Annotated in this window: 55 protein-coding genes and 1 pseudogene (2 of these 56 running past the window's edge); 35 read left to right on the top strand and 21 right to left on the bottom strand. The window is 36.8% G+C overall.

Going from position 1 to position 57,671, the window contains the following annotated elements:
- From BM084_RS03085 to bshA, 5 genes are all read left to right on the top strand, one after another.
- Positions 1-936, top strand: partial view of a 4Fe-4S dicluster domain-containing protein gene (locus BM084_RS03085; RefSeq protein ID WP_075326878.1) — the 3' portion only. Its footprint begins 405 nt before the window's first position; only the last 936 of its 1,341 coding nucleotides appear in the window; its start codon lies off the left edge, out of view; it ends in the stop codon at positions 934-936.
- A 77-nt stretch (positions 937-1,013) separates the two neighbouring features.
- Positions 1,014-1,805: a (Fe-S)-binding protein gene (locus BM084_RS03080; protein WP_075326877.1), complete on the top strand. Its 792-nt coding sequence runs from the start codon at positions 1,014-1,016 to the stop codon at positions 1,803-1,805.
- A gap of 174 nt (positions 1,806-1,979) precedes the next feature.
- Positions 1,980-2,465: an ABC transporter ATPase gene (locus BM084_RS03075; protein ID WP_075326876.1), complete on the top strand. Its 486-nt coding sequence runs from the start codon at positions 1,980-1,982 to the stop codon at positions 2,463-2,465.
- A complete protein-coding gene (locus BM084_RS03070; protein WP_093302706.1) occupies positions 2,465-5,392 on the top strand; it encodes a serine hydrolase domain-containing protein in 2,928 nt (975 codons plus the stop codon). The genes BM084_RS03075 and BM084_RS03070 overlap by 1 nt, the downstream gene beginning before the upstream one ends.
- Positions 5,393-5,488: 96 nt before the next feature.
- Positions 5,489-6,607 carry an N-acetyl-alpha-D-glucosaminyl L-malate synthase BshA gene (bshA, locus tag BM084_RS03065; protein ID WP_093302703.1) on the top strand — a complete coding sequence of 373 codons (1,119 nt, stop codon included), beginning with the start codon at positions 5,489-5,491 and terminating at the stop codon, positions 6,605-6,607.
- A 70-nt stretch (positions 6,608-6,677) separates the two neighbouring features.
- Here bshA and BM084_RS03060 read toward each other — a convergent pair whose 3' ends face one another.
- Positions 6,678-7,178, bottom strand: coding sequence for a hypothetical protein (locus tag BM084_RS03060; protein WP_075326873.1), 501 nt, complete (start codon positions 7,176-7,178; stop codon positions 6,678-6,680).
- A gap of 139 nt (positions 7,179-7,317) precedes the next feature.
- Between BM084_RS03060 and BM084_RS03055 the strand changes: the two genes are divergently transcribed.
- Positions 7,318-10,236: an FAD-binding and (Fe-S)-binding domain-containing protein gene (locus BM084_RS03055; RefSeq protein WP_075326872.1), complete on the top strand. Its 2,919-nt coding sequence runs from the start codon at positions 7,318-7,320 to the stop codon at positions 10,234-10,236.
- On the opposite strand, the gene BM084_RS03050 is transcribed toward BM084_RS03055, so the two are convergent.
- Positions 10,237-11,223, bottom strand: coding sequence for a GlxA family transcriptional regulator (locus BM084_RS03050; RefSeq protein WP_075326871.1), 987 nt, complete (start codon positions 11,221-11,223; stop codon positions 10,237-10,239).
- A 177-nt stretch (positions 11,224-11,400) separates the two neighbouring features.
- On the opposite strand from BM084_RS03050, the gene BM084_RS03045 reads away from it, so the two are divergent.
- The 8 genes from BM084_RS03045 to BM084_RS03005 all read left to right on the top strand — a co-directional run bounded on the left by BM084_RS03045 (position 11,401) and on the right by BM084_RS03005 (position 16,078).
- Positions 11,401-11,781, top strand: a complete 381-nt coding sequence (locus BM084_RS03045) for a VOC family protein (RefSeq protein WP_075326870.1) — start codon at positions 11,401-11,403, stop codon at positions 11,779-11,781.
- A 40-nt stretch (positions 11,782-11,821) separates the two neighbouring features.
- On the top strand, positions 11,822-12,184 hold the full coding sequence (locus BM084_RS03040; protein WP_075326869.1) for a nuclear transport factor 2 family protein: 363 nt from the start codon (positions 11,822-11,824) through the stop codon (positions 12,182-12,184).
- 61 nt (positions 12,185-12,245) lie between these two features.
- Entirely contained in the window at positions 12,246-13,169 is a 924-nt protein-coding gene (locus BM084_RS03035; RefSeq protein WP_093302757.1) for a VOC family protein, read from the top strand.
- 59 nt (positions 13,170-13,228) lie between these two features.
- Positions 13,229-13,615 (top strand): VOC family protein, encoded by a 387-nt coding sequence (locus BM084_RS03030; protein ID WP_093302701.1) that lies wholly within the window; start codon positions 13,229-13,231, stop codon positions 13,613-13,615.
- 86 nt (positions 13,616-13,701) lie between these two features.
- The gene (locus BM084_RS19585) at positions 13,702-14,565 is read left to right on the top strand and encodes an SRPBCC domain-containing protein (protein WP_083634177.1); all 864 of its coding nucleotides are present in this window, start codon (positions 13,702-13,704) and stop codon (positions 14,563-14,565) included.
- Between the two features lie 98 nt (positions 14,566-14,663).
- Entirely contained in the window at positions 14,664-15,098 is a 435-nt protein-coding gene (locus BM084_RS03015; RefSeq protein WP_075326867.1) for a VOC family protein, read from the top strand.
- Positions 15,099-15,137: 39 nt separating this feature from the next.
- Complete coding sequence (locus BM084_RS03010; RefSeq protein WP_075326866.1) at positions 15,138-15,737, top strand: DinB family protein; 600 nt, start codon at positions 15,138-15,140, stop codon at positions 15,735-15,737.
- Positions 15,738-15,859: 122 nt separating this feature from the next.
- On the top strand, positions 15,860-16,078 hold the full coding sequence (locus BM084_RS03005; RefSeq protein WP_075326865.1) for a hypothetical protein: 219 nt from the start codon (positions 15,860-15,862) through the stop codon (positions 16,076-16,078).
- A 3-nt stretch (positions 16,079-16,081) separates the two neighbouring features.
- On the opposite strand, the gene BM084_RS03000 is transcribed toward BM084_RS03005, so the two are convergent.
- Positions 16,082-16,876 carry a UDP-2,3-diacylglucosamine diphosphatase gene (locus BM084_RS03000; RefSeq protein WP_075327965.1) on the bottom strand — a complete coding sequence of 265 codons (795 nt, stop codon included), beginning with the start codon at positions 16,874-16,876 and terminating at the stop codon, positions 16,082-16,084.
- A gap of 177 nt (positions 16,877-17,053) precedes the next feature.
- On the opposite strand from BM084_RS03000, the gene aroC reads away from it, so the two are divergent.
- Both aroC and BM084_RS02990 read left to right on the top strand, forming a co-directional pair.
- Positions 17,054-18,118 (top strand): chorismate synthase, encoded by a 1,065-nt coding sequence (aroC, locus tag BM084_RS02995; protein ID WP_075326864.1) that lies wholly within the window; start codon positions 17,054-17,056, stop codon positions 18,116-18,118.
- Positions 18,119-18,146: 28 nt separating this feature from the next.
- On the top strand, positions 18,147-19,493 hold the full coding sequence (locus BM084_RS02990; protein ID WP_093302698.1) for a dicarboxylate/amino acid:cation symporter: 1,347 nt from the start codon (positions 18,147-18,149) through the stop codon (positions 19,491-19,493).
- Here the strand turns inward: BM084_RS02990 and BM084_RS02985 are convergent.
- Positions 19,490-19,903 carry a thiol-disulfide oxidoreductase DCC family protein gene (locus tag BM084_RS02985; RefSeq protein WP_075326862.1) on the bottom strand — a complete coding sequence of 138 codons (414 nt, stop codon included), beginning with the start codon at positions 19,901-19,903 and terminating at the stop codon, positions 19,490-19,492. The genes BM084_RS02990 and BM084_RS02985 overlap by 4 nt on opposite strands.
- Position 19,904: 1 nt before the next feature.
- A complete protein-coding gene (locus BM084_RS02980; protein ID WP_093302696.1) occupies positions 19,905-22,091 on the bottom strand; it encodes an endonuclease MutS2 in 2,187 nt (728 codons plus the stop codon).
- A 47-nt stretch (positions 22,092-22,138) separates the two neighbouring features.
- On the opposite strand from BM084_RS02980, the gene BM084_RS02975 reads away from it, so the two are divergent.
- Positions 22,139-22,804: a uracil-DNA glycosylase gene (locus BM084_RS02975; protein ID WP_075326860.1), complete on the top strand. Its 666-nt coding sequence runs from the start codon at positions 22,139-22,141 to the stop codon at positions 22,802-22,804.
- Between the two features lie 2 nt (positions 22,805-22,806).
- Here the strand turns inward: BM084_RS02975 and BM084_RS02970 are convergent, their stop codons facing one another.
- The 7 genes from BM084_RS02970 to BM084_RS02940 all read right to left on the bottom strand — a co-directional run bounded on the left by BM084_RS02970 (position 22,807) and on the right by BM084_RS02940 (position 29,572).
- On the bottom strand, positions 22,807-23,382 hold the full coding sequence (locus tag BM084_RS02970) for a hypothetical protein (RefSeq protein WP_075326859.1): 576 nt from the start codon (positions 23,380-23,382) through the stop codon (positions 22,807-22,809).
- 40 nt (positions 23,383-23,422) lie between these two features.
- Complete coding sequence (locus tag BM084_RS02965) at positions 23,423-24,274, bottom strand: substrate-binding domain-containing protein (RefSeq protein ID WP_093302693.1); 852 nt, start codon at positions 24,272-24,274, stop codon at positions 23,423-23,425.
- Positions 24,271-26,325 carry a polyphosphate kinase 1 gene (gene ppk1, locus BM084_RS02960; RefSeq protein WP_093302690.1) on the bottom strand — a complete coding sequence of 685 codons (2,055 nt, stop codon included), beginning with the start codon at positions 26,323-26,325 and terminating at the stop codon, positions 24,271-24,273. Before ppk1 ends, BM084_RS02965 begins: the two co-directional genes overlap by 4 nt.
- A 112-nt stretch (positions 26,326-26,437) precedes the next feature.
- A complete protein-coding gene (locus BM084_RS02955) occupies positions 26,438-27,307 on the bottom strand; it encodes a nucleoside phosphorylase (protein ID WP_075326856.1) in 870 nt (289 codons plus the stop codon).
- Between the two features lies 1 nt (position 27,308).
- Positions 27,309-28,241 carry a DUF1835 domain-containing protein gene (locus BM084_RS02950; protein ID WP_093302687.1) on the bottom strand — a complete coding sequence of 311 codons (933 nt, stop codon included), beginning with the start codon at positions 28,239-28,241 and terminating at the stop codon, positions 27,309-27,311.
- Between the two features lie 26 nt (positions 28,242-28,267).
- Positions 28,268-28,618 (bottom strand): translation initiation factor, encoded by a 351-nt coding sequence (locus BM084_RS02945; RefSeq protein WP_075326854.1) that lies wholly within the window; start codon positions 28,616-28,618, stop codon positions 28,268-28,270.
- 3 nt (positions 28,619-28,621) lie between these two features.
- Complete coding sequence (locus BM084_RS02940) at positions 28,622-29,572, bottom strand: isopenicillin N synthase family dioxygenase (RefSeq protein ID WP_075327964.1); 951 nt, start codon at positions 29,570-29,572, stop codon at positions 28,622-28,624.
- Positions 29,573-29,700: 128 nt separating this feature from the next.
- Between BM084_RS02940 and BM084_RS02935 the strand changes: the two genes are divergently transcribed.
- The 14 genes from BM084_RS02935 to BM084_RS02870 all read left to right on the top strand — a co-directional run bounded on the left by BM084_RS02935 (position 29,701) and on the right by BM084_RS02870 (position 42,678).
- The gene (locus tag BM084_RS02935) at positions 29,701-31,707 is read left to right on the top strand and encodes an alpha-ketoacid dehydrogenase subunit alpha/beta (protein WP_075326853.1); all 2,007 of its coding nucleotides are present in this window, start codon (positions 29,701-29,703) and stop codon (positions 31,705-31,707) included.
- A gap of 129 nt (positions 31,708-31,836) precedes the next feature.
- Entirely contained in the window at positions 31,837-31,998 is a 162-nt protein-coding gene (locus BM084_RS02930) for a DUF1328 domain-containing protein (protein ID WP_070055250.1), read from the top strand.
- A 92-nt stretch (positions 31,999-32,090) separates the two neighbouring features.
- Positions 32,091-32,570 carry a lipocalin family protein gene (locus BM084_RS02925; protein ID WP_075326852.1) on the top strand — a complete coding sequence of 160 codons (480 nt, stop codon included), beginning with the start codon at positions 32,091-32,093 and terminating at the stop codon, positions 32,568-32,570.
- Positions 32,571-32,585: 15 nt separating this feature from the next.
- A complete protein-coding gene (locus BM084_RS02920; protein WP_075326851.1) occupies positions 32,586-33,284 on the top strand; it encodes a YiaD family glycine zipper/OmpA-like lipoprotein in 699 nt (232 codons plus the stop codon).
- Positions 33,285-33,359: 75 nt separating this feature from the next.
- Entirely contained in the window at positions 33,360-34,487 is a 1,128-nt protein-coding gene (locus tag BM084_RS02915; RefSeq protein ID WP_075326850.1) for an NAD(P)/FAD-dependent oxidoreductase, read from the top strand.
- A complete protein-coding gene (locus BM084_RS02910; protein ID WP_093302685.1) occupies positions 34,484-35,200 on the top strand; it encodes a methyltransferase domain-containing protein in 717 nt (238 codons plus the stop codon). The genes BM084_RS02915 and BM084_RS02910 overlap by 4 nt, the downstream gene beginning before the upstream one ends.
- A complete protein-coding gene (locus tag BM084_RS02905) occupies positions 35,197-36,249 on the top strand; it encodes a type III polyketide synthase (RefSeq protein ID WP_075326848.1) in 1,053 nt (350 codons plus the stop codon). Before BM084_RS02910 ends, BM084_RS02905 begins: the two co-directional genes overlap by 4 nt.
- The gene (locus BM084_RS02900) at positions 36,243-37,037 is read left to right on the top strand and encodes an enoyl-ACP reductase FabI (RefSeq protein WP_093302682.1); all 795 of its coding nucleotides are present in this window, start codon (positions 36,243-36,245) and stop codon (positions 37,035-37,037) included. Before BM084_RS02905 ends, BM084_RS02900 begins: the two co-directional genes overlap by 7 nt.
- Before the next feature lie 7 nt (positions 37,038-37,044).
- Positions 37,045-37,491, top strand: coding sequence for a 3-hydroxyacyl-ACP dehydratase FabZ family protein (locus BM084_RS02895; RefSeq protein WP_075326846.1), 447 nt, complete (start codon positions 37,045-37,047; stop codon positions 37,489-37,491).
- A gap of 12 nt (positions 37,492-37,503) precedes the next feature.
- A complete protein-coding gene (locus BM084_RS02890) occupies positions 37,504-38,766 on the top strand; it encodes a beta-ketoacyl-[acyl-carrier-protein] synthase family protein (protein ID WP_075326845.1) in 1,263 nt (420 codons plus the stop codon).
- 18 nt (positions 38,767-38,784) lie between these two features.
- Positions 38,785-39,039: an acyl carrier protein gene (locus tag BM084_RS02885; RefSeq protein ID WP_075326844.1), complete on the top strand. Its 255-nt coding sequence runs from the start codon at positions 38,785-38,787 to the stop codon at positions 39,037-39,039.
- Positions 39,036-39,599 (top strand): 4'-phosphopantetheinyl transferase family protein, encoded by a 564-nt coding sequence (locus tag BM084_RS02880; RefSeq protein WP_075326843.1) that lies wholly within the window; start codon positions 39,036-39,038, stop codon positions 39,597-39,599. The genes BM084_RS02885 and BM084_RS02880 overlap by 4 nt, the downstream gene beginning before the upstream one ends.
- 73 nt (positions 39,600-39,672) lie before the next feature.
- A complete protein-coding gene (locus BM084_RS02875) occupies positions 39,673-40,389 on the top strand; it encodes a hypothetical protein (protein WP_075326842.1) in 717 nt (238 codons plus the stop codon).
- Between the two features lie 267 nt (positions 40,390-40,656).
- Complete coding sequence (locus BM084_RS02870) at positions 40,657-42,678, top strand: aconitate hydratase (RefSeq protein ID WP_075326841.1); 2,022 nt, start codon at positions 40,657-40,659, stop codon at positions 42,676-42,678.
- Positions 42,679-42,810: 132 nt separating this feature from the next.
- Here the strand turns inward: BM084_RS02870 and hpf are convergent, their stop codons facing one another.
- Positions 42,811-43,116 (bottom strand): ribosome hibernation-promoting factor, HPF/YfiA family, encoded by a 306-nt coding sequence (gene hpf, locus BM084_RS02865; RefSeq protein ID WP_075326840.1) that lies wholly within the window; start codon positions 43,114-43,116, stop codon positions 42,811-42,813.
- A 251-nt stretch (positions 43,117-43,367) separates the two neighbouring features.
- Here hpf and BM084_RS02860 point away from each other — a divergent pair, with 251 nt between their 5' ends.
- A complete protein-coding gene (locus BM084_RS02860; RefSeq protein WP_075326839.1) occupies positions 43,368-43,859 on the top strand; it encodes a DUF4251 domain-containing protein in 492 nt (163 codons plus the stop codon).
- 82 nt (positions 43,860-43,941) lie between these two features.
- Here BM084_RS02860 and BM084_RS02850 read toward each other — a convergent pair.
- Positions 43,942-46,076, bottom strand: a pseudogene (locus tag BM084_RS02850) (LytS/YhcK type 5TM receptor domain-containing protein).
- A 413-nt stretch (positions 46,077-46,489) separates the two neighbouring features.
- Between BM084_RS02850 and BM084_RS02845 the strand changes: the two are divergent.
- Positions 46,490-47,002, top strand: coding sequence for a hypothetical protein (locus BM084_RS02845; RefSeq protein ID WP_075326837.1), 513 nt, complete (start codon positions 46,490-46,492; stop codon positions 47,000-47,002).
- A 184-nt stretch (positions 47,003-47,186) separates the two neighbouring features.
- On the opposite strand, the gene BM084_RS02840 is transcribed toward BM084_RS02845, so the two are convergent.
- The 6 genes from BM084_RS02840 to BM084_RS02815 form a co-directional block, all read right to left on the bottom strand.
- A complete protein-coding gene (locus BM084_RS02840; protein WP_075326836.1) occupies positions 47,187-47,642 on the bottom strand; it encodes a KTSC domain-containing protein in 456 nt (151 codons plus the stop codon).
- Positions 47,643-47,961: 319 nt separating this feature from the next.
- The gene (locus BM084_RS02835; protein WP_075326835.1) at positions 47,962-48,177 is read right to left on the bottom strand and encodes a VF530 family protein; all 216 of its coding nucleotides are present in this window, start codon (positions 48,175-48,177) and stop codon (positions 47,962-47,964) included.
- Between the two features lie 2 nt (positions 48,178-48,179).
- Positions 48,180-49,481 (bottom strand): DEAD/DEAH box helicase, encoded by a 1,302-nt coding sequence (locus BM084_RS02830; RefSeq protein WP_075326834.1) that lies wholly within the window; start codon positions 49,479-49,481, stop codon positions 48,180-48,182.
- 213 nt (positions 49,482-49,694) lie between these two features.
- Entirely contained in the window at positions 49,695-50,147 is a 453-nt protein-coding gene (locus BM084_RS02825; RefSeq protein ID WP_037321592.1) for a cold-shock protein, read from the bottom strand.
- 220 nt (positions 50,148-50,367) lie between these two features.
- The gene (locus BM084_RS02820) at positions 50,368-51,072 is read right to left on the bottom strand and encodes a TVP38/TMEM64 family protein (protein ID WP_075326833.1); all 705 of its coding nucleotides are present in this window, start codon (positions 51,070-51,072) and stop codon (positions 50,368-50,370) included.
- Between the two features lie 9 nt (positions 51,073-51,081).
- On the bottom strand, positions 51,082-51,942 hold the full coding sequence (locus tag BM084_RS02815) for an SdiA-regulated domain-containing protein (protein ID WP_075326832.1): 861 nt from the start codon (positions 51,940-51,942) through the stop codon (positions 51,082-51,084).
- Positions 51,943-52,712: 770 nt separating this feature from the next.
- Between BM084_RS02815 and BM084_RS02810 the strand changes: the two genes are divergently transcribed.
- Positions 52,713-55,016: a transglycosylase domain-containing protein gene (locus tag BM084_RS02810; protein WP_093302673.1), complete on the top strand. Its 2,304-nt coding sequence runs from the start codon at positions 52,713-52,715 to the stop codon at positions 55,014-55,016.
- A gap of 159 nt (positions 55,017-55,175) precedes the next feature.
- On the opposite strand, the gene katE is transcribed toward BM084_RS02810, so the two are convergent.
- Positions 55,176-57,326, bottom strand: a complete 2,151-nt coding sequence (katE, locus tag BM084_RS02805) for a catalase HPII (RefSeq protein ID WP_093302670.1) — start codon at positions 57,324-57,326, stop codon at positions 55,176-55,178.
- A gap of 145 nt (positions 57,327-57,471) precedes the next feature.
- On the opposite strand from katE, the gene BM084_RS02800 reads away from it, so the two are divergent.
- Positions 57,472-57,671 carry the beginning of a hypothetical protein gene (locus BM084_RS02800; RefSeq protein WP_093302668.1) on the top strand. 280 nt of this gene lie beyond the right edge of the window, so the window shows 200 of its 480 coding nt (coding positions 1-200); the start codon lies at positions 57,472-57,474; its stop codon lies beyond the right edge, outside the window.

Below are 57,671 nucleotides of genomic sequence, written 5' to 3'. Positions count from 1 at the left end.
ATTTATCGGTTTTTAAGTCGTGAATTAAAAGGCTGGCCTAAAAATGACGCCAATTACATTCTTTATTTTGAAATGGTGCTTATGGTGCTTTTCCTAGTAATGAATGCTACAGATTATCAACTTCAGCTTAATGGAGCTCCTCATTATGCAAGTGAAGCAGGCATAACCGGAAGTTTTCCTATTAGCCAATTCTTACTTCCTATTTTTGAAGGAATGAGCAATGCAACGCTCATCATAATAGAAAGAGCAGCCTGGTGGTTACATATTTTAGGAATTCTTTTCTTCTTAAATTACCTGTATTACTCCAAGCACTTACACATTCTCCTGGCTTTCCCAAATGTTTATTTATCTAAACTTCAGCCACAGGGAGAAATGAACAATCTGCAAGCGGTTACCGATGAAGTTAAATTAATGATGGATCCGGATGCCGATCCTTTTGCTGCCCCGGCAGAGGAAGAGGAAGGTGCAGAACCCGATAAGTTTGGAGCATCAGATGTTTTTGACCTTAACCAGGTGCAATTATTAAACTCATACACCTGTACCGAATGCGGAAGATGTACGGCAGAATGTCCCGCAAATCAAACCGGTAAAAAACTTTCTCCCAGGAAGATTATGATGGATACCAGAGACAGGCTGGAAGAAGTAGGGGAGATTATTAATACAAAAGGGAAATACGAAGATAACGGCAAGCAATTACTGGACGACTTTATTTTACGCGAAGAACTTTGGGCCTGTACCACCTGTAATGCTTGTGTAGAAGCCTGCCCGGTTGGGATAGACCCGCTTTCCATAATTTTAGATATGCGTCGTTATTTAGTGATGGAAGAAAGTGCTGCTCCAAATGAGCTGGCTATTGCAATGACCAATATTGAAAACAATGGCGCACCCTGGCCTTACAACCAGCAAGATAGATTAAACTGGGCTAAAGAAAATTAATTTTCTTAATAGCTCAAAAATATATTGAATACCAGACTTATTAGAAGTCTTCGGAATAAAATTAAAAGAAATTAGATATGGCAGAAGCGTTAAAAGTACCAACAATGGCCGAGTATATGGCAGAAGGCAAAAAACCCGAAGTTTTATTTTGGGTTGGTTGCGCCGGTAGTTTTGATGATAGGGCAAAGAAAATCACCAAGGCCTTTGTAAAATTATTGCACGAAGCCGGAGTTGATTTTGCTGTTTTAGGAACCGAAGAAAGCTGTACGGGAGATCCTGCGAAACGCGCCGGGAACGAGTTTCTTTTTCAAATGCAGGCTGCTACAAATATTGAAGTTCTTAATGGCTATGAAATAGAAAAAGTGGTTACTGCCTGTCCGCACTGTTTTAATACCATAAAAAACGAATATCCTGCCCTTGGTGGAAATTACGAAGTAATGCACCATACACAATTTTTAAAATCCCTTCTTACTGAAGGAAAGTTAAAGGTTGAAGGAGGAAAATTTAAAGGAAAACGAATTACTTTTCACGATCCCTGTTATTTAGGCCGTGCTAACGGAGAATACGAAGCGCCTCGAGACTTACTAAGAAAACTTGAAGTAGAACTCGTAGAAATGCGCAAATGCAAGTCTAACGGACTTTGTTGCGGTGCAGGTGGCGGCCAAATGTTTAAAGAACCGGAGCCAGGAAATAAAGACGTGAATATTGAACGTACCGAACAAGCTATGGAGGTTAAACCTGAAGTTATTGCCGCGGGTTGTCCCTTTTGCAATACGATGATGACCGATGGTGTAAAAGGAAAAAATAAAGAAGATAGTGTAGAAGTAATGGATGTGGCAGAACTTATTGCCAATGCCCACGATCTCTAAAATATTTTAAGTATTCAATCAAAAAATTCAATTTAAAAAAGCTTGAGATTTTTTCTCGGGCTTTTTGATTTTTTAAGTATAATTTTTGATGAAATCCAAACGTTAAAAGGTAAAAGTAACCTTGAGACAATGTTTAAATCAATTAGTTTTGTAAAAATATAATTTCAGTAATTTATGTTAGTACCATTCGAAAATCTACCCGATTCTTCAAGGGTTTGGATATACCAGGCAAACCGTTCTTTTACTACTGAAGAGTTAGAAGAAATAAAATCAAGATTGGACCAGTTTGTAACTCAATGGACGGCCCATGGAGCCGATTTACAGGCCGGTTATCTAATTAAATATAAAAGATTTATCGTTCTGGCTTTAGACCAGGAAATGAATGCAGCCACCGGTTGTTCTATTGATGCTTCAGTACATTTTATCCAGCAATTGGAAAAAGAATTTAATGTAGATCTATTAGATAAGATGAATGTCTCTTATAAACAGGGAGAGTTTATAGCCTATAAAACCCTTTCAGATTTTAGAAAAATGGCGAAAGAAAAAGCTGTTTCTTCTAAAACCATTGTATTTAATAATCTTGTAAATAATAAAGCTGAATTTCTTTCAGATTGGGAAGTTCCTGCTTCTGAAAGTTGGCATAAGCGTTTTGTTAGTTAATGAAATTCACTTTCACTCCGAAAATCTTTGTATTAACCTGTTTTCTTCTTGTTTGCTCTAATCTTTCTGCACAAAACAATCCTTTGCTGGCAGAAGATACCATTGCACAAAAAGAATGGGTAGATAGCACCTATAATGCAATGAGCCTTAAAGAAAAAATAGGGCAGTTGCTAATGATTAGTGTTTCTTCAGAAAGTGGTAAGGCTTATATTGAAAAGGCGAAAAAACAAATTTCAGAAGAATATATTGGAGGGGTTATTTTCTCTAAAGGCGGCCCACAAAGGCAGATAAAATTAACCAACGAATTCCAGGAACTTTCAAGAACTCCATTACTTATTGGTATGGATGCCGAGTGGGGCCTGGCCATGCGCCTTGATTCTACCTTTGCGCTACCCTGGAATATGACGCTGGGTGCTATTCAGGATAATAATTTAATTGAAGAGGCCGGGGCGGCAATTTCCAGGCATTCCAAAAGACTTGGCGTACATATTAATTTTGCTCCAGTAGTAGATATTAATACCAATTCCAATAATCCCATTATTGGAAATAGAAGTTTTGGCGAGAATAAAATTAATGTAGCCGAAAAATCGCTTGCGTTTATGCGTGGTATGCACCGGGTAGGTACATTATCCAGTGCAAAACATTTTCCGGGTCACGGTGATACAGATACCGATTCGCATAAAACCTTACCCACCATTCCTTTTTCTAAAGAAAGGTTGGATAGTTTAGAACTATATCCATATTACCCCTTAATTGCCCACGGACTTTCCAGCGTAATGGTTGCTCATTTAAATGTTCCTGCCCTTCAGGAAAATCCTAATACGCCATCTTCGCTTTCAAAAGCGCTAATCACAGACCTTTTAAAAGAAAGAATGAATTTTGAAGGGCTTATTTTTACCGATGCCCTTAATATGAAAGGTCTCACCAACAATGCAGAGCCCGGTGATGCCGAGTTAAGAGCATTTTTAGCAGGCAATGATGTATTATTAATGCCGGAAAAAGTTGAAGTTGCTTCTGAAGTTTTAATCAATGCTTATAAGAATAATATTATAAGTCCCGGTAGATTGGCACATTCAGTAAAAAAAATATTGAAGGCGAAATATAAAGTAGGCCTGCATCAGCAACAAAGCATCCAGGAAAATTTTATTTTTGAAGAACTTAATTCTGTTCGCGATAAAGTTCTCCTGGAAGAACTCTTTGAAAATGCAATTACCTTAATTAAAAATAACAGAGCCGTACTCCCGGTTAAAGATATTGCCGACACCAGGATTGCTTATGTGAATTTTGGAGATGATGACGGGAGTACCTTTTTAAATGAATTAAAACGATATGCCCATATAGATTGGATTTCAGCAACGCATTTAAACGATTTACAAAAGAAATTAAAAGAATACGATCTCGTAATTTTAGGTTACCATAAATCTAATAACAGTCCCTGGGCGTCCTATAAATTTTCTTCGGGAGAATTACACTGGATCAATCAAATTGCCATAGAAAATAAAACCGTTCTAAGTCTTTTTTCGAGTCCGTATGCGTTAAGGGAACTTCGGGGAATCAGTGAATTGGAAGGTATTTTAGTTAATTACCAAAACCATCCCGTAGCCCAAAAAAAAGCTGCACAATTAATTTTTGGTGCTGTTGAAGCCAGGGGAAAACTCCCGATAAGCATACGAAATAATTTTCCCGAAGGTACCGGCTATCAAACCAGAAATATAGATAGGTTGGCATACGGGTTACCGGAAAGTGTAGGTCTAAATTCCTATAAATTAAACAGAATTGATAGTATTATTACTGAAGCTATTGACAAAGAAATGACACCCGGCGCTCAAATTTTAATAGCGAGAAAAGGGAAAATAGTTTACAACAAGAATTTTGGCTATCATACCTACGATAAACAAATTCCCGTTTCAGATACATCGGTTTACGATTTGGCATCATTAACCAAAATTCTGGCAACTTTACCGCTTATTATGGAGCAGGAAGAAGAAGGGATTGTAAGTTTTGATTCAAAGTTGGGAGAAATGATGCCGGTTTTTCAAAATTCGAATAAAGCGAATATTAGGTTACAGGATATGCTTATGCATTATGCCCGGTTAAAATCCTGGATTCCTTTTCATATTAATACTATAGACAGGAAAACAAGGTTACCTTCTAAAGATTATTTTCAAAAAACTCCTTCAGCTGAATTTAATACTAAAGTTGCCAATGAAATGTATCTTAGAAATGACATGAAAGATACAATTATCAGTATTATTAGGGATAGCGACTTAGAACGAAGATTAGATTATAAATACAGTGATCTACCTTTCTACATTTTAAAATATTACCTGGAAGGCTATTATGGCCAAACTTTGCATAATCTTACCCAGGAGAAAATTTATAAACCTTTGGGAGCAACCCATACAGGTTATATACCAGCTTCAAGATTCCCCTTAGCACAAGTTGTTCCTACCGAAATTGATAAACTTTGGCGTAGGCAACTTATTCACGGGGTGGTGCATGATCAGGGTGCCGCTTTGCAGGGAGGTATTGGAGGGCACGCCGGGCTTTTTAGCACCGCTAACGATGTTGCTAAAATAATGCATGTTTACCTTAATAATGGGGTTTACGGTGGTAAAAGGTATTTAAAAGAAGAAACCATTTCTAAATTTAATACCTGTTATTATTGCGAAAAAAATGTAAGACGTGGCGTTGGTTTCGACAAACCCCAACTAGGAAGTTCAGGACCAACCTGTAATTGCTTATCTATGGAAAGTTTTGGTCATAGCGGTTTTACGGGCACCTTTGCCTGGGCAGACCCCGAAGAAGAAATTGTTTATGTATTTTTGTCTAATAGAACTTTCCCCGATTCTACCAATAGGAAGTTAATTAGGGAAGATGTAAGATCTAGAATACAGGAAGTTATCTACGAATCTATAGATTTTTAGATAATTGGGGGAATGGCCCGCAGAACTTAATTTGAAAACAAAAAATCGGCCTTGGTCGTAATTTAAATTCTCGCTAAGGTGAGTAAATCGAGCCAAATGAAAATAGCCATTGTATGTTATCCTACCTTTGGGGGTAGTGGAGTGGTAGCCACAGAGCTGGGGCTGGCCCTTGCAAAACGTGGTCACGAAATACATTTTGTAACCTACAGCCAACCTGTACGTTTAGATCAACTTTCCAGCAATGTACGTTTTCACGAAGTACACGTTCCAGAATATCCGCTATTTCACTATCAACCATACGAGCTTGCGCTTAGTAGTAAATTGGTAAATGTTGTAAAACAGTTTGATATTGAAATGCTGCATGTTCATTATGCAATTCCGCACGCTTATGCCGGTTATATGGCTAAAAAAATGCTTGCTGAAGAAGGAATTAACCTACCCATGGTAACCACACTTCACGGTACCGATATTACTTTGGTTGGCAATCATCCTTTTTACAAACCGGCGGTAACTTTTAGTATTAATAATAGCGATATAGTGACTTCGGTATCTAAAAGTTTAAAAGAAGATACCTTAAAATTCTTCAAAATCAGGAATGAAATTGAAGTAATACCCAATTTTATAGATTGCAGCAAATACGATAATAAAGCCTTTACCGACTGCCAACGCGAAATGATGGCCGAAAATAAAGAGAGAATTATTACGCATATTAGTAACTTCAGAAAAGTAAAACGCATAGATGATGTGATTAAAATCTTTTATGAAATTCAGAAAAAAATAGATGCAAAATTAATGATGGTTGGAGAAGGCCCTGAAAAAGAAATGGCAGAAGATTTAGTAGATGAACTCAATATTGCCGATAAAGTAATGTTTCTGGGGCAAAGTCACGAAATAGATAAGATTCTTTGCTTCTCTGATTTATTCTTACTGCCTTCAGAAAAAGAGAGTTTTGGTCTTTCAGCACTGGAAGCAATGGTTAATGGAGTTGCAATAATTTCTACAAATACCGGCGGACTTCCTGAAGTTAACCAAAATGGAATTTCTGGGTATTTAAGTAATGTGGGTGATGTTCAGGAAATGGCAGCTAATGCTTTAAAAATCCTGGAAAACGATGAAACCCTGGAGAAATTTAAAAACAACGCCAGGAGTGTTGCAGAAAAATTTGACATTAAAAATGTAATGCCCCTTTATGAAGATATTTATAAAAGAGCTTAACAAATTACCGTATAAAAAAAGAGGCTGATTTTGAATCAGCCTCTTTTTCTTTAACCTTATCTGTTATTATTTAGAATTGGTATCTTACTCCAAGAGCTATATCTGGAGAAAATTCATTCAGTACATTATTATCACTAAAGAATCCAAATTCTGGTCTAAAGTCTAAAGAAAGCAATAACGGGATATCGAAATTGTATTCTATACCTATATCACCTGCAAGGAATAAATAAGTACCGTCATCCTCATCACGAAACTCCCGGTTAGCATCTACCCCTAAGATTCCGGCTCCTGCACCTGCATACCAGTTAAATCCGCCTTCAATGTTCCAAACCCATTGGTACAGTCCGGTAAGTTTAAATGCATCATAATCGCTATTATCACGCCATCCAAGGTCAAATTCTAAACGATTATTATTGGTTCCTACTGCTCTTTGATAAGAAACTTCAGCACCAACACCATCTCCACCACCAAATCTTAGTCCAATGGCATTGTCTGAAATAGTCTGAGCTTCAGCCTGGTTATAAAACGTAGCGCCGATTGTAAAAACGGCAAGTAAAACTAATTTCTTCATAGTTAGCATTTTTAGATTTGTTGGCAAATTTAAATGTTAAAACCGCTCCGAAAACTTCTGGTAAGCCAATCTATTGTTAATATTGTTTAAAAATCTGTTAAGCGCTTTAGGGGAAATTTTCTATTTTTAACCCATAATTATGAAAGAAAAACTTAACCAACTATCCCAGCAAATTGACGGCCAGTTATATGACGATAAATTATGGCGATCAATCTTTGCTACAGATGCTTCCGTTTATCGCGAAATGCCTTTGGCAGTCTGTTATCCAAAAAGTAAAAATGACTTAAAGAAACTTATAAAATTTGCAAAAACAAATAAAACTTCTTTAATCCCAAGAACGGCAGGAACCTCTCTCGCCGGCCAGTGTGTGGGAGATGGCATCGTGGTAGATGTATCAAAGCATTTTACAAAAATCTTAAAAATAGATCCGGAAGCAAAAACCGTAACCTTGCAGCCCGGTGTAATTCGTGACGACCTTAACCGGGTTTTAAATGAATTTGGTTTATTTTTCGGCCCCAATACTTCAACTTCCAATAGGTGTATGGTTGGTGGAATGGTTGGAAATAATTCCAGCGGAACCACTTCTATTAAATACGGTACAACCCGGGAGAAACTGGTTTCTTTAAAAACCATTCTTAGCGATGGGAGTGAAGCCGAATTTAAAGATATTTCTGCAGAAGAATTTCAGGAAAAATTAAAGCTGGAAAACCTGGAAGGTGAGATTTATCGAAATATCCATAAGCACTTATCTTCTGAAGAAAACAAAAAAGAGCTAATTGAGAAATATCCACCTAAAAGTTTACACCGAAGAAATACCGGTTACGCAATAGATGAATTGCTCTATGCTGAAGTTTTTTCGGAAGGTTCTACCGAGCCATTAAACCTGTGTAAATTACTTTGCGGAAGTGAAGGTACTTTGGCTTTTACTACAGAAATAACGCTGAAACTGGACGATTTACAACCTCCGGAAGCCGCTATGATCGCCGCTCATTTTGATAGTATAGAAAGTTGCATGCAAGCCGTGGTACCGGTGATGAAGCATTCGCTGTATACCTGTGAAATGATGGATAAAACCATCCTGGATTGCACCAAACAAAACCTAAAATATAAAGAAAATCGCTTCTTTATTGAAGGCGATCCCAAGGCGATTTTAATGCTGGAAATAAGGGCAAATACCGCTGAAGAAGTCCAGGAACAAAGCCAGCAGGTATTAGAAACCTTAAAAGCATCAAATTTAAGTTATGCTTTTCCGGTTTTAATGGGCGATCAAATAGAGCTGGCAATGGAGCTGAGAAAGGCTGGACTCGGACTTTTAGGAAATATTATCGGCGATAAAAAAGCCGTAGCCTGTATAGAAGATACTGCGGTAGCGATTCCATATTTAGCCGATTATATTGCTGAATTTGCCGAAATAATGAAAAATTACGGCCAGGATGCGGTGTATTACGCGCACGCCGGTGCCGGTGAGATTCATTTACGTCCAATCCTGGATTTAAAGAAATCTGAAGATGTAAAACTCTTTAGAAGTATAACAACCGATGTTGCTAAACTCGTAAAAAAATACAATGGTTCTTTAAGTGGTGAGCACGGTGACGGTAGGGTAAGGGCTGAATTTATTGAAATGATGATTGGCCCTAAAAACTACCAAATTATCAGGGATATTAAATTCACTTTTGATCCCGATAATATTTTTAATCCCGGTAAGATTACCGATACCGCTCCAATGGATACTTCCCTTCGTTATGAAGTAGACAGAAAAGAGCCTGAGATTTCCACTTTAATGGATTTTTCAGAGTCTGAAGGAATTCTAAAACTTGCGGAAAAATGTAACGGGAGTGGAGATTGTAGAAAATCGGCTGAAGCCGGTGGCACAATGTGCCCAAGTTATCGGGCCACAAAAGACGAAAAAGATACTACTCGCGCCCGGGCAAATACTTTACGGGAGTTTTTAACAAATTCAGATAAAAGTAACCGATTTAACCACGAAGAAATAAAGGAGGCCTTTGATCTTTGTATTAGTTGTAAAGGTTGTAAAAGCGAATGCCCTTCCAGTGTTGATGTAGCTGCTTTAAAAGCCGAATTCCAGTACCAATATCAAAAAGAAAACGGGAAAAGCTTAAGAAGTAAGGCATTTGCGAACAATGGCAGAATGAACGGCCTGGCTTCTAAAGCTCACGGAATCTCCAATTTTTTCTTTAAAAATTCTTTCACTTCCAGCATTGCCAAAAAGATGATGGGCGTAGCACCGGAAAGGAATTTACCAATTTTAGCAAAGCGAACTCTGGCTAATTATTATAAGAAAAATAAGATGCGTTTTCAACTTGAAAATCCTATCAAAACAGTATATTTCTTTAATGATGAATTCACCAATTTTCTCGATTCAGAAATAGGAATTGATGCGCTGGAATTATTACATAAACTCAACTATCGGGTAGAATTTGTAAAACACGAAGAAAGTGGCCGTAGCCATATTTCCAAAGGTTTCCTGGAAGAAGCTAAAGAGTTCGCCAATAAAAACATTAGTATATTTAAAGATATCGTTTCTGAAAAAACCCCTTTAATAGGTTTGGAGCCATCGGCTATTTTGACTTTTAGAGATGAATATTTGCGTTTAGCCGATAATAAACCAGAAGCTGAAAAACTGGCAAAAAACTCATTCATCATAGAAGAATTCCTGAAAAAGGAAATCGCACTTGGTAATATAAACCCGGAACAATTTACTTCAGAAGAAAAAAATATTAAAATTCACGGGCATTGCCATCAGAAAGCACTTTCTAATACGGTGGTGACGTTTGATATCCTCAATCTTCCGAAGAACTTTAAAGTGAGTATAATTCCATCAGGTTGCTGTGGCATGGCTGGCTCTTTTGGTTACGAAAAAGAACATTACGAAGTGAGTATGAATATTGGTGAACAAACTTTGTTCCCCGCAGTTAGAAAAGCGTCTAAGGAGACAGTGATTTCAGCAAATGGTACAAGTTGTCGCCACCAGATTTTTGATGGAACAAAACGTAACGCACTGCATCCTGTGAGTATTTTAAGGGAAGCTTTGGTTTAATTAAGTGCTCGCCCTTGCGCGATTGTATTTATTTCGGTACTGAACCGGGGAAATCCCGGTTATTTTTTTGAAAGTGTTCCGGAATGCTTTTTCATCAGAATAACCGACTTCAAACATTACTTCTCCCACATTTTCACGGGAAGTTTCCAGGCTACGCTTGGCGGCTTCAACTTTTACGCGTTGTGTGTACTGGCTTATAGTATTATCTGTTGCCTTCTTAAATCGGCGTTCCAGGCTGCGACGGCTAAGAGCGAATTTATTAGCCAGATTATCTACAGTAATTTTTTCCGGAAAATGAGCTTCAATATATTCCTGAACCTTTTTTACGGTTTGATCTTCATGACTTTTTTGACCTTCAAATATTCTAAATGCGGATTGCTCCGCTTTATCCATATCTATCATAAAAGCTTTAGAAGTGAGAATAGCCATTTCACGACCCGCATATTTTTCAACTAAATACAGAAGTAAATTTAAATAAGAATAAGCCCCGCCACTGGTATAAATACCCGAATCTTCAGTCAAAATTTTATCGGCTACCAAATTGGCTTCAGGGTAACGAGATTTAAAATTATCAGCGTGAATCCAATGGGTGGAACATTGTTTTCCGTTTAAAAGCCCCGTTTCTGCCAGGAAGAATGCTGCCACGCATAAACTGGCAATTTCGGTTCCTTCATCATAGCGTTTCTTTAACCAGGGTATAAAATCTTTATTTTTTTCTAAAGCAACTGCCGGTTCATCGTGAATGGCGGGAATAATTATAAGATCGGTTTTAGTGATCTCCCCAATCATTTTTTCGGGTTTAACTGAAAAAAGTCCGTTGGTTTGCTCAGTAGGATTAGAAACGCCTACAAGTTCCACTTCAAAGAGCGGTTTCTTAGCGCGCTGTTCTAAAAAGCCGTTCACCTGATTAAAAATTTGGTGAGAACCAACAATATTTACCAAACTGGTATGGCCCCTGGGAATTAGTATGGAAATATGTTTTTTCATCTGTCTTACTCTTGTATCTAAAACGAATTTATTATTGATTTATTCTGAAAATCAAGGAACTAATTTAATAACTCTAAAACTTTTTTGACGCAAACTCCCCTAAAATTTGGCGTATTTCCCCCAGCTGTTTTTACTAAAAACCCTGTAATTTTATGATAACCAATAAATTAATGTGAAATGTTTAAGTATTCAGCAGTATTTAGCGGCTTTTCGGTAAACGATATAGAGAAAGCAGAAAAGTTTTATAGCAATATCCTGGAGTTTTCAGTGAAGAGTAATGCTATGGGACATATTGAATTAGATATTCCTGATAATAATAACATTATTATCTATCCAAAACCAGATCACCAACCGGCTGTTTTTACCGTATTAAATATACCGGTAGAAAATATTGATGAAGCTGTAAACCACCTGGTTAGAAAAGGAGTTCAGTTTGAACAATATGAAGGAGAAATCGCCACCGATGAAAAAGGAATATGTAGAAGTGATGGAAAAGGTCCAGATATAGCCTGGTTTAAAGACCCAGCTGGAAATATTATCTCGATTTTGAAGGAATGAATTAAAACATAACCTCACAGGTTTTACTAAAAACGAAATTATGACAGAAAAAGAAAAGTTTATCCGGGAGCTTAACGATGCATTTGCGAAAGGAGATGTTCCATATATTCTAAATTGTATGGCTGAAGATATTGTATGGGAAATGATTGGAGGAAACACCAGCCGCGGTAAAGCAGAAATTGAAAAAGAAATGGCTACAATGGAAGATATTGAAATGCTGGAAATGAAGGTTGATAAAATCATTACCCACGGAAAATCTGCTGCCTCAAATGGTACTTTCAGGTTGAAGAAAAACGGTAAAGAAAAGGCATATGGGTTTTGTGACCTCTATGAATTCAACGGATTTAAAAATGCGAAAGTGAAGAAAATGACTTCGTATGTAATTCCGCTGAAGGAAGAATAGTTTTAAAGAAATAGTCTCTGAACTGTTTTAAAATGACCTATAAATTCAAATGATTAGAAAAATGAAAACACAAAAAATTATATCCCATCTGTGGTTCGATAACGAAAAAAATTCGGTAGAGAAAGTGGTGGAGTTCTATAAAACAGTTTTTAAAAACGTTGAAATTAAAAATATTTCCCGCTATGGGAAAGCAGGTCAGGAAATTCATAAGCAAAAACCAGGTAGTGTAATGACTGTGAATTTCTCTATTGAAAATTATGAATTCGTAGGCTTAAATGGCGGAGATTATTTTCAATTAAATCCTTCAGTCTCATTTTTCGTGCTTTGTAATACAGAAAAAGAAATTGAAGATTTTTGGTCTAAATTGAAGGAAAATGGAAAAGTTTTAATGCCCTTAGATAACTATGAATGGAGTCCAAAATATGGATGGGTTGAGGATAAGTTTGGAGTTAACTGGCAATTAATGTTGGAAGAATCTCGAAGCACAAAAGAAAAAATTGTGCCCTCGTTCTTTTTTACCGGTAAAAGCCACGGAAGGGCAGAAGAGGCGATAAATTTCTATACTTCGGTTTTTAAAAATTCCCAGATTGAAGGCATCTTAAAATATACCAAAGATGATAAAAACGATTACGCTTTTGGTACGGTTAAACACGCCCAGTTTCAGCTGGAAGGGCAAACTTTTATGGCAATGGATAGCGGGATAGAGAACGATTTTCCATTTAATGAAGCCATTTCATTCATTATTGATTGCCAAACACAGGAAGAAATAGATTATTACTGGAACAAGCTTTCTACAATACCCGAAGCAGAGCAATGTGGGTGGCTAAAAGATAAGTTTGGAATTTCCTGGCAGGTGGTACCATCCACATTACTTAATAAAATGCTGCAGGATCCTGATAATGAAAAAAGAGAACGTGCCGTCGCTTCCTTTATGCAAATGAAGAAATTCAATATTCAGCAATTAAAGAAGGATTTTGAAGGCTAGTAAACTACCTCAAAGTATTTAAATCTCCATTATCGAGTCAAAACTTAAATCTAAAGCTTATGAAGACAAAGCAAATATGGGCAAATTTAGCTGTAAAAGATTTAGAGCGAACAACAAGTTTTTATACCAAATTAGGTTTTAAATCCAATAATTCCCGCCCCTCAAAAGAGCTTACGAGTTTCATGGTGGGAGATAATAATTTTGTGATTCACTTTTTTATAAAAAGTAAACTTAAGACCGCATTAAATGGTGAATTAGCTAATTTAAAGAAGGGAAATGAAATTTTATTCACCCTGGCAGCTTCAAGCACTGAGGAAGTAAACCAGTGGGAAATAGAAGTTAAAAATGCAGGGGGCACCATTGTTTCCAAACCTCATGAATTTGGGGAAGGATATTACGGTTTTGTGTTTTCTGATCCAGACGGTCATAAGTTCAATGTATTTTAAATGGAAGACTTTTAATGATTTAAAAGCTTAAAAAACTAATTCTATAATTCAACGGAACTATTAGCTTAATAATAAAAAATAAAATTATGGAACGAAAAGAATTTACAAGCACAATTAATGCTTCTAGAGAAAAGGTTTGGGAGGCATTATGGAGCGATGAAACCTACTCAAAGTGGACCGCGCCGTTTAGCGAAGGCTCCCGGGCAAAATCTGACTGGGAGGAAGGCAGTAAAGTATATTTCTTAAATGCCGATGGAGAAGGTATGGTGGCATTAATCTATAAACGTAAAGATCCCGAAATTATGAATTTTAAGCATATTGGGATGGTTGATAAAAACGGCAACGAAGATTATGAAAGTGAAAAAGTAAAATCCTGGGCCGGGCTGATGGAAAATTACCGGTTAGAAGATAAAAACGGAAAGACCATTCTCACCGTAACTATGGATTTAAAAGCTGAATACAAGGATTATTTTTTAAAAACCTGGCCCAAAGCATTGGAGAAATTAAAAGAAATAGCTGAAAACGATAGCCAGATGAAAAACCCGATAACAATTTCTGCTATAGTTAATGCTCCTGTTGAAAAGGTTTGGGAGGTATGGAACACACCGGAACATATTGAAAACTGGAATGCGGCTTCAGATGACTGGCATACAACTTCAGCTAAAAATAATTTAAAAAAAGGCGGCAAAATATCTTACCGTATGGAAGCAAAAGACGGTAGTACTGGCTTTGATTTTGAAGGTATTTATAGCGAAGTAAAACCTAACAAATCTCTTAGCTTTAAACTTTCTGATGGGAGGAAAGTCAGTGTAAATTTTAATGAAAAAGATAACAATACTCTTATAGAGGAAAGCTTTGAAGCCGAAAACCAAAACAGTCGCCAAATGCAGCAAGAAGGCTGGCAGGCCATTTTGAATAATTTTAAAAAGTATGCGGAAAATTTAAAATGAAATTACCAGGCTTAGAAATCTTTGTCACCCTGAACTTGTTTCAGGGTCTCATTTGAATTATTATAAAAATAAACTACAATCATTTAAACTACAAAACAATGGCAACACTAAATCCTTATTTGAATTTTAACGGCAATACCGAAGAAGCTTTTAACTTCTATAAATCGGTGTTTAAAAGTGATTTCTCACAGTTGATGCGTTTTACGGATATGCCTCCGGGAGAAGAAGGTGCAGATAAAATTCCGAAGGAATACGAAAATCAAATTCTGCATGTTTCTTTACCATTTGGTGACAGCGTTTTAATGGGATCTGATTGTATTGAAGCATTTGGGCAGAAAGCTGTTTTTGGTAGCAATAATTATATTTCGGTAACTCCCGAAAGTGAAGAAGAAACCCGCCGACTTTTCAAAGAACTTACGGCTGGCGGAGATATAGAAATGCCGCTGGAAGAAATGTTCTGGGGTGATCTTTTTGCGAGTTTTACAGATAAATTCGGAATCAAATGGAATCTGAATTATCCAATAGAAAAATAAAATTTATACCATCAAAAACAATCAATATAAAATTCAATTATGAAAAATTCAATTTTAGGCATCTTGTTTTTAATAGCAGCTTTGCCAATTACAGCACAGCAAAATACAAACAACAATGAGTTTCTTTTAAATTATTTTGAAGAAACTACAGTGAACCTGCAAGACGAAATCTCCGGACTTTCAGAAGAGCAAATGCATTTTAAACCTTCTGAAAATGAATGGTCAATTAGTCAATGTATAGAACACATTATTTTAACTGAAAAAATGCTGTTTGAAATGGCTAAAAGCGAGCTAAAAAAAGCCGAAAATCCGGAACTAAAAGGAGAAGTGAAATTTAAAGACGAAGATTTAATTAAAGGAATAAAAGACAGAAGTAAAAAAGCCCAGGCCACCGATGAACTAACGGGCGATGGGCAGTACAACAATCCTGAAACAGCTATGGCAGCTTTTAATGAACAGCGGCAAATAATCCTGGATTTTATAGAGAAAACGCCGGTAGAAACTTTCAGAAATCATATTAGTGATTCCCCTTTTGGCGCAGTAGATGCCTATCAATCTATGCTATTTATCGCCGGCCATACCGGTAGGCATACGTTACAGATTGAAGAGATAAAATCTTCAGAGGATTTTCCAGAATAGAACTACTTAATTTGTTAACTATAAATTAACCTTAGGTTCTGTAACTTATTAAGGAGACTGCTACTAACTGGAAACTTAAAATAAATTTGTTAAAAAAATCCTTAACCAAAAAATGAACAAAAATGGTTAGAGTATTTAAAACCAATATTACAGATACAGCCCTGGCAGAAGAATTTGTGGATTCTATTCACTTAAATTTCAGCAATTATATAGCGAATTTTGATTTAGAAGATTGTGATAATATCCTGAGAATTGAATCTTTTAATAATGAAATTTGTAGGGAGGCTATTATTAATCTAATTGCTGAAAAAGGTTTTTATGCTGAAGAATTGCCAGACTAATCTTTATTTTATTACGGTTATTGCTGCGAGCAGGCCTTTTTCAGGTTGTTTTTGAAGTTGATGGTAATAAGTGATGTTCCACTTTTTATCTTCATACTCCAGTGCGCTCAGGTTTTCTACCCAATCTCCAGAATTTAAATATAAACACGTACCTTTTTTATTGGTTTTTCTTACGATTTTGGGCTGGTGAATATGGCCGCAAATCACATATTTATAGCCATTTTCTATGGCAAGATCTGAAACGGTTTTTTCAAATGCCGAGATAAATTTCCCGGCATTTTTTACACTGTTTTTTATCTTTTTAGAAAGCGAATATTTGTTTCTTCTCATTTTAACAAGTATTTGGTTGAGTAGACGATTAATGAGAATCAGCACATCGTAACCCCAACCGCCCAATTTAGCGATCCACTTCGCTTTGTGAATTCCAACATCAAATACATCTCCGTGAAAGAACCAGGCTTTTTTGCCATCCAGCTCTAGCACTAATTTATTGGTAATTGTTAAATCACCAAGTTGAGTATCGCTAAATTTTCTAAGGAATTCATCGTGGTTTCCGGTAATATAAATTACCTCGGTTCCAGTGGTACTAAGATCAATGATCTTTTTAATAACTTCAAGATGAGATTTTGGGAAATAACTTTTTCTAAACTGCCAAATATCAATAATATCTCCATTTAACACCAGTTTTTTGGGCTGAATACTCTCCAAATATTCAAGAAGTTCTTTAGCGTGAGCGCCAAATGTGCCTAAATGAATATCTGAAATAACAACTATTTCCGGCTTTCTCTTACTTGTCAAATGCTTGAAATTCTTTTCATTACAAATAACAGAAATTGACAAAATTTAAACCATTAATCTGCCTTATTGAATATTTATCAAATCATTAAATTCATTTCCATTTGTTAACGGAATATTAAATCAACTTACATTTTCAAATATTGACTGAAAAAATTACATTTGTTCAAAATCAATAAAATGGCAGGAAATTCCTTCGGAAAACTTTTTAAACTAACCACTTTTGGAGAATCCCACGGGCAGGCCATTGGAGGAATTATAGACGGTTGCCCGGCCGGAATAAAGTTGGATCTTGAAAAAATTCAAACTGAACTCAACCGTAGAAAACCCGGTCAATCGGCGATTGTTACTCAACGAAAGGAACCTGATACCGTAGAATTTTATTCGGGAACTTTTGAAGGAGAAACTACTGGAACTCCTATTGGGTTTGTAATTAAAAATGCCAACCAGAAATCTAAAGATTATTCACATATAAAAGACACGTATCGTCCCAGCCACGCCGATTATACGTACGATGAAAAATATGGCGTGCGCGATTATCGCGGCGGCGGAAGATCTTCTGCCCGTGAAACTGCCTGTAGGGTAGTAGCCGGTGCGGTCGCAAAGCAGTTTTTAAAGGATATTCAGTTTAATGCCTATACAGCTTCGGTTGGAAAAATTGAACTGGATAAAAATATCAAAGAACTTGACTTTAGTTTAATTGAAACTAACGCTGTACGTTGTCCAGATCCAGCTTCCGCAGAAAAAATGGAAGATTACATCAAGCAAATTAGAAAAGAAGGGGATACCGTGGGTGGAACCGTGCAATGTGTAATTAGAAATATGCCAAAAGGCCTTGGAGAACCGGTTTTTGATAAACTTCACGCCGAATTGGGAAAAGCTATGCTTTCTATAAATGCCGTAAAAGGTTTTGAATACGGTAGTGGGTTTGAAGGAACTAAAATGAAAGGTAGCGAACATAATGACCTTTTTAATGAAGACGGCTCCACTAAAACCAATTTAAGCGGTGGCATACAGGGTGGTATTTCTAACGGAATGGATATTTATTTTAATGTAGCTTTTAAACCTGTGGCTACAATTATGCAAAAACAGGAAACCATAAATAAACAGGGCGAAAATGTTGAAATGCAGGGAAAGGGAAGACACGATCCTTGTGTAGTACCTCGTGCTGTCCCAATAGTTGAGGCAATGGCCGCCCTGGTAATCGCCGATTATTTACTTCAGAATAAAAGTTCAAAAATTTAATTGATTTAAATCCTGAAATTTACTTAGCATGAAAAAACTTGCACTGCACTGGCAGATTTTACTTGGAATGGCTGCCGGGGTTATTTTTGCCTTAATTCTTACAAATTTTAGCTGGGGATCAGAATTTATTGCAGATTGGATAAAACCTTTTGGGAACATTTTTATCAATGCCTTGAAACTTATTGCAGTGCCGCTTATTTTGGCATCTTTGGTAAAAGGAATTTCCGACCTTAAAGATATTTCGAAGCTTTCAAAAATGGGAGCGCGTACCATAGGGATCTATATTTTCACCACTATTGTAGCGGTAAGCATAGGGCTAGGAATGGTTAACCTTATAAAACCTGGGAACGCAATTACCGCAGAAACCCAGCAAGATCTTATTGCAAGTTATGAGGGAGACGCATCTGGGATTAAAGCCAATGCGGATAAACAAAGGGAATCTGGGCCTTTACAGGCTTTAGAAGATATAGTTCCAGAAAATATTTTTGCAGCTGCAGGAGATAATGCCAATATGCTTCAGGTAATTTTCTTCGCCATTTTCTTTGGAATTGGACTCATTCTTATTCCCGAAAAAACGGCAAAACCGGTAAAAGATTTCTTTGACGGATTCAATGAAGTGATCCTAAAAATGATCGATTTAATTATGCTTACGGCGCCATATGGTGTATTTGCACTTCTTGCCGCCCTGGTGGTAGAATCTCCCAGCACCGATCTTTTTGCAGCACTTGCCATGTACGGAGTAACCGTTTTAATTGGTCTTGCCTTAATGATAGGATTTTATATTCTTTTGGTTTGGGGTGTAACTAAAAATAAACCTTCTTTTTTTGTAAACGGAATTGCTCCGGCACAATTACTGGCATTTTCAACAAGTTCCAGCGCTGCTACTTTACCCGTTACTATGGAGAGGGTAGAGGAACATATGGGCGTGAGCCGGGAGGTTTCCAGTTTTGTACTGCCAATTGGAGCCACTATTAATATGGATGGGACCAGCCTTTACCAGGCCGTCGCTGCAGTTTTTATTGCCCAGGCCTTTGGAATGGACCTTAGTATTGGTACCCAACTGGGAATTATCGCCACTGCTACTTTAGCCTCTATTGGCTCTGCTGCTGTGCCAGGTGCGGGAATGGTGATGCTCGTTATTGTACTGGCCCAGGCCGGTATTCCAGAAGCCGGTTTAGCCCTTATTTTTGCGGTAGACAGACCTTTAGATATGTGTAGAACTATGGTAAATGTTACCGGTGACGCCGCAGTTTCACTAATGGTTGCAAAATCTGTAGACAAGATGGGGCCACCCAATGTAAAAGAATGGAATGATGATTACCACCCTGACAGTGATGTTGATGAAACCGGACTGGAGAAAAAAGAGAAAGCTTAGTCCAGGAATTTAGATTTTAATTCTGGTGTAGGGATCATACAACTTTCTTTTTTACCGTACCATTTATAACGGTTGTTAGCCACAAAATTATAAATGCCATCCCGCAGACTTTCGGGAATAAATAGGAAGTTTTTCAGCAAAGAATAACCGCCGGAAAGTTCTCTGGAAATTTCCAGTGCAGCGGTAGATTTTCGATAATAAGCAACTCCTGGATCAATTAAAACAATAGAATCCAATTCTTCTGGATCCATACCGCGTTCTTCAACCAGTTTTCGACCCATTTCGCTTTGTAAAGAGGCAAATCGAAATACATCTTTTTTATCGTGTTCAATTATAAAAGTAACAGCGCTATTACAGAGGTTGCAAACGCCATCAAAAAGAACAATTTTTTTATCTTTTGGAATTTCCATATTATTTCTTTTTCATTGCCTGCACCAGTTCCAGTTTTTCCACATCAACCTGTGTGGTGAACATTCCGTAGTTTACTGTTGCTTTTTCTTTTTCAATTTTATCTAAAGTTCCTACCGAGCGACTGTCTTCTAATCTCACCCTGTCTCCAATTTTAGGCGGAATCTTAGGCTTATTCGCTTCCTGGCGTTCTTTCTCGGTAGTTTTATCCTTTTCTTCTTTCTTCCTTTTTCTAATTACTTCAACCTTCTTTTTAACTTCCTGCTGAACTTTTTTCTCCTTTTCTTTCTGAATTTTTCGCTGTTTAGCCGACTCTTTTTTACGCTTGGAATTTTCAATTTCTACAAACTTGAGGAATTCGCCAATAAGCTCCTTTTTCTTTTTATTCTGAAAATATTTTTCACTCAGCTCATTTACCTTTTGTCCCATATAAATGAGGCGCTGGTTGCTGTCGTACAACTCCTGGTAGCTTTCCAGCTTTTGCTGGATCCTGGTATTGGTTTCCTCCAGTTTATCTTTTTCAAGAGCTGCCTTTTGTTCCTTAGTTTTTAGAGAATTGGTAGTTTTTTCAAGTTTAGAGCGTTCTTGCTGAAGTTTTGCAATACTCCTGTCAAACCTAATTTTTCCTTTTTCAACTTTTTTTCGGGATCTATTTATCAAACTATAAGGAATACCATTTTTTTGGGCAACTTCAAAAGTAAATGAGCTACCGGCTTCCCCAACCTGAAGCTTATAAATTGGTTCCAGGCTTTTAGAATCAAAAAGCATATTGGCATTGCTCATATTAGGCATTTCGTTGGCCAGCTTTTTTAAATTCGCATAATGCGTGGTTAAAATACCAAAAGATTCTTTTTCGTAAAAAACTTCGAGAAAAGTTTCAGCTAAAGCACCACCGAGTTCTGGATCACTTCCGGTTCCAAATTCATCGATAAGGAAGAGGGTTTTATCGTCACATTTCCGCAGAAAATAATTCATATTCTTGAGGCGGTAGCTATAGGTACTCAAGTGATTTTCTATAGATTGATTATCACCAATATCGGTTAGAATTTTTTCAAACAAGCACATCCTGCTATACTCATGAACAGGTACTAAAATTCCACTTTGTAGCATTAACTGTAATAATCCTACGGTCTTTAAGGTAATACTTTTTCCGCCGGCATTAGGCCCGGAGATTACAATAATTCTGTTGTCTTTTGCTAGTTCAATACTTTGCGGATAGGTTTTATCGCCTTTTTTCTTATTGCTTAAATAGAGTAGTGGGTGGTAAGCATCTTTAAGCTGAAGTTCGCGCTCTTTTGTGATTTTTGGCAGCAACCCATTGGTCATTTCGGCATATTTCGCTTTTGCCGCAATAACATCTATTTCACAAAGCAAATTCTGATAATCTATTAAAAGTGGTTTAAACGGCCTTATTCTATTGGTCAGCTCCTTTAAAATACGTTTAATTTCCTCTTTTTCTTCATACTCAAGATTATTAAGCTCACGAGTATACTGGTAAGTCGCTTCCGGCTGAATATAAACAATACTTCCGGTTTTCGAATTTCCTAAAATTCCGCCTTTAACCTTTCGGCGATGCATTGCCGTAACGGCTAAAACCCTGACGTTTTCAACCACACTTTCTCTAATTTCATCTAAATAACCATAAGAATGATAAGTGGTAAGCGCTTTTGCGAAACTGGAGTTAATTTGACCTTTTACCTGGTTAATTGATCGTCTAATTTGTTGTAAATGCGGCGTGGCATCATCTTTTAACTCGCCAAATTTGTTGATCACCCCGCCAATGCTATCTACAATTTCAGTAGTATATTCTACTTCAGAAGTTGTTTCAAACAAACTCGGGTAATACTCCTCGAATTTTCTAAAAAATTTGATGTGTGTATTTACAGTTTCTGAAAGGCTTGCGATTTTTCTGAAACTTCCAATTTCCAGGATAGAATCTTCAATTTCCAGAGTACGCAATTCATTTTTAATAGCATCAAAGCCGTGATTTGGAATGCGGCTTTCCCGGGTTTTTGAACTTACATACTCATTTGTTTGATGAAGTCCGAAGAGTGTCTTTTTTCCAGTTTTATATGGCTGAAGTTTTAAAGCTTTTTCTTTTCCCGGTCCTGTAATGCATAAATCTGAAATTTGCTGGCAAACAACAGGAAATTCGAGGTCTATAAGGCTTTTTGGTGCAATTTTAATCATAAATAAATTTCCCTACTTTTGAGGTTCTGCAAATTTACTTAATTAAAATGAAGGTAGATATACACCCCAGCTGGAAAAAAGAACTGGCAGAAGAATTTGAAAAAGGTTATTTTAGAAGCCTGACAGAATTTGTAAAAACCGAATATACCGAACATACTTGTTTTCCAAAAGGGAAAGATATTTTCTCGGCTTTTGAACACGCCACTTTTCCCAATACCAAGGTGGTTATTTTAGGTCAGGATCCTTACCACGGGCCGGGACAGGCTAATGGGCTCTGTTTTTCTGTTAACGATGGAATTCAATCACCGCCATCGCTTCAAAATATTTTTAGGGAGATTAAAGATGATTTGGGTAAACCGGTACCAGATTCCGGAAATTTAGAACGCTGGGCAGATCAGGGTGTCTTATTGCTGAATGCCACATTAACGGTTAGAGCGCACCAGGCAGGTTCTCACCAAAAGAAAGGCTGGGAACAATTTACCGATAGGATTATAGAAATAATTTCTAAGGAAAAAGAAAATGTAGTTTTCTTACTCTGGGGCGGTTATGCAAAAAAGAAAGGAGCCATAATTGACTCCTCTAAACATCTTATATTACCCAGTGGGCATCCATCTCCTTTAAGCGCAAATCGTGGTTACTGGTTTGGTAATAAGCATTTCAGCAAAGCAAATGCTTATCTAAAAGAAAACGGGAAACAGCCAATAGACTGGTAAGCTTAAAATCTAAATCCAAGATTTACGTTAAACTGGCCCACGATAGTTGGAGAGTTTTCGCTAAGTAGATTTCTACCAATTCCTGCACCTAGGTCTAGAAAGAATCCTCCCGTAGAAACGAATTTGCCGCCAACGCCAAAGCCAAGCGCAAAATCTGTGTAATTTTCATATTCGTAATAACCATAGCCGTCTGGTCCCACTACATAATTATCGTCATATTCTCCACTGGAAAGCATTCCGAAACCGTGAACGTAGAAACCACGAGCGTAACGGTCGCCAAAGAAATATTTGTATTTCCCGGTTAGCGAAAAATCTTTATAAAATGCATCGTCTATATTCTCGTTGTCGCGATCTAAAGCTTTTATAAAGCCTTCAATTGCCCAACTGGAATTCTTGTCGATAATGCGTTCGTATGTGAGATCTAAAGCGCCAAAGGCAACGAGGTTAAGCGCACCAATACTTAATTCATTTTGAGTAATATCCCTTTTATCGGGTTCGGTAGTTTGGGTATTTTGCGAGTCTTGCGCGAAAGTAACTGATGAAATAAGTACTAAAAATAGTAGTAATAGTTTTTTCATTAAAGTAAAATTGATGAGTTATGATTGATGATTAATTAGGCTACAAATTATGAATAAATTCGGATGAACGCTGTTTTTTTGAAATTAAGTTTAGTTCCAATAATTTCTCCTGCACTTTTTCTACCTCAGCTTCAGCAATTTGCTCTGCACTCCAATGTGTAATATCAAGCCATTTTTCAATATCTTCAAGGCGCTGATCGTATCTTTCGGCTAATTTTTCGGCGATTTTTGGTAGTTTTTTAAAGCGTTGAGTCTCCCTGTTTAAAATTTCTAACATCGTCTTAAGGCGTTCCGGTTCATTTTTTAAACTCTCATTTCTGGCTGCAATCACAAAGCACGGCCAGGGCGTAGGGCAATCGGCAAGTCTTCTAAAGGTATGGTTATCTACCAGAGGTTTGGTAGTAAAATGCTCCCACATAAAATACTGGGCTTTATCTTCTTTTAGCGCTTCTACAGCTCCATCCAGGTCTTTTACTATTTCAAACTGTAATTCTTCAGGATTCCATTCGTGGTTTTGTGCATTAACATAGGCCATAAGATGTGAACCGCTACCTTTTCTGCTAATTGCCGCTTTTGTGTGTTTAAGTTCTTCAACCGATTTATACTTAGAACCAGCCGCTACGTGAATTCCCCAAACCAAAGGAGAACCTATGTAAGTTTGAATAATCTTACTTTCATTTCCCGAAATTATATCTTTTAAAATTCCTTCAGTTAAAATTACTGCGACATCAATTTCTCCAGATCGTAAGGCTTTGTTCATAGCACCGGTTCCACCTGGAAAATCTTTCCAAATAACATTAATGCCACGCGTTTCAAATAATTTTTCTTCTATACATAAATGCCACGGAAGGTTAAAATGCTCGAGGACTCCACCTACTTTTATAGTTTTCATTTGCTATGTTTTTCTTTTAAATAATTATAGATTTCGTATTGCGATCTCACGGGCTGCTCACCGTTTGTTCTCTTAACATACTCATTTTTCTCATCAGCATCCTGAATTCTCGCTTTTACATTATCGTTTAGCTGAATTTCAAGGATTTCTTTGAATTCCTGTGCTACATCTTTATCCAGAATAGGGGAGAGCACTTCTATTCGGCGGGAAAGGTTACGCGTCATCCAGTCGGCACTACCGTAATAGATCTTTTCATCTCCACCGTTTTCAAAAATATAAATACGCCCGTGTTCTAAATATCTATCTACAATACTGGTAATATAAATATTTTCACTTAAACCTTTAATTCCGGGAGTTAGGCAGGTAAAACCGCGAACCAGCAGTCTTATTTCTACACCGGCATTACTGGCTTTATAAAGTAACTCGATTATTTCGGGATCTTCAAGGCTGTTCATTTTAGCGGTGATTTTTGCCTTTTTTCCTTCCCGGGCGTTATCAATTTCGTTGTAGATAAGTTTAATAAATTCCTGTCGTGTAGAAAATGGAGAGATCAATAAGTTTTTTTCCCGCGGAATAATTAATTCTCCTTCAAGAACTTTAAACAAACGCGATAATTCTTTAGCAATTTGTTTATTTGAAGTAAAAATAGCGTGATCGCAATATATTTCTGAAGTTTCACTATTAAAATTCCCCGTGCCAATATAGGAATAGTTGACTAAATCATCGCCTTCCATACGCTGTACCAGCATTATTTTAGAATGCACTTTGATCTTGGGGTAAGAATAAATTACATTGGCGCCTTTTTCCTCAAATTTTCGGCCCCAAATTATATTATTTTCTTCATCAAACCTGGCTTTGGCTTCTACAAATACCGTAACCTGTTTTCCGTTTTCCAGAGCCTTTAAAAGTAAACTTGTTAATCTTGATTCATCTGCAACGCGGTATAAAGAAATCTTAATAGCGGTTACATCTTTATCTTTTACGGCCTGTTCCAGGAAATTCTCTACATAAGCAAAAGACATATAAGGGAAATGTACTGCCTGGTCTTTCTCTGAAATTGTTTCAAAATAATTTTTTGATCCCGAGAGTACTTTATGCTCTATTGCAGGAAGTTTTTTATAATGAAGATCTGGATTGTTTGTAGGATCGGGGAAAGAAAAGAAATCATTAAAATTATGATATTTCCCCCCAGGCATCATATCAATTTTTCCCAGCTTCAGCAGTTTTCTAATTTTTTTATGAAGAAAATTTGGCATTTCTGCATCATATAATAGTCGTGTTGGCTGCCCATCGGTTCTTTGAGCGAGGGAGTCGTAAATTTTTTCAGCTAAAACACCTTCATAAATATCTTCAATATAAAGCTCGGCATCGCGGGAAAGTTTAATTTCATAAACACCTTCAATCTTATGATCTTTAAAAATAGAACTTACCTGACTTCTAATAATTTCGTCTAAATAAGTTATGGAATTATCTTCGCCGTCGCCTTCAAGATTAACAAATCTTCCGCAGGCATCCACAGGAATATTTACGATCCCAAGTTTTTCTTTATCGGTAAAACTCACCACAAAATATAATTCGGCGTTTTGAAGAAAAAGTTCATTTTCTTCCTCAAGATCAATAACCTCGGGCTTAATATGCGATTTTACCTTTTGCTGAAAATAATTAGATGCAAATTCATTTTGGGCTGTATTAAAATGCTCGGCATCTATAAGAAGAATATCGTTTTTAGCAAGCTCAGGTAAAATTTGTTTTTGGTAAATCTCGCCAAATTTGTGCTGCTGCCGTTTTACTTCCTCCAGGATTTCCTTGGTAGTTTTAGTAGGTTTTAAGGCGAGTTTTTTACGAATGCTTTTCTCCACACGCTTCATTTGGCGAAGCTGCGCAACCCTTACCCTAAAGTATTCATCTAAATTAGAAGAGAAAATAGCTAAAAAACGAATCCGCTCGTAAAGCGGATTGAGTTTATCTTCTGCCTCCTGTAAGACTCTAGCATTAAAGCTCAGCCAGTTAAGGTCACGATGCCTTAATGGAATTTCTTGTGGTTCCTGCATTATTGATTAGTGGTTTGACCAAAAATACAAATAAGGGCAGAGGTTTGCTTTTAATTTTCTGTTAAATGCGCAGGCAGAAAGATTTTAAGACTCCTATAATTTTATAATAAGATTACTTTGCCAATTGCTCTAAACTGTATTGAATAAGCTCATCTACGGTATTTTTAGGATCTTTAGAAAATGTTCCCGCAGCCCGGTTAGCAATTATTGCATTCATTGAAATCGCATTATGTCCAAGTAATTTAGATAAGCCGTAAATCGCTGAAGTTTCCATTTCAAGATTTGTGATTTTCTTATTATTGAATGAAAACGAAGCTAGTTTATCGTTCATTTTATCATCCTGGAGTGCTAAACGTAAAATTCTACCCTGCGGACCGTAAAATCCAATATTTGTAGCGGTCACCCCTTTATGCAACCTGGAATAAGCCATACGGGAAATAAGCTTTTCACTCCCGTCTACAACATAAGGTGCAGCTTTCTTTTTAAACCAGTCTAAATGTTGACTAAAAGCATCAGCAAATTCTGAATTTTGAATATGCTCGCTTTCATAGAAGTGTAAAAGTCCGTCAAAGCCAATAGCGCTTTCGCTAATTAAAAAGGAATCTACCGGAACTTCCTTTTGAATAGAGCCCGAAGTTCCAATTCTTATAATATCTAAACTCGTAATTTCTTTTTTAAGCTCCCTGGTTTCAAAATCTATATTTACAAGTGCATCAAGTTCGTTAAGTACAATATCAATATTATCGGGTCCAATGCCAGTAGAAATCACACTGATGCGTTTTCCTTTATAATAACCTGTTTGAGTATAAAATTCCCGTTTTTTTAATTTGAATTCAACTCTATCAAAATGCCTGGTAATTCTCTCAACCCGGTTAGGATCGCCCACTAAAATCACAGTCTTAGCAAGATGTTTTGGTAATAAATTTAAATGGTAAACGCTACCATCACTGTTTTGTATAAATTCTGAAGCTTCTATTGGCATATTATAATTTTAAAACTTTATGGGAGTCGGCATCATAGAGAAAATCAAAAACTCTTGCACCTCCCAAATATTCTTCGTTCTTAAGTTCCTGGTAAAAATTTTTCTTCTGGTTTAAGACATCCTGACCTTTTGAGGTTAACACCACGCGATTATCTTCCAGCGCATAGAAAATAGATAGTTTACTGAGTACCCTTTCCATTTGAGAATCGCTATAACCATAATATCCCTGGTACTGCAGGGCGTAACCCAACAATTGGTTAAATGAAGTTATTTGCTGATTTTCTACCAGTTTAAGTACATTTCTCTCCAGCGAATTAATACCGGTTTTACTATTGGGAAAACGTTCTATATGCGCCCTAATGCAACTGGAAAGATATTCAAAATTTGAAGTCTTTTTTATTTGTTTTTTGAGTTTCATGGGGTCGTTGCTGCAATACAGCTCCCAAACCAAATTAGCAATCTCCAGGTCTTCTTCTTCTAACTGAATTTTTTTATTAAAATGATTTAATAAATGTTTTTGCGGAAGCCTGGAAAGCGGTAGAAATTCATCCTCTCCTTTTTGGCGTTTACTACATACCAGGTAAAAAGGAACTTTTGGCTGGTGTTCCCTGTAAAAACTTATGGCCGCCAGCATATTTATATGGCAAAAAAGATCGAATTCAAACCAGAGTACCACGTGGTCGTAATCTTTAGCTTTTTTTAGTTTTTTAAGCTGGGATACAAAACGTTTTTTATATTCTTCAGAAGAAATATTGTAGGCTTCTTTTAAAAATTCCTCTCTTTTCCTAATGAATTTCAAAGAACCGACTTCTTTAACACACGGCCCTTCGCAAAGCAATTCCCGCCAAACAATAATTTGCCCGGGTAGATCCAGTTCTTCAACCTGTTCGGTTAAGCTATCACCATTAACAATATGCAGGGCCTTTTTTTCCATTGGGAGAATTTAAAGGTTGGTGGAAATTAACCGCCAACCCGTTTTACATTATAACCATCTATTCTAAGCAGTTCCATAATTTTTTCCCTGTCGTCACCCTGGATAATAATCTCACCATCTTTAGCCGAACCGCCAACTCCACATTTTTTCTTTAGCTTCTTTCCAAGAATTACTAAATCGTCATTAGTTCCTTCAAAGCCTTTAATAATAGTAACGGTTTTTCCACCGCGACCTTTACTGCTAAAATGCGCTTCCAGTTGCTGATCTGCTGGTGCTAAGGTTTCTTCGGTTTCTTCGTGCTCGTTTCCTTCAAAATCATCATTTGTAGAAAAAACAAAACCGCCTAAATCTTCTAGTCCGAGTTTTTTCTTCGCCATAACTTACTTTTTTAGGAGTCCAATTTCTACCAGGCGCTGGTGTAAAAATTCGCCGGCAGTAATATCTTCATATTGTTTTGGGTTCTCTTCATCTATACATTCTTCCAGGCAATCTAAGCGCATCTCACTTCTGGGGTGCATAAAGAAAGGAATTGAATATCTTGGTTTATCCCATTGCTCCTTTGGCGGGTTAATTACGCGATGAATTGTAGAGCGTAATTTATTATTGGTATGTCTCTCTAACATATCTCCCACATTGATTACCAACTCATCTTCCTGGGGTACCGCATCAATCCACTCGCCATCTTTTCGCAATACCTGTAAACCTCCTGTAGAGGCTCCCATAAGTAAAGTGATAAGGTTTATGTCTCCATGAGCGCCGGCTCTAACCGCACCTTTAGGTTCCTCGGTAATAGGAGGGTAGTGGATTGGTCTTAAAATACTATTTCCGTTGCTGGCCCAGTGATCAAAATAATGTTCTTCCAAACCAATGTATAAAGCTAATGCCCGTAATACATAAATACCGGTTTTTTCCAGCATTCGGTAAGCTTCCATGCCTACCTTATTAAAATCCTTAAGTTCAGAAACCTGTACATTTTCGGGGTATTCTTCAGTAAGATTTGCATCTTCAGCCGGTTCCTGCCCAAAATGCCAGAACTCTTTAAGATCACCTTCTTTTTTACCTTTTGCGTGTTCTTTTCCGAAGGAAATATAGCCCCGCTGACCTGCAAGACCTTCAATTTCATATTTTTTCTTTATTTCTAAAGGAAGCGCAAAAAAACTTTTTACTTCTTTATATAGGTTTTCTTCCAGCTCATTATCAAGAAAATGATTTTTTAAAGCTACAAAACCAATCTCTTCGTAAGCTTTGCCAATCTCTTCAACAAATTTTTGTTTTCTGTTTGGATAATCAGATAGAAAATCGGCAAGATCTACGCTTGGAATATTATTCATTGCCATAATATGCTTAGTTTTTTGAGAATTTAACACACAAAGTTAAAGAAAAATACGGGAGCTAACGAGGCTTTTTAAATTTCTTAGCATTTATAATTTTGGTTACATTTGGTAAACAAATACACACTATGCAACCAAATTCTTCCCAGCCGCCTGCTATAAAATTTGAGAAGAAAAATCTCTCCTCAACCCAGTTATTAGACTTATATGCATCTTTATTAAAGCCACGTTTAATAGAAGAAAAAATGCTCATCTTGCTAAGACAGGGCAAAATTTCTAAATGGTTTAGTGGGATAGGCCAGGAAGCTATTTCCATTGGAGTTACGAAAGCGCTTAACGCCGATGAGTATATTTTACCAATGCACCGTAATTTAGGAGTATTTACTTCTAGAAACGTCCCTTTAAACCGACTTTTCTCCCAGTGGCAGGGAAAACAAAACGGTTTCACAAAAGGTCGTGACCGCAGTTTTCATTTTGGTACCCAGGAGTATAAAATTGTTGGAATGATTTCTCATTTAGGCCCACAGCTTGGCGTGGCCGATGGGATTGCTTTAGCGCATAAATTGAAAAATGAAAATAAGCTTACCGCGGTTTTTACTGGAGAGGGAGGCACCAGTGAAGGCGATTTTCACGAAGCGCTAAATATTGCATCAGTCTGGGATTTACCGGTTTTGTTTTGCATAGAAAACAATGGCTACGGACTTTCAACTCCAACAAATGAACAATATAGATGTAAAGATCTTGCCGACCGGGCCCAGGGCTACGGAATGGAATCTCATATTATAGACGGAAATAATATAATTGAAGTATACTCTAAAGTTTCTGAGGTTGCTGAAAGTATTAGACAAAATCCCCGACCGGTTTTACTGGAGTTCAAAACTTTTAGAATGCGCGGCCACGAGGAAGCCAGTGGAACAAAATACGTTCCAGAAGATTTAATGAATTTCTGGCAACAAAAAGATCCCGTAGAGAATTTTAAACGTTTTCTCATAGAAGAAAATATACTTTCTGAAGAGCAGGATGTGCACTTTAAAAACGAAATTAAAGCTGAAATTGATGAAAATTTAAAAGCAGCTAATGAAGAACCGGTTTCAGAATACATTGAAATTAATGAATTAAATGATGTTTACCAGGAGTTTATATATCAAGAGATTAAAACAAATTCAGAAACTGAAACTATAAGATTTATTGACGCTATTTCTCAAGCGGTAAAACAATCTATGCAAAGACATAAGTCCCTGGTGTTAATGGGACAGGATATTGCAGAATACGGTGGGGTTTTTAAAATTACTGAAGGATTACTGGAAGAATTTGGCAAAGAAAGAGTGCGAAACACACCTATTTGCGAGTCGGCTATTGTTGGAACTGCAATGGGACTTTCTATAAATGGAATGAAGGCTATGGTAGAAATGCAGTTTGGAGATTTTGTGAGTTCCGGTTTTAATCCTATTGTAAATTACCTGGCTAAAAGCAATTACCGATGGAATCAAAACGCCGATGTGGTTATAAGAATGCCTTGTGGAGCCGGTGTAGGTGCAGGACCTTTCCATAGTCAGACCAACGAGGCCTGGTTTACTAAAATTCCGGGCTTAAAAGTTGTTTACCCAGCTTTTCCATATGATGCAAAAGGCTTGCTGAATACAGCTTTTAACGATCCAAATCCCGTGTTATTCTTTGAACACAAGGCCTTATACCGCAGTATTCGGCAGGAAGTTCCTTTAGATTATTACACCTTACCATTTGGAAAAGCTTCAATATTAAAAGAAGGGGAAAAACTTACAATTATAACCTATGGTGCAGCCGTTCACTGGGCTTTAGATACCTTAGAGGGAGCAGAGTTAGAAAACATTGAATTAATAGATCTTCGTAGCCTGCAACCTTTAGATAAAGAGACCATAATTAATTCGGTTAAAAAGACCGGAAAAGCACTTGTACTTACTGAAGACTCGCTTTTTGGAAGTTTAGCCTCAGAAATTTCAGCAATTATTTCAGAAGCATGTTTTGAATTTTTAGACGCTCCAGTAATGCGACTTGGCAGTGGGGAAACTCCAATTCCGTTTGCCGCTGCACTTGAAGAAGGATATCTTCCGAAGAAAAAATTGAAAGAAAAATTACAGCAATTAATAGACTATTAATAATAAGAAGTCCAAATATTTCATATTTTAAGATTCCTTAACAGTTCTGCTGTTAAAGTATTAATAATCTTTTGTCTCCGTTCAACACCTACCGTAATTTAGATTACAACTAATCAAAAATCTTTTATTATGATACGTTTAATCGTTATTTTCTTAATCATTGCTTTGGTAGCTGCTATTTTCGGCTTTGGTGGAATCGCCGAAGGTTTTGCAGACATTGCTAAAATAATCTTTTACATTTTCCTGGTACTATTAGTAATTTCTTTAGTGAGCAGATTATTTAGAAGATAAAAACAAATAAATAAAGAATAAAATCCAATGTATTGCGCCAGGTACCAATCGGCAAGCATTGGATTTTTATGTATAACCCAAACAACTAACTAATGAAAAAAATATTTATACTTGGCTTTGTAGCGGTACTACTTGCCGCTTGCGGACCCAGCAAAACCGCCAAAGAAGCCAGAAAAACCTTTAATGGAAACTGGACGCTTACCAGTGTAACTTACCCAAATAGTTCTGGTGAGTTTGATGTTACCCTACTAAATGATGCCAATGCCTCCTGTTTTGAAAACAGTACGTGGAATTTTGTCTCTAATAATAACAGGGGCGCATATACTGTACAGGGACCTAATTGCAGTGCAGGGCAGCGGTATTTTGTTTGGTCTATAGATGAAGAAAATACTCCGGAAGGAATTTTCGATTTTCTATTGAAACCAACCGATGAAGATTATAACTCTACAACGGGAAATCAAGGTTTCCGAATGAATTTAAGATCACTTTCTGAAACACAAATGGTATGGGAACAATCTGTAATGCTTGAAGGTTCTCCATTTGTGATAAGAATGAATTTTTCTAAACTTTAATTAAATTAATTTACTATGAAAACTACTATAAACAGAATGTTTGCCATTCTTTTTGCTGCCACACTTCTTTTTAGTTGTGAAGCCACTAAGAATGCGAATAATAAACAAAAAGGAGCTGTAATTGGATCTGCCGGTGGAGCCGTAATTGGTGGTGTTGTTGGAAACAATACCGGAGACGGAAATACTGCGCTTGGCGCCATTATTGGCGGAGTTGTAGGTGGAGCAGCCGGAGCAATTATTGGTAACCGTATGGACGAGCAAGCCAAGGAAATTGAACAGGAAATTCCAGGTGCTGAAGTTGAAAGAGTTGGCGAAGGAATTAACGTGACTTTTGATGAAAGCAGCGGGGTATATTTTGATACTGAAAAATATAATATCAACTCTAAATCCCAGGCTACTTTAAATAAACTGGCCGATATTTTTAAAGAATATCCAGATTCTAATATTCTTGTAGAGGGACATACAGATGATACCGGTAGTGAATCCTATAACCTTACACTTTCTAAAAACAGAGCACAGGCTGTGACTAATTATTTAACCAGCCAGGGTCTTAGCAGCGGAAGATTTGATACTAAATGGTATGGCGAAGCCCAGCCTAAATATGATAACGAAACTGCAGAAGGTCGTGCTAAAAACCGTAGGGTAGAGCTTGCAATTGTTGCAAACGAAGAATTAAAAGAAGAAGCCAGGAAACAGGCTGAACAGAAGAACTAGGTTCTATTTCTTCAAACAAATATTAAATCCCGGAAATTTCCGGGATTTTTTTATGTATTTATTTATCTTCAACCAATGGCAGATTTTCAAGTAATTATAGTAGGTGCAGGCCTGGCGGGATTAACTGCTGCCATTCATCTTTCCCGGGCAGGAAAACGTGTCTTGCTTATAGAGAAAAAAGCATATCCCAGACATAAAGTCTGTGGGGAATACCTTTCTAACGAAGTAATTCCTTATCTCCATTCCCTGGATATAGATCTCGAAAAAGATTTAAACCCGGTAAAAATTCATAAACTCCTTTACAGTACCCAGAATGCAAAATCGATAGAAACTTCTTTAAACCTGGGCGGAATGGGCTTAAGCCGTTATGCTTTAGATGATTTTCTTTTTAAAAAAGCTGAAGAAAATGGAGCAGAAACTCTAATTGAATCAGTTGAAAATATAAATTTTGAAAATGATGAATTTACACTGAAACTTTCTTCAGGAAAACAACTAAAAACCCCTATAGTATTAGGTGCTTTTGGAAAAAGATCTAATCTCGATAAAAGCCTGGGACGGGAATTTATCCAGGAAAAATCTTCCTGGCTCGCTATAAAATCACATTATGAAAAGCCAGAATTTCCTCCAGATTTAGTGGCGCTACACAATTTTGAAGGCGGCTACTGCGGATTATCAAAAACTGAAACCGGCGCAGTAAACGCCTGTTATATGGTTTCGTATAAAAGCTTCAAAAAATACAGGAATACCGAAGAATTCAAGGAAAAAGTTTTATTTCAGAATGCTTATTTAAAAGGTTTCTTTAAAAAAGCTAAACCTCTATTTGAAAAAGACCTGAGTATTGCTCAGATCTCTTTTCATAAAAAATCCCTGATCAACAATCATATTTTGATGCTGGGTGACGCTACGGGCTTAATTCACCCGCTTTGTGGTAATGGGATGGCTATGGCTATTCATTCTGGAAAAATCGCTTCAGAAGCTGTTTTAAATAATTTCCACGGAAATAATTTAGACCGCAAAAACCTGGAAAATCAATACCGACAAAACTGGAATACGCATTTCGAAATCCGATTAAAGACTGGACGAATCCTTCAGAAAATATTGATCAATCCATTTTTAGCTTCAACTTCACAGCAGCTCGTTAAAAAATTTCCGTACCTGTTAGAGAAAATCATTAGTAAAACCCACGGGCAACCCATAGTATGAGCATAGATACCTCAAAAAGAACAAACGCGGTTGAAATTATGGACGATTTTGACCTCCAGGGAAAAGAACTGGACAAAACCTTACGTGACCTGGATAACATAAACAAATGGTTGGGTGGGAATAAAATCACCTTAGAAGGAGTAAAAAATATTGTACAAAACCATTCGAAAACGAAAGAAATCCACATTGCTGATGTGGGTTGCGGCAATGGTGCTGTACTTCGGGAAATCGCGAGATGGGGAAGGAAGAACGGCTATAAATTTAAACTTACCGGCATTGATGCCAATAGCTATGCCATCAAAATTGCTGAAGAAATGTCTATAGACTATCCCGAAATTGATTTTAAATCTATAGATATTTTTAGCCTGGAATTAAATTTTTATAGCGACATAATCTTGTGTACCTTAACACTACATCATTTTAAAAACGGTGAAATTTCAGCTTTACTAAACCTTTTTAATCAACAATCCAGGCTGGGTGTGGTGATTAACGATTTACATCGCTCCAAACTTGCGTATAGGTTATTTCAGGTTTTTTGTGCAGTTTTTATCAACAACGAGATTGCGCGAAAAGATGGGTTGACATCTATCTTAAGAGGATTTAAAAAAGAAGAATTAAAAGATTTTGCCGGGAAAATTCCGCAAACCAATCATCAAATTAGCTGGAAGTGGGCATTTCGCTACCAATGGATTATTCAGAAAGATAAAATATGAGTGTAAAAATTACAGGCGTAGAAAAAGAATTACCGCAGTATGCCCGGGAAACCAAAGATATTTTACCGTTGGTAGAAACCTGGCTTCAGGACCAAAATGATCGCTATCGACGAAAAGTATTGAAGATTTTTGAAGGTGCTGCGGTAGATAAACGCTATTCTATAATGGATCCCGAAGAAGTTTTCACGGCAACTTCTTTTGAAGATAAAAACAATATTTATATACGGGAAGTTAAGAAACTCGGCAAAAATGTATTAAAAAAAGCTTTACAGAATAATAAGTGGGAAGCAGATTCAATCGATTTTATAATTACCGTGAGTTGCACCGGGATTATGATTCCTTCCTTAGATGCTTACCTAATCAATGAAGTAAAATTACGCCAGGATATTACCCGGCTCCCGGTTACCGAAATGGGCTGCGCGGCAGGAATTTCAGGAATAATGTATGCCGCGAATTTTCTTAAGGCAAATCCGGGAAAACGAGCGGCCGTTATTGCAGTTGAAAGTCCTACGGCTACATTTCAGTTAGATGATTTCTCGATGGCCAATATGGTGAGCGCTGCAATTTTTGGAGATGGTGCCGCTTGTGTATTGCTATCTTCAGAGGAAAACGCTACAGGGCCGAAAATTCTGGGTGAAGAAATGTATCATTTTTATGAAGCCACCCATTTAATGGGTTTTGATCTCACCAACCACGGCCTCAAAATGATTTTAGATGAAAGCGTGCCGCAAACTATAGCTTCCCATTTTCCTGAAATTGTTCATCCGTTTTTGAAAAAATTCAACTCAAATATTGAAAAAGTAGACCATTTAATATTTCATCCCGGCGGAAAGAAAATTGTACAAACAGTTGAAGATCTTTTTGGTAACTTAGGAAAGAATATTGATAAAACCCGTGAGGTGCTTAAGCAATACGGGAACATGAGCAGTGCAACGGTGCTGTTTGTGTTAGAAGAATTTATGAAAAATCAGCCAAAACCGGGCGAGCAAGGCTTAATGTTAAGTTTTGGTCCAGGTTTTTCGGCACAAAGAATTTTATTGGAATGGTAACAGAGTTTAAAGATCGTAATTACTGGGCAATTATTTTAGGCGGAAGTACAGGCCTTGGCTTTGCCACCGCCAGAAAACTCGCCCATCATGGGATGAATATAATTATAGTACACCGTGATAGAAGAACCGATATAGCCGAAATAGAAGAAGCTTTTGAAGATATTAGAGAACAGGATGTTAAGTTTGAAAGCTTTAATGTGGATGCTACAAACGCTGAAAAACGAGCAAATTTAATTGAAGAAATTGCTAAGATCTTAGGAAAAGAAGGCAAAATTAGAAGTTTGGTACATAGTATTGCAAAGGGAAACCTAAAACCTATGACCGGTGATGAACCTACTTTAGATAATGTAGATTTTCAAATTACTATAGATGCGATGGCTATTAGCCTTTACGATTGGACAAAAGCTATTTTCAAAGCTAATCTTTTTGCAAAAGATGCCAGGATTATATCGTTTACCAGTGAAGGCAATAAAAAAGCCTGGGCCAATTACGCCGCGGTTTCTGCAGCAAAAGTAGCCTTAGAATCTATAACCCGAAATATCGCCCTGGAATTTGCTCCTTACGGTATTCGCGCAAATTGTATCCAGGCGGGAGTTACGGTTACCCGGTCTTTCCAGATGATTCCCGGGAACGAAACTTTACGCAACCACGCGCTAAAACATAATCCGTTTAAAAGGCTTACCGTTCCAAATGATGTGGCCAATGTGGTTTATTTATTGAGTAAAGACGAAGCCGGTTGGATTACGGGGACTATTATTCCGGTAAATGGTGGGGAACATTTAAAATAAGCAGCGATTGGATTATAAAAACATACTCGAAAAATTACCTTATTCAAAGCCATTCCTATTTATAGATGAATTGTTGAACGTAAATGAGAAATCTGCTGAAGGAATTTATACATTTCCAGAAGATTCTTTTTTTTATAAAGGGCATTTTAAAAATAATCCGGTAACGCCAGGTGTTATTTTAACTGAATGTATGGCGCAAATTGGCGTGGTATGCCTGGGGATTTTCCTGCTGGGAAATGAAAAAACTAATTCTGAAAATATTAAACTTGCCTTAAGTTCTTCTGAAGTAGATTTTTACTTGCCGGTTTTTCCCGGGGAAACGGTAAAAGTAGTTTCAGAAAAGTTGTTTTATAGGTTTAATAAATTGAAATGTGAAGTAAGAATGTATAGCAAGAAAGATAAGCTAATTTGTCGCGGAAAGATTGCCGGAATGATTAAAAACGAATCTGTTTAGAAATTTATTTAAATGAAAAAGCGCGTAGTCATCACAGGAATGGGTGTGGTTGCACCAAATGGTGTTGGGCTGGCTAATTTTGAAGATGCAATTAGAAAAAGCGCAAGTGGGATTAGGTTTGAAGAGGAACTGGAACGTTTAAACTTTAGTTGCCAGATTGCTGGAAAACCACAACTTTCGGAAGAAAAAATAGCTGAATATTTTACGTCTTTACAACTACGCGGACTTAATTCCAGCGGGATTGTGTACGGGGTAATTGCCGGAACCGATGCCTGGCAGGATGCAGGACTTAAAATTGGAGATAACGAACAACCAGATTGGGACTGCGGAATTGTTTTTGGCACCGGAATTCTAGGTGTAGATAAATTTCGGGAAGCGATTCATTTAATAGATGCCGGGAAAACCAGAAGGTTGGGAAGTACCAGCGTTATGCAAACTATGGCCAGTGGAATTAGCGCTTATTTAGGCGGTATTTTAGGCTGCGGAAATCAGGTAACTACTAACTCCTCGGCCTGTACCACGGGCACCGAAGCTTTATTAATGGGATTTGAAAGAATTGCTGCCGGAAAAGCAAAGCGAATGTTAGTTGGAAGCTGCAGCGATCACGGCCCTTATGTTTGGGGCGGTTTTGATGCCATGCGTATTTTACCTTCAAAATATAACAAAAATCCTACTGAAGCTTCCCGGCCAATGAGCGCCTCGGCAGCAGGTCTTGTGCCCGGCAGTGGAGCAGGGGCCTTGGTGTTAGAAGAATACGAATCGGCTAAAGAGCGGGGCGCGAAAATTTACGCCGAAGTTTTAGGTGGTGCTGTAAATAGTGGTGGCCAGCGGGGTGGTGGCAGTATGACGGCTGCTAATAGCGAAGCGGTTATTCGTTGTATTAAGGAAGCTATTCATTTTTCTAACATTTCATCAGAGGAAATCGACGTGATTAATGGGCATCTTACCGCAACCACTAAAGATGCGCTGGAAATTGAGAATTGGAAGAAAGCATTGAAAAGAAGTGATTTTCCGTATATAAATTCTTTAAAGGGAATGACCGGGCATTGCCTGGCCGCTTCGGGAAGTATAGAATGTGTTGCAAGTGTGTTACAGATGGATAAAAATTTTATCTTCGGAAATGTGAATTGCGAAGACCTGAAACCGGAAATAGCAAATTTGGTTTCAGAAGAGAAAATTCCAAGGAAAACTTTAGAGATACCAACTAATATTCTGGCAAAATCCAGTTTTGGATTTGGGGATGTAAATTCCGTAGTTATTTTTAAAAAAATATAAAGCTATTTATTACAAAAAATGAAAGAAAAAGAAATATTGGATGCTATCAAAAAGATCGTCACGCCTTATACCCAACGCAAGGAAGGCCTGGAAAATTTTAGCCAAAAAACCGATTTTATTAAAGACCTGGAAGTAAATTCGGCTAACCTGGTAGATGTGATTTTGGATGTTGAAGACGAGTTTAATATTGAAATAGACAACGAATCTATGGAAGGTATGCTCACTGTGGGCGATGCTAAAAATATTATTGAGCGCAAACTTGCTTCAGCGTGATTGGCAACGATATCATAGACCTTAACCTGATTCGGGCTCAAAGTAACTGGCAAAGAGAAGGCTTTCTTCAGAAATTATTTTCGGAAGAAGAACAAACTTTTATTCAGAATTCAGAAGATCCTGAATTAAATGTCTGGTTGCTTTGGAGTATGAAAGAGGCGGTTTATAAAGCGGTTCAGCGTAAATATAAGCTGAAGCGTTTTTATAATCCGAAGCAATTTGTTTGCGAACAGGTTAAAATTAATCCTGATAAGGCAAGGGGAGTGGTGTGCTATAAAGAAGATGTTTTTGTAATAAATTCTATTCTTTTTCCAAATATGATTCATACAATTACCGGAAACACTGAGTTTTCCCTTATTTCAGAAAATAAAAATTCCAGGCTCAGGTTGCTTCAAAAAATTGCTGAGCAGAGAGGAATTCCATTAGAATCCCTTAACATAAGTAAAGACCAGCAGGGAGTACCATTTGTGAGCTACGGGGGTGATAATCTGCAAATTCCGTTTAGCCTTTCCCACCACGGTAATTTTTCAGCTTACGCTGTCTCGTTAAATCTGTCCTAAAACCCGACTTCAGCATTGTGAAAACATAGCCTTATTTGTATCTTGAAACAACTAATTTAAAACGATTTTGATTATGAAGACTGTTGATAAGATGGAAGTGCTGCACAGCCAAAGTGCCGAATTTGTTGAAAAAGGTGAAACCGGTAAATTTTTAAAGTTAATCCCAGACACATTTATTATTAAAGGTGAAGAAAAAGATGGCGTTTTTAACCAGGGTTACGCTATTAGACATATAAACAGGCAGGATATACTGCTTATTGATGTAGTTGAAAAATCTTCTAAAGATGCTATAAAAAAGCTGGTAACCGATGGGTATAAAATAAAAGGTATTTTAATTACCTGCGATGCTATTTTAAAAGATGCTTATGCCGATCTAAAGACAATTTCTGAAGATGCCGGTGGCGCACCAATTTTTGCACATCCACGCAACAATTTTAAAGACAGTTTTAAAACCAAAGATATAACAGAACGCAAAGGAGTTTTAAAAGATTTTGGTTTAAAAGTTTTTGATCTTCCAGGAAACGGTGGCGCTTCAGTAGTTATTTATTCTGAAGTAAACGATGGAATGTTATTCCCGGGTGAAGATGCCGAAGGCTCTCCATATAATTCAAATTTAAATACCTTTAAAAGACCAAAAATGGATAAATCTAACGACGATTTTGGATTGGCAGGAAGCTGGAGTGCTTTTGATGAAGAATTTGCCTATTTATTTCCAAGAAAAGGAAAACCCGGTTTCAATATTGAAGAAGGTCAGCAAACCGATATTTTAAACGCTTTAAGCAGAAGTTAAAAATATAATTAAGCTGTTTCGAAAGTAGCCCGTTGAATATTTACAACTTAGATTCAGAATATTACAACAGCTATTTTTCAAACAGCTTTTTTTGAAGCCATAAATAAAGAAGAGAACCTTCTCTATTTGTGGCTTTTTTAATGTTTAAAGTTTTCAATATCCGCTAAACATTAAGTATTTAGGGCAGGGTAGAAGATATAAGATATTGTTAAACGCACCCTTTGTTCTTATAAATTGTAATATTTTAAAGCTTAAAAATAACCAACTATGTCTAAATTAAACGTAACTCAAAAATTAATTAAAGAACATTTGCTCAAGGGAGAAATGATTCCCGGAAAGGAAATAGGAATAAAAATAGATCAGGCATTACTGCAGGATGCTACGGGAACACTGGTACAATTAGAGCTTGAAGCTATGGGGCTCGAAAAAGCTCAAACCGAGGTAGCCGTGCAATATGTAGATCACAACCTGCTACAAACCGACTTTAAAAATGCCGATGACCACTTGTTTTTACTTTCGGCAGCGCAAAAATTCGGACTTTGGTATAGTAGACCCGGAAACGGTGTAAGCCATCCAGTACATATGGAACGCTTTGGGAAACCGGGTAAAACTATGGTAGGTTCAGATAGCCACACTCCGGCTGCAGGTTCTTTAGGAATGCTGGCCATTGGTACTGGTGGACTTGACGTTGCGGCAGCGATTGCAGGACAACCATATTTCGTGAAAATGCCAAAAGTTTGGGGCGTAAAACTTACCGGAAAATTACCAGACTGGGTAAGTGCTAAAGATGTTATTCTTGAAATGCTTCGCCGTCACGATGTAAAAGGCGGAGTTGGCAAAGTAATAGAATATTATGGCGACGGACTTAAGAATTTAAGTGCTATGGATCGTCACGTGATTGCCAATATGGGTGCTGAACTTGGTGCTACCACCACCGTTTTCCCAAGTGATAACGAGACAAAAAGATTTCTAAAATCTCAGGAACGTGAAGATGATTGGAGAGAATTGGTAGCCGATGAAGGTTGTGAATACGATCTTCACGAAGAAATAATTTTAGATGAACTGGTTCCCTTAATTGCCTTACCAACCAGTCCTGGAAATGTTGTTCCAGTGAGGGAGGTTGCAGGAAAATCAATTAGCCAGGTAGTTATTGGTTCTTCAGCCAATCCCGGTTTAAGAGATTTCTGGGTGGCAGGTGCTATAGTAGAAGATAAATCGGTTAGTAGTGATGTTTCTTTTGATATTAACCCAACTTCAAGGCAAATTATTCAGAATATGATAGAAAATAGAGCTTTTGCGAACTTAATCAAGGCAGGAGCGCGTTTTCACCAGTCAGGATGTATGGGTTGTATAGGAATGGGACAGGCACCGGCATCTGGAACTATTAGTTTGCGTACTATGCCCAGAAACTTCCCAGATCGTTCCGGTACAAAAGATGACCAGGTACATTTATGTAGTCCAGAAACAGCAGCAGCTTCAGCTTTAACAGGAAAAATTACCGATCCAAGGGATATGGAAAAGCTTTATAATATGAAGTATCCTAAATTTGAATATCCCGAATTTCAGATTATTAAAGAAGATATGCTGGTTGCTCCTCCAGAAGATGGTTCTAAAGTTGAACTTCAAAAAGGTCCAAATATTAAATCGCTCCCATATATTGAGCCTATGCAGGATAAATACAGCGTACCGGTTATGCTGAAAATGGGTGATAATATTTCTACCGATGAAATTTTAAAAGCAGGAGCAGAGGTACTGCCATTTAGAAGTAACCTGCCAGAAATTAGTAAATTTTCTTACACGGTTATTGACGAAAGTTTTTATGATCGTGCAATGAAAGCTAAAGGAGAACACGGCGGCCATATTGTAGTTGCTAAAGATAATTATGCGCAAGGTTCCAGTAGGGAGCACGCGGCAATTGCCCCAAAATATTTAGGACAGGTAGCGGTAATTGCAAATAGTTATGCAAGAATTGCCTGGCAAAACCTGGTGAATTTTGGTATTCTTCCGTTGGAATTTTTAGACATCGCAGATTATGAAAAAATAGATCAGGACGATCAAATAATTTTTAGAAACCTGCGGGAAGATATCATAAACCGAAATAATATTAAGGTAATTGTTAGAAAAGCAAATGGTGATAAACTGGAGTTTGAAACAAAACACAGTATGAGCGACAGACAAATTAATATTTTACTAAAAGGTGGAATTATTAATGAGTTTAAAGAACGTATTGAAGCAAACGAACTTGGTGAAGATCAAGCCAAAGATGCTGAAGAAGCCGAAACAAAATAAAAATTGATATTCCCGAATTCACTTCTGGATATTCTGATTATTATCTACCTGGTTTCTGAAACAATTGTAGGACGAAAAAAACCCTGATGTGAGTTACATCAGGGTTTTTTATGAATTAAACTGAAAATATTCTTAGTTTGAATGTGTTTTCATTTGGCCTTTTCTTTTTGATAACTGCCGTTCCAAATCTCTAATAGTTTCAGAGGTTGCAGCTTCAAAAGAGTTTTCGTTAGATTCGGCAAAAATTTGAGGCCCGGGAGCACTCAATTTAATATTACAAATATAACCTTTAGGATCCTGGACTTCTTCCTTTTTAAAATACACCTGGGCTTTCACGATCCAGTCATATTTATTCTCCAGTTTATCTAATTTTTTTTGAGCGAACTCCTGTAGTGATTCGCTTTTATCGAGTTTTACGAACTGATATATTGCTTCCATAAATAAGTTTATTTTAGTAGTACCAATAAACCCATAATTCTCTAAGTACCCAAATCAATTAAGTGATTCTTAGCAAAGGTTTAAGAATATTTTTAAGTGCATAAACTTATTTTTTAGTTGAAGATAAATTAGAACTATATTTATCAATAAAATAGCTTGGAAAAATTTGTGAACTACGAATTTAAAAGTCTTTTAAGAGTAATAAAAAGTTAAAGATTGTATCTTAAGCTAAGAATCTTATAAAGTTGATTATGAACCTTAAAATCAAATATTTAACTATTATTTTTGCTCTAATTGTACTGCAAAGTTGTGGTAGTAGTGCTGATACTACTAAAATTGCTGAAACCAAAGCTTTAATTGAAAGCATGGAATTTGAAATTGAGCACGATTGGCTCAACCCGATGTCTGGTGGTAGAATTAACCTGATAGGAAATACTAATTTTATACGCTTTAAAAAAGATTCTGTGAATTTATTTCTGCCATTTTTTGGTGAACGTTTTTCTGGCGGTGGTTATAATAATGAAGGCGGCATAATTTATAACGGCCCGTTACAGGATTTTGAAATTAGCAGCGGAAAGAATAATTCCCAAATAATAAAATTTTCTACCGACCAGGATACTGAGAATCTGGATTTTTCAATAAATATTTTTCCTGAAGGAGATGTAAATACCAGGGTGAATAGCAGCCAGCGTTCGTTTATATCTTACCAGGGAAGGTTAAGTGAGTTAGAAGAAGAGGAGTAGGTTCTAAATGAAAGATAAGTTTCAGCTCTAAAATATTCTATTTTACATAATATAAATTATAGTTCTTTTTTATATCTATTAGTCATATCGTACTGTGAGCTGGAAGATATTTTTTCAAAAGTCGCTTCAATTCGTTTTTATCAATTGGCTTTGGAATATAATCATTACTCCCAATCTCAATAAACTTGTCCCTGTCATTAGGCATGGCGAATGCCGTTTGGGCAATAATAGGAATAGTTGGATTAAAAATTCTTATTTTTGAATTGCTTCTTCGCCACTCATTTTTGGCATTTTTATGTCCATGAGCACCAAAGAGATTTCAGTATCTTTTTTAACCATTTCAACTGCTTCTAAACCATTTTCTGCATGTAGAATATTGGTTACCCCCATATTTTCGACGATCTTTTTCAGAATTAAATAATTCAATTTATCATCTTCAGCAATTAAAATCTTATGGTTTGGTAGCTGGGTTATTTCGTTATTCTCTTTATTGGTATGGGTTGTTGTGGTAGTGACTTCATCTTTAGGAATGCTAAAATAGAAGGTGCTGCCTTTATCTTCTTCAGATTCTACCCATATATTACCCCCAAGCATTTCGGCATAAGCTTTGGCTATTGATAAGCCCAAACCAGAACCTTCGTGTGGGCGACTTAAACTCGAATCTGCCTGTACAAACCGATCGAAAATAACATCAATTCGGTTTTCCGGAATTCCTATACCATTATCTTTTACATAAAAAACAATATTACCGTGTTCATCTAAACTTCCAAATTCAATAATTCCGTCTGCAGTAAACTTATTAGCATTACTCAACAAATTGATAAAAATGCTGGTAAGCATATTTTTATCGGTATAAAGCATGGTATTGGTATGAAGATATTTGCTGGTACATACTATTTTGTTATTCTTTTTACCAGCTATAGGCGTCGCCACATTTAGGTGATTCGCTATTATTTCAGAAAGATTAAAGTTAGATTTATTGACCTTTATTTGCCGGGTTTCCACCTGGGAAATATCTATTAGATCATTGATAGTAGAGAGTAATCTCGTACCACTTAATCGTAATACTTCATAATACTTTTCACGAACCTCTTTCTCCGATGATTCTTTCAATAGGTCTATAGTACCCATAATTGCATTAATAGGAGTACGAATTTCGTGACTTATATTTTGTAGAAAAACACTTTTTAAGCGATTACTCTCTTCTGCTTTTTCCTTTGCTTCTTTTAGATTATTGAGTGTGGCTTTTTTCTCTGTAATATTCTCTCCTAAACTGGCTATACCCTTTATTTTTCCGTAGTCATCGGTAATTACCGAATTGTACCAGGAGATATAAAGTTCTTTATTGTCTTTTGTGAGTATCTTACTTTCAAAATGATGTAGGCTTCTGTTATTTTCAAATAATTCTTTAAGACCTTTTTCCGTAGTTTCTTTTTCATCTTCAGGCACAAAAATATCAACAGTGTTTTTGCCAATAAGCTCTTCCTCGGTATACCCGGTAATTGAAAGTAAATAGTCATTACAAAAAATGATCTTGCTGTCGATATCAAGATTTATAAAAACCATATTAATGTCCAGCATCATTTTAGTAAATCGCTGCTCAGATTCATATAACCTATCTTTTTCTTTTCGGTTTCTCCAAACTTTTAATTGCCGGTTCATTAACAGTCCAAGAAGTACGGTGATAACTGGGTATATAATTAAAATAGGCAAAGCCATAAACTCTACAAGAGCCAGAGCCCCCTCTATAGGTATAAATATGGGCAGAATTAACATACACACGTGCACTATCACACCCAAAAGATATAAAGATACTATGCTGTTTTTGACCCCTAGCCTTTGTTGAAAATATTTCCACCCAATACCTAACAAACCCGAAATTATAATGAGGCCAACTCCTGCTATTACATAATCCCCACCAAGATACAAGCGGTAAGCTGCTATAATTAAAATGGCAATAATGGTGGGTACAGCTCCAAGGTATAAGCCGGCTATTGCCAATAAAATTGTTCGTAGATCAAAATAATGTCCTGGTTGATACGTCCAGGGCGTAAACATTAGGAGAACCCCAATGCCCCCAACAATAATACCTGCAAAAACATTGGGGAGTAATTTTTTAGAATGGGTAGAATCAATCCACTTTGTGGCATATAAAAAACTGAAAACCAAAAGCAATGCTACGTTTTGTATTAATCCTGAAAAAAAGGGGTAATCCATATTTTAACGGTGAGTTTTGGAAACAGTTTATTAAATTTTAATAAACTTAAACATCTAGATAAGTACTAGAGACAAAATGAATTTACAGAAACAATTTTGTTCAATGTATTATTAATGCTGCATCACTGATTACTTAAAGTACTAAATATAAGAATTTATTACTATACTAACCATTGAGTAATCATTAGCCTACACCCATAAAAAAGCTAGCGGTGCCACTACTTCCCTTTCAAAAATGGCATACACACTTTTAAATTATCGCACTCTATACAACCAGGTTTAAAAATAAATCTTTAGTAAGATCCGCTCCATCCTCTTATCAAATAAATTATCCTCATTTATTTAACAGCAAATTAAAATTATCTCCTCTCCTTTTTTATAATTTAGATTACTTAAACCAAAAAACTAAGAGTATGAGAAATTTTGTAATGATTTTAGCCCTTGTAGCTATAGGTTTTACAAGTTGTAACGATAATGCCAATAAGGATTTGGAAAAGCAACAACAGGAATTAACAAAGGCCAATGATAGTATTGTGAGTACCCACGAAGAGCTTAGGCAAAAGCACCAGGAATTAATGAACAATCATAACCAGGTATCACAGGAATTACGCGGACTCGAACAATTGGAAGATTCTACCCAATTAGAAAAACTGGCAGAGCTTGAAGGGCAAATTAGAGACCACCAGGTTACCCTGGCTTCTCACGAAGAAATGATTAGAAGTCATAACGAGCTTAATAAAGAATACGGTTCTTTAAGCACCGATGAGAAAAAAGCGCAACTTGACGAAATGCAAAAAACTCACGAACGTATTATGAGTGAACAGGACGAAATCAAATCGGAACACGATGGGATTGAAAAAGGGCATCAATCTATTAAGGATGTAATTGCTCAATCTTCCGGTGAAGATTCTGAAGACTCGATGTAATTTATCGAGGTAGTTTACTATAATTGAATAAGAAAGAAGGCTGTTTGAAAGTTTTTAACCCGTCATCCTGAACTCGTTTCAGAATCTAACATGATTATAATTAATTTCATATTAGAAGCTAAAACGAGTTCAGCTTGACGGAAATAGATCTTTCAAGCAGCCTCTTTTTATGCCTAAAATCTAATTAAGCTGTTTCCAACTCAAGATCTTTCTTAGATTTTCTATATAAAAAAGAACTATAAATATTTCTTTTCGCAAATCTCACTTGTTTGTCTGAACTGATGAACTTCATAAAAAGCTTCTTGTTCACTCCAAAATATTCGTAGGTAGTACCGTTGGTAAAAGAGATTTCCAGTAGGTTTCCTTTGTGCTGGTAATCTGCAATTCCGGCTTCGTTTATAGTGCGGTTATATTCTTCAAGGTTGGCTTCGCGAGTTTGTGGCGCAATGCTTACCAAAAAGTGATAGCCATCTATAATCTCTTTGCTCTTAATTTCGGCTTCGGCGTGCTTCTCGTCGGTTTCCCTAAATTTATCGGGATGCCATTCTTTCACCAGGTTTCGGTAACTGGTTTTAAGTTCTTTAAGGTCTATCTCTTTTTCAACATTAAAGAGCTTTTTATATTGATTTACACGCTTCATTTTTCTTATTTTAAATAAGCGGCAAAACTACTCCTTTTTATCGGATAATAAATAGGTTATTCTCCTACCCTTTTCCTTTATTTTCTCTAAAACTTTAAAAGGTACATCCAGTTGAGCAAATGGTAAGTAACCAAACCAGCAATTAAAGCTATTACCAGCTTTAATCCATTAAATCTTAACCATTGTAGAATGCTTCTCATCAAAATATCTAGCGAAATTTCCGATTTTACCTCAAAACCGAAATATCAAAGATATCTGTAATTATTGAATTAATTTTACGGATATCCGCATTAATGGTAAAAATAGGGAAATTCAGTACTTAAAGCGATTCAAGGTATAGATTCTCTACTTTGGTTCTTGCCCAGGGCGTTTTTCGTAAAAACTTTAAGCTGGATTTTATAGAGGGATCTTGCGTAAAACATTTAATATTGATGCGTTTCCCCATTTCTTCCCAGCCATATTTTGCTACCAGAAATTCTAAAATTTCGGCAAGTTTAACACCGTGTAACGGATTATTAGGTTGTTTGGATTCCATATTTAAATATAACGCACTCTTACTTTTTTCTTTTTAAGCCTGGAATTGTTAAGCGTTGAAATAAGTTCTTCAGCTTTTTCATTTGGAACAGCCACAAATGCGCAATCCTGTTTCAGTTCTATAAGTCCCAGTTCTTCTTTTTTAAGATTCCCCTGCTTTAAGAAAAGTCCAGCGATATCTCCTTTTGAAATTTTATCTTTTCTTCCTCCCGAAATAAACAAGGTAGTCTTTTCAACTACATCGGTATTGTGTTTCTTATTGTGAATTACATAATCATTTGATTTAATAAAATCTGGAAGGGTTCTTCTATCTGAAAGTACGTAAGCAATTCCCTCCTGGTGCATTCTCGCTGTACGCCCATTTCTATGGGTAAACTCTGAAGCCTTAAAGGGTAATTGATAATGAATTATAAAATCTATCTCGGGCACATCTATGCCACGCGCAGCAAGATCGGTAGCGATCAAAATTCGATGCGTTCCATTTCTAAATTTAATAAGTGATCTTTCCCGGTCTTTTTGCTCCATCCCGCCAGAAAAAATTCCGTGCTTAATATTATTTTCACCCAGGAAATCACTTACTTCAGCTATACTATCTTTTAAATTGCAAAAAATAATTCCTGAGCCTTCAGCATTTTCAGAAAGTAATTTTACAAGGCTTTGCAATTTGGTTTTTGGATTTACCTGTATGGTTTTAATTTCCAGGGATGGCTGTTCTCCTTTTAAATAATCTACTCGCTTCGGATTTTTAAGACCTACAAAACCCGGAATATCAATATTTTGCGTTGCTGAAGTCAGGATGCGTTTATCTAAACCCGTAAGCTCCCCAATAATTTCTTTCATTTCGTTTTCAAAACCTACTTCTAAAGATTTATCAAATTCATCTAAAACCAGCGCTTTAATATTTTTGGTGGAGAAAGTTTCCCTTCTAAAATGATCGGCAACCCGGCCGGGCGTACCTATTAAAATGGCGGGGGCGTGTTGCAATTCTATTTTATCTTTAGAAAAAGCTCTGCCGCCGTAAACAGCGTTTGCTTTAAAACCGGCACCCATTTCGCGGGTAACCTGTTCAATTTGAATAGCGAGTTCACGAGAAGGCACTAAAATCAAAGCCTGCACTTCTGCCAGGTCTGGATCTAATATCTCAAGTAAGGGTAATAGGAATGCCAGGGTTTTTCCCGATCCTGTTGGCGAGAGTAGCACCGTATTTTGGTTTTCGGCAATAGTTTTAAAAGCTTCCTGCTGCATAGCATTAAGCTGGGAAATCTCCAATTTGTCAAGGATTTCCTGTAAATTCTTAGTTTGCATGTTAATTGAAATAATAAAGCCTTAAACCAGACTTTAAGGGGAAACACCCCCGTTAGGAAAGATAAAAAAGAAAGGTTCAGCAATAATTAAAGATTACCGAACCTTTTATGGGTGTTGAGAATTACTCGATAATTGAGGTTTTATACTTAAATGGCTAGCGTATAAAAATTAAATAATTTATACTCTAAATACCTCGAAAGTTTGTTCGAAAGTTTACTGTTGCTTAACGCGAACAGCGTTCATACCTTTCATTCCTCGTTCCAGTTCAAAAGTTACCTTGTCGTTTTCGTCAATCTCATCGATTAATCCGGTAACGTGAACAAAATATTTTTCGTTGTTTTCTGAATCTATAATAAACCCGAAACCTTTAGAATGATCAAAAAATGAGACCTTTCCGTTTCTTTGCGGATCTTCTTCTGGCATATCCTCTTTCTTAGGAACACCAATTTCTATACTTTCGGCTTCAACTTCAACTTTTTGAGAAGGATCTGGTGGAGTGTCGGTAAGATTTCCATCAGCATCTACATAAGCGATCATATCTTCAAAATTACCGCCTTTGTTAGAGTTCTCTTTGCGCTCCTGCTTCTTAGCCTCTTTTTCTTTACGCTTTTTTATTTTCTTTTTTTCTTTTTCAGTTTTACTGAATGTCTGCTGCGATTTGCCCATTAATTAATTTTAATTAGTAATTGAGTGAGTAAGCTTGAATTTTTTTCCTGAAGATTTTTGTGGTAGTAACCCGGCTTGTAATGCCATTAATCTTCAATAAATGTAAAGAATCCTGGTTAGGACACTGCTTAAACTTCTACAAAGATAAGTGATAGAAATTAAATTACTTAATTTGAAGCGAATAAATAATTTACGATTTCTTAAAACCACTGCTTCCCTCCTATTTTTTGCGCTTTTTCTTATCCCACCACACGTATAAAATAAAAATAACCAAACTTACAATAGATCCCCAGAGAAGTCCGGTTTTTAGGCCATCGGTGCTTTTACCTATAATTGCAATAAAAATAGTGAGCGGGGCAATACCTACAAGGGTTGCACCAATAAAACGCCAGTAACCCATTTTAAGAATTCCTCCCACAAAGCTAATGGCATCGTTAGAAAGAAAAGGATTTATTCTGGTAACGATTACCGCCCAAAAGCCATAATCATCAATAAAATCCTCAATTTTATTTTCGTTTTTTGGGCCTATTAACTTTTGAACAATTACCGGCCCAAAATAACGACCTATAAAATATCCTACGCTAGAAGCCGAAAAAATAGCTGCGAAAATAATTAGACTTCCAAAAAAAGGCCCATAAGCCAGTATTGAAACTACCATTAAAGCCACTGATGGAATCACGATTAAAAACATTTGCGCCACCATAGCCAGGATAAGTATTGTTGGGCCCAACCACCCAAATTGGGAAACCCACTGGGTGATACGCTCTTCATCGTTACTGGTTAACACCTCCCAGGCGTTGGAGAAAAATTCCCTTACCCCGGGAATAAAGAAATAAGCCGCTATCAAAGCAGCTATTATAATTCCAGAAACAATTAGTGGGGCTTTACTTTTTTTTACGGAGGTAGTTTCAATAGATTCGGGCATAGAATTTATTTAATCGTTTAGTTTAACTCTCAAAATATTTGCGGGTTGTCTCCTACTTTCATTAGAAATATATAGCCTATTTTCCTCATCAAAAGCAAGACCTTCAGGCTGGGGAAAAGTTTCAGGATCAAGAAGATGAATTTTCGCCTCGTTTCCATCCTGGTCCAGAATGATTAATTTTGGCTGATTTCCTTCTAAAATATATAATTCACCGGTAGTTGGATGAAACCTTATAGAAGAGGGTCTAATAATTTGGGAAGACTTCCCCCCTCTTAGATTTTGGTAAATTTCATCGCGCCCGTCTAAAGTGAAGAGTCGTTCCTTATTTACTTTTTGGATAGTAAGATTAAAGGTATAAATTCCTTTGGTTTCTTTTCTATTGTTGTATTCTTTAACCGCAAATAATAAGCGCTTATTTTTAGCATCAAATTCCAGGCTTTCAATGCCATTACTATCTAATCCAGATATTTGATAAGTATTTATTTCGGGATTATTTTCCCTAAAACCGGCTACTTTAAAAATTTTACCATCACTTCTTACAACATAAGCCGTGTCTTCTATTACTGTTATATCTTCATAATCACCGCTTTCCCCAAAAGAAATCCTGGATGTGATTTTTGAGGTTTCTATATTGAAAATAAAAATCATCCCATCTTCATCCTGAATGCAGGCAACCTCGTTATTCCCAAGGTAGCTTATGCCTGATATTTCCTGCAGGATTGGGGGTAAATTCCATTTCTCCTCAATAGTATAGGTCTTATTATCGTCGTCAAAAGATAAGTAACTGTTATTTTTAAAAGCCCAGAAAATGCACCCGGCGAGAATGAACACCCCTACCACAATACCAATTACTATTTTATTCAATTTCATATAACTCGCTCCAAGTTGATTTCTAAAATAGGTTTAATATTAAAGTCTGCCACCATAATTAAATATTATTAACACCCAGATTTTAAAATTACCAAAAAATACCGGCCGAAACTTCCCCTAAAAACCCCCTATTTGTTAAAAGTAAGTTAATTTAGTACTATTTATAGCATAGTACTGTAACAAACCAAATTCAATGGAGTCTATTAGATATAAACCTTTAAATTTTAGAAATTATGAAAACTTTTGAAACAATTAGCCGACCATTTTTTAACCAGGAAAAGAAGAACTCTAAAAGTACCTGGACCAGTAAAAGACGTTATTTAAAATAATCACTAAAAATTAGAAATCATGAAAAATTCAGTAAACCTTCGTTCATTTTTAAATCAAAGTAAGTCCAATAATCGTAGTAACTGGGAAATTAAACGCCGTTACCTTTAAACTTAACACAATGAAAATTCAGGAGTATATTAATTTAAACTGTGGAAGTACGCGAGAGCCCCAGGTTTTTGGGAAAAAACCCCGTAACAAGTTCCGTGAAAATTTTACCAGGAACACCTGGTGTTTGAACCTTAGACCTATGAGTTAACCTTAAAAACATTCGCCTTATGGAACTCAGTAAACCTTAGCCGGCACCTTAAAAAGTAGCCGGCTTTTTATTTTCAAAGATTTGGATATTGCTGAATGTCTGAATTTTAAAAAAACTTAAAATATCTTTAAAATTTAATTTTGGTTTGTATGGTATTTGTTTATTTGTATCAATTAAACCTCCTATGCTAAACAAGATTAAAAAATTTCCCAAAATAAAATGGGCTCTAATAATACTTCTAAGCCTTTTTGCTCTATTTTTTCTGTTTTTTGCAAGTATTTATTTTGGAGCCTGGGGCCAACTCCCCTCCTCTACCGAATTAAAAGAGCTTAAACAAAACAGGGCAACCGAAGTTCTTGCCAAAAACGGAGATCTTATTGGCAAATTTTATGTGTTTGATAGGCAACCTATCACCTATAAAGAACTCCCAACCCATTTAATAAATGCCCTTGTGGCTACCGAAGATGCACGGTTTTTTGAACATGATGGAATCGATAATCGAAGTTTATTACGTGTTGTTTTTAAATCAATTCTGCTTCAGGATGATTCGGCCGGCGGCGGGAGTACCATTAGTCTTCAATTAGCCAAAAATATCTACGGAAGAAAAGATTACGGTGCTTTAGGGATTGTGGTAAATAAATTCCAGGAGGCCATTATTGCCAAAAGACTGGAAGATATTTATTCAAAAGAAGAAATTATCAGGCTCTATTTTAATACCGTTCCTTTTAGTGACAACACTTTCGGAATTGAGAGTGCTTCTATGAAATTTTTTGGAAAGCATACTTCAGAAATAAATCTTGAAGAAGCTGCGGTTTTGGTAGGAACTTTAAAAGCTTCCCATTCGTATAATCCAAGGATTTTTCCTGAAAGAAGTCGGTTACGCCGGGACGTGGTTCTCGAACAAATGGGAAAATATGGATATTTAACTGAAGAAGAAGTACAGGAAGCCAAGCAACTCGAATTGGTATTAAATTATAAAAATTACAGTCACGATAAAGGGCTTGCGCCATATTTTAGGGAACAGGTTAGAAAAGATGTAAGTAAAATTCTGGATACGCTTAAAAATAAAGACGGAAAGAAATTCAATATTTACCGGGACGGTTTGAGTGTGCACACTACCCTGGATGTAAAAATGCAAACTTTAGCTGAAGAAGCCTTAAAAGGACATTTACAAAATTTACAAAAACAACACGAGGATGCCTGGGGAAGCGCAGCGCCATGGTTAACCAACCGTGAAATTGTAAACGATGCTTTAAAAAGAACTTCAGCCTGGAAAAATCTTGAGAAAGAAGGTCGTAGTGAGACTGAAATTATGGATGTTTTAACCCAGGAACATCCAACTGAATTATTCAGTTATGAAGGTACAGAAACCAAAAATATAAGTACACGAGATAGTGTTGCCCATTATCTCAAGTTCCTTAATGCGGGAATGTTGGTGGTAACCCCACAAACCGGGGCTGTACAGGCCTGGGTTGGCGGGGTAAATTTTGAACATTTTCAGTATGACCATGTTTCCCAAAGTAAGCGCCAGGTAGGCTCTACGTTTAAGCCTTTTGTGTACACCGCGGCTTTAGAAAACGGTATAGAACCCTGTGAATATTTTTCGGCCCGGGAGGTCACTTATGCAAAGGGATGGACCCCTTCAAACTCCGGTAGCGAAGAAGAAGATCCGCATATGAATTACAATTTAAAAGAAGCATTAAGTAAGTCTATGAATACCATTGCGGTTAAAGTGCTTATGGAAACTGGTATTGAAAATGTTGTGAACCAGGCTAAAGCAATGGGAATTAAATCAGATTTACCCCGAGTGCCCTCTATTGCACTGGGAACTGCCTCTTTAAATTTAACCGAATTAACCGAAGCTTACACTCCTTTTGCAAATAACGGAAAAACCAGCAAAGCTTTTTATATCACTAAAATAGAAGATGGCGAGGGCAATATTTTAGCCGAATTTAAACCTGAAATTTCTGATAACAGAAGTCTTTCTGAAACCAACAGGAAGATCATGATAGAAATGATGAAAGCCACGGTAAATGAAGGTACAGCAACCAGGTTAAGAACAACTTACGGATTAAGAAACGATATTGCTGGAAAAACGGGAACTACCCAAAATAACAAAGATGGTTGGTTTGTGGGAATAACCCCAAATCTTCTAGCCGTAACCTGGGTAGGAGCTGACGATCACAGAATTGGGTTTAGAAACACTTATATTGGGCAGGGTGCTAATTCGGCTTTACCGGTTTTTGCAAAATTAATGCAGAAAATGAATAACGACCCCGACTTTAATGATATTACACAGGCAAGATTTGCACCTCTTTCTGTTGAAATTAAAGAAATGATGAATTGCGATCCTGAAAAACGCGATGGTTTCTTTAAGCGACTTTTTGGAGGTGGTGATAAAGATGAAACCAAAAAACCAGAAAAAGAAGAAAAAAAGGAAAAAAAAGGCTTTTTTAAACGACTTTTTGGTGGAAAGGATAAGGATTAAAAAAGAGACTGTTTGAAAAGTCTAATTCCGTCAAGCTGAACTTGTTTCAGCTTATAATTTGTTTAAATTATAAAATCTTAGATTCTGAAATAAATTCAGAATGACGACTTATAAAACTTTTCAAACAGTCTCAATATTTATAACATATTTCAGAAAAAATTATGCAGGAATACTATCTTTTTCCTCTCTTTTCCAGAAACGGTGTTGTCCTATAGCTTTAATAAATTCTGATGATTTATCTTTTCCTACAATCACCCCATCTTCAGCAAGGTTTTTCTTATCCAGTTTATTCCAGAAATAAGTTTCTTCAATTAAACCGTTTTCCTGGGCTGTAGCAATTGGTTTACAATGCTTGTAACCTTCGTTTAAAAAATGAATTGCTTTCGGAATTTTTTTCAGTGCCATATGGGCTTTTTCACCAGCCGGAACATAAAAAGCGTCAAATACTACAGAAGCACTGGTTCTAAAAGCTTCATCTACTTTTAGTGATTTACCATCGGCGGTTTTAACTTCAGTAGAATTTGGCCCAAGAATTTTTACCATCGCCCCTTCTTTATCCAGGGCTTTCTTCATATCGTTAACCGATTTATCATCTACACCATCTGCGCATAAAAACGCTACTTTTCTGGTTGCAATATTTCCAAATCCATTGCGCATCATACTTAATGCAGGGTCTTTATCTAAAGACGGATTGCTCTTAGTAGGTTCATAACGTTCTGGATCAAAATCTGCAGGAACTCCATGATTTAATTGTGTTTTTTTCTTTGGTACAGGCATTCCCAAATTAGATGCAACTTCTTTTGCCAGTTCTTTACTTACCTCGTTTAATAAACCAAGTACTCTTTCCCTTACTTCTGCCACATCTACTTTTCCCAGTTCAAAACTGAAAGCATTAATAATGTGTTGCTGCTCAACTTCACTCTGGCTGTTAAAGAACAAAGTAGCCTGGCTAAAATGATCTTTAAAACTTTCGCTGCGTTCACGTACTTTTTTAGCATCAACTTTTTCAGGATAACTATCAAATCCGCCTTCTGCAATCTTGGCCTGGAATGGGCAGCCATTTCCTAAAGAATTTGGCTGGTAACTGGTTTGTCCTTTATTTATTTGCTGACGCATATGCCCATCACGCTGGTTGTTGTGCATTGGTGCAATTGGCCGGTTAATTGGGATTTCGTGAAAGTTTGGTCCTCCCAGTCGCTTCAGTTGGGTATCGGTATAAGAGAATAACCTACCCTGGAGTAGCGGATCATTAGTAAAGTCTATTCCGGGTACAATATGGCCGGGGTGGAAGGCTACCTGTTCGGTTTCTGCAAAAAAATTATCGGGATTCCTGTCTAGCACCATTTTACCAATTTTCTTTACCGGCACCATCTCTTCCGGAACTAGTTTTGTAGCATCTAGAAGATCAAAATCAAATTTATGCTCATCTTCTTCAGGAATTAATTGAACTCCTAACTCCCACTCTGGGAACTGGCCGTTTTCTATTGCTTCCCAAAGATCTCTTCTATGGAAATCGGGATCGTTTCCTGAAATTTTTTGTGCTTCGTCCCAGGCAACTCCGTGAGTTCCTAACAATGGTTTCCAGTGGAATTTTACAAAAGTTCCTTTTCCCTCTTTATTTACAAATCTAAAGGTATGAACGCCAAAACCTTCCATCATTCTTAAACTTCTTGGAATTGCCCTATCACTCATAGCCCACATAATCATATGCATAGACTCTGGCATTAGGGAAACAAAATCCCAAAACGTATCGTGTGCTGAAGCTGCCTGCGGAATTTCATTATGTGGTTCTGGCTTTACAGCGTGAATTAGATCTGGGAATTTTATAGCATCCTGGATAAAAAACACCGGGATATTATTTCCTACCAGGTCATAATTTCCTTCTTCGGTATAAAATTTAACTGAAAAACCGCGTACATCCCGGGCTAAATCGGTTGAACCTTTAAATCCAGCCACAGTAGAAAATCTTGTAAATACCGGGGTTTTCTTAGATGGATCCTGTAAAAAACCGGCTTTGGTATATTTCTCCATAGATTCGTATACCTGGAAATATCCATGGGCTCCAGATCCGCGAGCGTGTACTATTCTTTCTGGAATTCTTTCGTGGTCAAAATGGGTGATTTTTTCTCTTAAAATAAAATCTTCCAGCAAAGAAGCGCCCCGGTCTCCAGCTTTAAGAGAGTTTTGATTATCATTAATTCTAACGCCCTGGTTGGTGGTTAAAAACTGTTCCTGGCCATCTTCCCGATTTTTTTCCAGGTCTTCATGCTTCTTATTTTTGGAAGCTTTTTTCTTTCCGTCATCTTTCATAATTATAATTTTTTATTGGTTCCTTTAAAATTCATAAATAAATGGCTGTAATAAAATTTAGCGCTGTTAAATAAATCCTATAATTACTGATGTGCTTTTGAAGCAGGTAAATATTCCGCAATTTTGAATTTCAAGAAGGAAAAAAATGAAAGAAAATACTGCCAAATTCAGCAAACTGGATTACCAAATTAGCGAGTGGATGTATAAATATGGGAAACCCATTTTACGATTTTCACTGGCCATAAATTTTATTTGGTTTGGAGCTTTAAAAGTGGTTTGGGATAGCCCGGCGCAGGAACTTATTGCTGCTACTGTTTTTTGGTTTGATCCTGAATTTTTTATTCC

This window comes from Salegentibacter agarivorans, from assembly GCF_900113135.1.
In the GTDB taxonomy this organism is placed as follows: Bacteria; Bacteroidota; Bacteroidia; order Flavobacteriales; family Flavobacteriaceae; genus Salegentibacter; species Salegentibacter agarivorans.
Note: the sequence above shows the minus strand (reverse complement) of the source record. Positions and strands in the feature narration are given on the sequence as shown.

What these genes read in the sequence shown, in the direction of transcription:
- BM084_RS03080 (WP_075326877.1), top strand. Translation starts at nt 1,014, where the DNA reads ATGGCAGAAGCGTTAAAAGTACCAACAATGGCCGAGTATATGGCAGAA.
- BM084_RS03075 (WP_075326876.1), top strand. Translation starts at nt 1,980, where the DNA reads ATGTTAGTACCATTCGAAAATCTACCCGATTCTTCAAGGGTTTGGATA.
- BM084_RS03070 (WP_093302706.1), top strand. Translation starts at nt 2,465, where the DNA reads ATGAAATTCACTTTCACTCCGAAAATCTTTGTATTAACCTGTTTTCTT.
- bshA (WP_093302703.1), top strand. Translation starts at nt 5,489, where the DNA reads ATGAAAATAGCCATTGTATGTTATCCTACCTTTGGGGGTAGTGGAGTG.
- BM084_RS03060 (WP_075326873.1), bottom strand. Translation starts at nt 7,178, where the DNA reads ATGAAGAAATTAGTTTTACTTGCCGTTTTTACAATCGGCGCTACGTTT.
- BM084_RS03055 (WP_075326872.1), top strand. Translation starts at nt 7,318, where the DNA reads ATGAAAGAAAAACTTAACCAACTATCCCAGCAAATTGACGGCCAGTTA.
- BM084_RS03050 (WP_075326871.1), bottom strand. Translation starts at nt 11,223, where the DNA reads ATGAAAAAACATATTTCCATACTAATTCCCAGGGGCCATACCAGTTTG.
- BM084_RS03045 (WP_075326870.1), top strand. Translation starts at nt 11,401, where the DNA reads ATGTTTAAGTATTCAGCAGTATTTAGCGGCTTTTCGGTAAACGATATA.
- BM084_RS03040 (WP_075326869.1), top strand. Translation starts at nt 11,822, where the DNA reads ATGACAGAAAAAGAAAAGTTTATCCGGGAGCTTAACGATGCATTTGCG.
- BM084_RS03035 (WP_093302757.1), top strand. Translation starts at nt 12,246, where the DNA reads ATGAAAACACAAAAAATTATATCCCATCTGTGGTTCGATAACGAAAAA.
- BM084_RS03030 (WP_093302701.1), top strand. Translation starts at nt 13,229, where the DNA reads ATGAAGACAAAGCAAATATGGGCAAATTTAGCTGTAAAAGATTTAGAG.
- BM084_RS19585 (WP_083634177.1), top strand. Translation starts at nt 13,702, where the DNA reads ATGGAACGAAAAGAATTTACAAGCACAATTAATGCTTCTAGAGAAAAG.
- BM084_RS03015 (WP_075326867.1), top strand. Translation starts at nt 14,664, where the DNA reads ATGGCAACACTAAATCCTTATTTGAATTTTAACGGCAATACCGAAGAA.
- BM084_RS03010 (WP_075326866.1), top strand. Translation starts at nt 15,138, where the DNA reads ATGAAAAATTCAATTTTAGGCATCTTGTTTTTAATAGCAGCTTTGCCA.
- BM084_RS03005 (WP_075326865.1), top strand. Translation starts at nt 15,860, where the DNA reads ATGGTTAGAGTATTTAAAACCAATATTACAGATACAGCCCTGGCAGAA.
- aroC (WP_075326864.1), top strand. Translation starts at nt 17,054, where the DNA reads ATGGCAGGAAATTCCTTCGGAAAACTTTTTAAACTAACCACTTTTGGA.
- BM084_RS02990 (WP_093302698.1), top strand. Translation starts at nt 18,147, where the DNA reads ATGAAAAAACTTGCACTGCACTGGCAGATTTTACTTGGAATGGCTGCC.
- BM084_RS02985 (WP_075326862.1), bottom strand. Translation starts at nt 19,903, where the DNA reads ATGGAAATTCCAAAAGATAAAAAAATTGTTCTTTTTGATGGCGTTTGC.
- BM084_RS02980 (WP_093302696.1), bottom strand. Translation starts at nt 22,091, where the DNA reads ATGATTAAAATTGCACCAAAAAGCCTTATAGACCTCGAATTTCCTGTT.
- BM084_RS02975 (WP_075326860.1), top strand. Translation starts at nt 22,139, where the DNA reads ATGAAGGTAGATATACACCCCAGCTGGAAAAAAGAACTGGCAGAAGAA.
- BM084_RS02970 (WP_075326859.1), bottom strand. Translation starts at nt 23,382, where the DNA reads ATGAAAAAACTATTACTACTATTTTTAGTACTTATTTCATCAGTTACT.
- BM084_RS02965 (WP_093302693.1), bottom strand. Translation starts at nt 24,274, where the DNA reads ATGAAAACTATAAAAGTAGGTGGAGTCCTCGAGCATTTTAACCTTCCG.
- ppk1 (WP_093302690.1), bottom strand. Translation starts at nt 26,325, where the DNA reads ATGCAGGAACCACAAGAAATTCCATTAAGGCATCGTGACCTTAACTGG.
- BM084_RS02955 (WP_075326856.1), bottom strand. Translation starts at nt 27,307, where the DNA reads ATGCCAATAGAAGCTTCAGAATTTATACAAAACAGTGATGGTAGCGTT.
- BM084_RS02950 (WP_093302687.1), bottom strand. Translation starts at nt 28,241, where the DNA reads ATGGAAAAAAAGGCCCTGCATATTGTTAATGGTGATAGCTTAACCGAA.
- BM084_RS02945 (WP_075326854.1), bottom strand. Translation starts at nt 28,618, where the DNA reads ATGGCGAAGAAAAAACTCGGACTAGAAGATTTAGGCGGTTTTGTTTTT.
- BM084_RS02940 (WP_075327964.1), bottom strand. Translation starts at nt 29,572, where the DNA reads ATGAATAATATTCCAAGCGTAGATCTTGCCGATTTTCTATCTGATTAT.
- BM084_RS02935 (WP_075326853.1), top strand. Translation starts at nt 29,701, where the DNA reads ATGCAACCAAATTCTTCCCAGCCGCCTGCTATAAAATTTGAGAAGAAA.
- BM084_RS02930 (WP_070055250.1), top strand. Translation starts at nt 31,837, where the DNA reads ATGATACGTTTAATCGTTATTTTCTTAATCATTGCTTTGGTAGCTGCT.
- BM084_RS02925 (WP_075326852.1), top strand. Translation starts at nt 32,091, where the DNA reads ATGAAAAAAATATTTATACTTGGCTTTGTAGCGGTACTACTTGCCGCT.
- BM084_RS02920 (WP_075326851.1), top strand. Translation starts at nt 32,586, where the DNA reads ATGAAAACTACTATAAACAGAATGTTTGCCATTCTTTTTGCTGCCACA.
- BM084_RS02915 (WP_075326850.1), top strand. Translation starts at nt 33,360, where the DNA reads ATGGCAGATTTTCAAGTAATTATAGTAGGTGCAGGCCTGGCGGGATTA.
- BM084_RS02910 (WP_093302685.1), top strand. Translation starts at nt 34,484, where the DNA reads ATGAGCATAGATACCTCAAAAAGAACAAACGCGGTTGAAATTATGGAC.
- BM084_RS02905 (WP_075326848.1), top strand. Translation starts at nt 35,197, where the DNA reads ATGAGTGTAAAAATTACAGGCGTAGAAAAAGAATTACCGCAGTATGCC.
- BM084_RS02900 (WP_093302682.1), top strand. Translation starts at nt 36,243, where the DNA reads ATGGTAACAGAGTTTAAAGATCGTAATTACTGGGCAATTATTTTAGGC.
- BM084_RS02890 (WP_075326845.1), top strand. Translation starts at nt 37,504, where the DNA reads ATGAAAAAGCGCGTAGTCATCACAGGAATGGGTGTGGTTGCACCAAAT.
- BM084_RS02885 (WP_075326844.1), top strand. Translation starts at nt 38,785, where the DNA reads ATGAAAGAAAAAGAAATATTGGATGCTATCAAAAAGATCGTCACGCCT.
- BM084_RS02875 (WP_075326842.1), top strand. Translation starts at nt 39,673, where the DNA reads ATGAAGACTGTTGATAAGATGGAAGTGCTGCACAGCCAAAGTGCCGAA.
- BM084_RS02870 (WP_075326841.1), top strand. Translation starts at nt 40,657, where the DNA reads ATGTCTAAATTAAACGTAACTCAAAAATTAATTAAAGAACATTTGCTC.
- hpf (WP_075326840.1), bottom strand. Translation starts at nt 43,116, where the DNA reads ATGGAAGCAATATATCAGTTCGTAAAACTCGATAAAAGCGAATCACTA.
- BM084_RS02860 (WP_075326839.1), top strand. Translation starts at nt 43,368, where the DNA reads ATGAACCTTAAAATCAAATATTTAACTATTATTTTTGCTCTAATTGTA.
- BM084_RS02845 (WP_075326837.1), top strand. Translation starts at nt 46,490, where the DNA reads ATGAGAAATTTTGTAATGATTTTAGCCCTTGTAGCTATAGGTTTTACA.
- BM084_RS02840 (WP_075326836.1), bottom strand. Translation starts at nt 47,642, where the DNA reads ATGAAGCGTGTAAATCAATATAAAAAGCTCTTTAATGTTGAAAAAGAG.
- BM084_RS02835 (WP_075326835.1), bottom strand. Translation starts at nt 48,177, where the DNA reads ATGGAATCCAAACAACCTAATAATCCGTTACACGGTGTTAAACTTGCC.
- BM084_RS02830 (WP_075326834.1), bottom strand. Translation starts at nt 49,481, where the DNA reads ATGCAAACTAAGAATTTACAGGAAATCCTTGACAAATTGGAGATTTCC.
- BM084_RS02825 (WP_037321592.1), bottom strand. Translation starts at nt 50,147, where the DNA reads ATGGGCAAATCGCAGCAGACATTCAGTAAAACTGAAAAAGAAAAAAAG.
- BM084_RS02820 (WP_075326833.1), bottom strand. Translation starts at nt 51,072, where the DNA reads ATGCCCGAATCTATTGAAACTACCTCCGTAAAAAAAAGTAAAGCCCCA.
- BM084_RS02815 (WP_075326832.1), bottom strand. Translation starts at nt 51,942, where the DNA reads ATGAAATTGAATAAAATAGTAATTGGTATTGTGGTAGGGGTGTTCATT.
- BM084_RS02810 (WP_093302673.1), top strand. Translation starts at nt 52,713, where the DNA reads ATGCTAAACAAGATTAAAAAATTTCCCAAAATAAAATGGGCTCTAATA.
- katE (WP_093302670.1), bottom strand. Translation starts at nt 57,326, where the DNA reads ATGAAAGATGACGGAAAGAAAAAAGCTTCCAAAAATAAGAAGCATGAA.